Source organism: Streptomyces sp. NPDC052020, from assembly GCF_040680575.1.
GTDB lineage: Bacteria > Actinomycetota > Actinomycetes > Streptomycetales > Streptomycetaceae > Streptomyces.
In genome coordinates, this window is sequence record NZ_JBFAWY010000007.1 from 57,672 (window position 1) to 114,284 (window position 56,613).

A 56,613-nucleotide genomic window follows, 5' to 3' on the forward strand; every position below is an offset into this window, starting at 1 on the left:
CGCGGTCGGTGAAGGTGCCGAGCGTGATGGTCCTCCCGGCCGGGTCGCCGGCCGCGGCCCGCCGCACCGGGGCGCGCAGTCCGGCCGCCCACGGCAGCGCGGGCCCGAGCAGCCCTTCGGCGACGTCGGCGCGCCCCTCGTACACCCCGTCGACGATCGACTGGGCGTCGATCGCCTCCCGGGCCGCCGCCCGCAGCGCCGGGTCCTTGAAGGCGCCCCGGGCGGTGTTGAGGTACAGGGTGTTGGTGCGCGGCATCGGCACCTCGGTGACCAGGTCCTCGTCCAGCAGCGCCGCCTGGGAGACGGGAACGGCCTCGACGATGTCGGCCTCGCCGCTGCGCAGGGCCGCGGCGCGGGCGGTGCCGTCGGGCACGAACGTCACGTCGATGCCGGGCGCCTCGGCCCGCCCGCCCCAGTAGCCGTCGTAGCGGTCGAGGACGGCGGAGGAGGTGCCGTTGACCTTCTTCAGCTCGAAGGGGCCGGTGCCGGCGCCGACCGGGTCGACGGTCTTGCCCCGGTACGCCTTGGCCGCGAGGACCGACAGCTGCGGGGAGCTGAGCCGCTGCGGGACGAGGGGGTCCTCGTCGGCGGTGGTGACGACGACGGTGCCGGTGCCCCGGGCCTTCGCCGTCAGCTGGACCCCGTCCAGGATGCGGGGCTTGGGGGAGGCCCCGGCCGCCCTGGTGAGCGACCGGACGACGGCCTGGGCGTCCAGCTCGGTGCCGTCGTGGAAGGTGACGCCGTCCCGCAGGGTGAACGTCCAGCTCCGCCCGTGCCGCTCCCACCCGGTGGCCAGCGCGGGCACCGCGTCGCCGTCGGCGTCGAGCTTCACCAGCGTCTCCGCCGTGGACCAGCGGGACAGCTTGAACGCGTCGTCGGACAGGGGGGACAGCCCCGAGCGCGGCGGCTGCATCATCGCGACGCGGATGCGTGCGCCCCCGGAGCCGGCCGTGTCGGCTCCCGTCGACGAGAAGCAGCCCGTGAGCAGGGCACAGGCCGCGACGGCGGCGGTCGCGGGGAGAAGACGGGCGGGGACGCGCACAGAACACTCCGGGTAAAGGGCAGGTCAAAGGTTGAGCGTGCGACGACCTTAGCACGACGACAATCATTTTCACTTGGCGGCCGTGTCCCCGCCCGGCGCTCACCGCGGGGCCGCGAGCGGACCGCTCGCGACGCTCCCGGTGCCGGTGCCGGTGCCGGTGCCGGTGCCGGAGCCGGAGACGGCGGCGACGGACCCTGCCGCCGTCGCGTGACCCCGCTCGCGGCAGCCGCCCTCACCAGCCGCCGGCACCCCGGCGGAAGGCCGCCGGCCACCGCGTCACAGCCGGGCCCCCTTCAGCGCCATGTGCAGCAGCAGCCGGTCCTCCCCGTCGTCCAGGTCCAGGCCCGTGAGCTGTTCGACGCGGGAGAGGCGGTAGTACAGGGTCTGGCGGTGGATGCCCAGCTCGGCGGCGGTGCGGCCGGCCTGGCCGGCCCGGTCGAGGTAGACCTCGGCGGTGCGGGCCAGCTCCCGGTGGGCGGGGGAGAGCAGGACCCGTACGGCGGGGTCCTGGGCGGCGCCCGCCGGGAGCGCGGTCAGCAGGCGGAACGGGCCGATCGACGCCCACTCGGCGACCGGGCCGAGCCGCGGCTCGGCCAGTGCCGCGCGGGCCGCCGCCGACGCCTCCCGCCAGGCCGCGCCCAGCTCCGCGAGCCCGGTCCGCGCGGCGGCGATCCCCGCCGCCGGTGCGCCGGCGGCCGTCCCGCCGGTCCCGCGCGCCCGCTCCAGCAGCCGGCCCGCCGCCGACACCGCCGGAGCCGGCACGTCCGCCGAGCGGAGCCGGACCAGCAGCGCGAGGGAGTGGCCCGCCGCGCCCCAGGGCACCGTGCACAGCGCGGTCGCCCCCGGCACCGTACGCACCGAGGGCGCCTCGTCCGGGTCCGCCGAGGGCCAGGGCGCGACGCACACCACCGTGTGCGGGCCCTGGGCGCGGACCCCGAGGGCGGTGCGCAGCTCGGCGACGGCCATGTCCCGCTGCCAGTCGCGCTCGGCGGTCAGCACCGCCCGCAGCTCCCGGCTGAGGCCGGCCCCGTGCTGCGCCTCGTCCGCGAGCAGCGCGCCGATCCGGGCCGTCACCTCCATCGCCGCCGCGAGCTGCCGCCCGGTCGGACCGGGGTCGGTGTCCAGCAGCCAGACGTAGCCGAGGACGACACCCCGGTGGCGCGCGGGCAGGCAGACGCGGCCGCGCAGGACCCCCGCCTCCGGCGCCGGGGGGATGCGGACCGGGCCCGTCGCGCGGGTGATGCCGAACCCCTCGAACCAGGCGCGCACGGCCGCCGTCGACCGTCGGGTGAGGATCGAACGGGCGCGGACCGGATCCAGCGCGGAGGGGTCCAGGTCGCCCTCGCTGTCGTAGGCGCCGAAGGCGATCAGCTCGAAGTCGCGGTTCTCCAGGGTCGCGGGGGCGCCGAGCAGCTCCGAGATCTCGTCGACCAGCTCCTGGTACTCACCCTTGAAATCCGACGTCACCCGGGCATTCTGCCGCATAAACACAGGCCCTTCATACATCTGTCTGAGATCTCCGGCACGGATGCGTGACAGCTGTCGATGGCCGAGGATCGGAGGGATCCTTAGGTTTCACGGTGGTTCTCCGTGCCGTTCCCGAAACGTCGGGTGACGGCCCTTGGCGCATGTGTAAGTGGAGGTGCCCCGTGCTGGGTCCCGTGATTCTCGCCGCGTCGCGCAGCGACCGGATGCGACGTCTGGTCTCGGCGGCCCCGGTGACCAAGCCGGTCGTCGACCGCTTCATCCCCGGCGAGACGGTCGACGAGATCCTGCCGATCATCCAGGACCTCACCGGCAAGGGCCTGGAGCTGACCATGGACGTCGTCGGCGAGGACATCACCACCCCCGAGCAGGCCGAGGCCGCCCGGGACGCCTACCTGGAGCTGATCGACCGGCTCAAGCCGCTGGAGCTCGGCACCCGCGCGGAGATGTCGGTGAAGCTGTCCATGTTCGGGCAGGCCCTGGACGGCGGCCACGAGCTGGCCCTGAAGAACGTCCGCCCGGTCGTCGAGGCCGCCGCCGAGATCGGCACCACGGTCACCCTCGACGCCGAGGACCACACGACCCTGGACTCGATGTTCGCCATCCACGACGAGCTGCGCCAGGACTTCCCGCAGACCGGCTGCGTCATCCAGTCCTACCTCTTCCGCACCGAGGCCGACGCGCGCCGGCTCGCCGCGAACGGCTCTCGCGTACGGTTGGTGAAGGGCGCGTACAAGGAGCCCGCCGAGGTCGCCTACCAGCAGAAGGCCGAGATCGACAAGGCGTACGTACGCATCCTGCGGACGCTGATGGAGGGCGACGGCTACCCGATGATCGGGTCCCACGACCCGCGTCTGATCGCCATCGCCCAGGAGCTCGCCCGGCGCGCCGGGCGCAAGCTCGACGAGTACGAGTTCCAGATGCTGTACGGCATCCGCGGCGACGAGCACCTGCGGCTGGCCGCCGAGGGCCACCGCATGCGCGTCTACACGGCGTACGGCACCGACTGGTACGGCTACTTCATGCGGCGGCTGGCGGAGAAGCCGGCGAACCTGCGCTTCTTCGCCCGCTCGATGGTCACCAAGGGCTGAGCCCGCACCACCGCCCGCAACACCGCTCAAGATCAAGGAGTTCGGAACCCATGGACGCTGTGACCCAGGTCCCCACCCCCGTCAACGAGCCGGTGCACGGCTACGCCCCCGGCTCGCCCGAGCGCGCCCGCCTGGAGGTCAAGCTCAAGGAGCTGGCCGAGAACCCGATCGAGCTGCCCTGCACCATCGGCGGCGAGCGTCGCATGGGCGGCGGCGAGGAGTTCCAGGTCGTCCAGCCGCACAACCACAAGGCCGTCCTCGGCACCTACCGCAACGCCACCCAGCAGGACGCCCAGGACGCCATCGACGCGGCCCTGGCCGCCGCCCCGGCCTGGCGCGCGATGTCCTTCGACGACCGCGCCGCGATCATCCTGCGCGCGGCCGAGCTGCTGACCGGCCCGTGGCGCGAGACCCTGGCCGCCTCCACCATGCTGGGCCAGTCCAAGACCGCCCAGCAGGCCGAGATCGACACCCCCTGCGAGCTGGCCGACTTCTGGCGCTTCAACGTCCACTACGCCCGCCAGATCCTCGCCGAGCAGCCCCCGGCCAACTCCCCGGGCGTGTGGAACCGCCTCGACCACCGCCCGCTGGAGGGCTTCGTCTACGCGATCACGCCGTTCAACTTCACGGCGATCGCCGCCAACCTGCCCACCGCGCCCGCCCTCATGGGCAACGTGGTCGTCTGGAAGCCGTCCCCGACGCAGACCCACGCCGCCGTGCTGACCATGCGGCTGCTGGAGGAGGCGGGCCTGCCCAAGGGCGTCATCAACCTCGTCACCGGCGACGGGCTGGAGGTCTCCGAGGTCGCCCTGAACCACCGCGACCTCGCCGGCATCCACTTCACCGGCTCGACCAAGACCTTCCAGTACCTGTGGAAGACGGTCGGCAACAACATCGAGAAGTACCGCGCCTACCCGCGCCTGGTCGGCGAGACCGGCGGCAAGGACTTCGTCGTCGCCCACCCGAGCGCCGACCGCGCCGTCCTCAAGACCGCCCTGACCCGCGGTGCCTTCGAGTACCAGGGCCAGAAGTGCTCCGCCACCTCCCGCGCGTACATCCCGGCGTCCATCTGGAACGACGGCTTCAAGGAGGAGTTCGCCGCCGAGGTCGACGGCATCACCATGGGTGACGTCACCGACCTGTCGAACTTCATCGGCGCCGTCATCGACGAGCGGTCCTTCGCCAAGAACAAGGCCGCCATCGACCGGGCCGAGGCCGACCCCGCCTGCACCATCGTCGCCGGCGGCTCCTACGACGACTCGGTGGGCTGGTTCGTCCGCCCGACCGTCATCGAGTGCACCGACCCGGAGAACGAGGTCTTCCGCACCGAGTACTTCGGCCCGATCCTCGCCGTGTACGTCTACGAGGACGAGAAGTACGACGAGATGCTGACCCAGATGGAGTCGGTCTCCGACTACGCCCTGACCGGCTCGGTCATCGCCAACGACCGCGCGGCGGCGGCGTACACGATGGAGAAGCTGCGCTACGCGGCCGGCAACTTCTACATCAACGACAAGTCCACCGGCGCCGTCGTCGGCCAGCAGCCCTTCGGCGGCGGCCGGGCCTCCGGCACCAACGACAAGGCCGGCGCCCCGCAGAACCTGATGCGCTGGACCCTGACCCGCGCCATCAAGGAGACGCTGGTCCCGCCGACCGACTACACCTACCCGCACATGGGCTGACGCCCGCGCGCCGGACGGGCCGGGTCGCCGCGACCCGGCCCGTCCGCGTGTCCGGCCCCGCCCGACCTACGCGCCGGGCGCCGCCAAGCGGTACAGCACGCACCGGCGCAGCGGGCCCTCGGGGACGGAGCGGTCCTCGAAGTCGTCCGCCGGGTCCCGGGTCATGCCCAGGCGCCGCATGACGGCCTGGGAACGGAGGTTGCCGGAGGTGGTGACGGCGAGGATCTCCGGCAGGCCCAGCTCGGCGAAGCCGAAGGCGAGCGCCGCCCGGGCCGCCTCGGTCGCGTAGCCGTGGCCCCAGGCCGGACGGGCCAGCCGCCAGCCGGCCTCCACACCGGTGAACGGCTGCCCCTCCTCCACCGGATCGAGGCCGGTGAAGCCGATGAACGCGCCGGTCCGGCGCACCTCCACCGCCCAGAACCCCCAGCCCCGCCGGTCCAGCTCGTCCTGGAAGCGGGCGACGGCGGCGTCGGTCTGTGCGCGGTCCGGGACGCCGGGCAGATACCGGCGCACCTCCGGGTCGGCGTTCAGCGCGGCCCACGGGGCGAGATCGGAGTCCCGCCAGGAGCGCAGGAGCAGGCGGTCGGTGCGCAGTTCGGCCATCGGGCCACGGTAGGCGGGCCCGGGCCCGCGGTCGACCGCGTTTCCTTCCCGGGCCCGCCCCCGTCCTCGCGATACTGAGGCCATGACCCTGCGCACCGCACACACCGCCGACCTCGCCCCCGGCGAGCTCGCCGCGATCCGGGGCTTGTTGTACGACGCCTTCGACGGCGACTTCGGCGACGAGGACTGGGACCACACCCTGGGCGGCGTGCACGCCCTGGTCCACGACGCGCGGGGGCTCGCCGCGCACGGCGCGGTCGTCATGCGGCGGGTGCGGTACCGGACGCGGTGGCTGCGCACCGGATACGTCGAGGGCGTCGCCGTACGGCGGGACGCGCGGCGGCAGGGGCTCGGCGGCGCGGTCATGGGCGCCCTGGAGGAGATCGTCACCCGCGCCTACGACCTCGGCGCGCTGTCCGCGAGCGAGGACGGCGCCGCGCTCTACGCCGCCCGCGGCTGGCGGGCGTGGGAGGGGCGGATCCTCGCGCTCGGCCCGGACGGCATCGTCCGGCTGCCCGGGGAGGAGGGCGGCACCCACGTCTGGACCGGCGGCGGCACCGCGGCGCTGGACCTCGGGGGCGAACTCGTCTTCGACTGGCGGGACGGGGACGTCCTCTGAGCCGGGTCCCGCACCGGTGAACGGGTGTTCCGGCCCGGTGTGTGCCACTCCACCGTCTCAGATAGTAGGAAGTCCGAGTAATTGTGGAGACAGACGCTCCGCGCTCCCTTAGCTTTGTAGGAGTTGAACGTCTCGCCCGACCCAGCGAATCGGCGGTCGTGAGCCGGGCCCCGTGCAGGCAACCCCTGCGGCACCGCTGCTCCCCGCCCCTTCTGGGGGCCCCTCCCGCGCCCATGAGGCAGTGGGGGAGTCTCGCAACCCGTCTGCCATGCCGCCCCCGCGTGCCGAAGGAGTCGATCCCCCCATGTCCGAGACGCCCGTCCGCCGCCGAGTCCGCCACGTCTCCCGCACGAGCGAGTCCGACCGCAAGAACGCCGCCGCCGCCCTCCAGCGCGCCCTCGACCGCCGCGACAACGGCGGCGAGACCGGCCACTGAGTCGCCGCCGGCGCACGGTGTCCGCATGCCGGACACCGTGTGTCATCACCTGGGACGAGGAGTAGGGTGCCGCCATGTCTCGCAGCCTCAATCTCGCAGTGATCCCCGGTGACGGCATCGGCCAGGAGGTCGTGGCCGAAGGTCTGAAGGTCCTCTCCGCCGTCCTTCCGCAGGATGTGAAGCTGGAGACCGAGGAGTACGACTTCGGCGCCCGGCGCTACCACGCCACCGGTGAGACCCTCACCGACGCCGACCTCGAGGCGCTCCGGCAGCACGACGCCATCCTGCTCGGTGCGATCGGCGACCCGTCCGTGCCCTCCGGCGTCCTGGAGCGCGGCTTCCTGCTCAAGCTCCGCTTCGCCTTCGACTACCACGTCAACCTGCGGCCGTCCAAGCTCCTGCCGGGCGTGGCCACGCCGCTCGCCGGGCAGCCGGAGATCGACTTCGTCGTCGTCCGGGAGGGTACCGAGGGCCCGTACACCGGCAACGGAGGCACCATCCGCGAGGGCACGCCCCACGAGGTCGCCACCGAGGTGTCCGTCAACACGGCCTACGGTGTCGAGCGCGTGGTCCGTGACGCCTTCGCCCGCGCCCAGGCCCGCCCCCGCAAGAAGCTCACGCTGGTCCACAAGAACAACGTGCTGACCTTCGCGGGCCACCTGTGGTCGAACATCTTCAACAAGGTGGCCGAGGAGTACCCCGAGGTCACCACCGACTACCTCCACGTCGACGCGGCGACCATCTTCCTGGTCACCCAGCCCGAGCGGTTCGACGTGATCGTCACCGACAACCTCTTCGGTGACATCATCACCGACCTCGCCGCGGCCGTCTCCGGCGGCATCGGCGTCGCCGCGAGCGGCAACATCAACCCGAGCGGCGAGTTCCCGTCCATGTTCGAGCCCGTGCACGGCTCGGCCCCGGACATCGCCGGCCAGGGCAAGGCCGACCCGACCGCCACGGTCCTGTCCGTCGCCCTGCTGCTGCGCCACCTCGGCTACGAGGCCGAGGCCGCCCGCATCGATGACGCGGTCGCCGCCGACCTCGGCGAGCGCGGCGAGCTGCCCGCGCGCAGCACCTCGCAGATCGGCGACGCGCTCGCCGTACGAGTAGCCGGCTGACCCGCCGCGCCTCTCGAACCTCCCTTTCGAAGCCGCCGGGTCCCCAGAAGAAGGCGCCCGGCGGCTTTCACCTGTCCCCGCCGGGTGCGACCATCGACCCCTGGGCCGCGGTCACCCCCTTTTTCATCCGCGGCGGCCCGCGCGCGATAATCGAACGCGGAGCCGCGATATGAGGGAATGCTCGGACGTCCTACCACTGGCCACTGGCCGTACGGGCGTGAGCGCGGCCCGTCACGACAACCGGTGAAGGACATCCATCCATGACGACGCCCACGATCGAGCTCAAGCCCTCCGCCCACCCGCTGCCCGCCGCAGAGCGCGAGGCGATCCTGGCAAGTCCCGGGTTCGGCCGCCACTTCACCGATCACATGGTGACGATCAAGTGGGCGGAAGGCCGCGGCTGGCACGACGCGCAGCTCCTTCCGTACGGGCCGATCTCCCTCGACCCCTCCACCCACGTCCTGCACTACGGCCAGGAGATCTTCGAGGGGCTGAAGGCCTACCGCCAGCCCGACGGCTCGGTCGCGCTCTTCCGCCCGGAGGCCAACGCCCGCCGCTTCCGCAACTCCGCCCGCCGCATGGCCATGGCCGAGCTGCCCGAGGAGCTCTTCATCGCGGCCCTGGACGCGCTGCTCGCGCAGGACGCCGACTGGGTCCCGCCGCACGGCGGCGAGGAGTCCCTCTACCTGCGCCCGTTCATGTTCGCCTCGGAGACCGGGCTCGGCGTGCACCCGGCCAACGAGTACCTGTTCATGCTGATCGCCTCCCCCTCCGGGGCCTACTTCGCCGGCGGCGTCAAGCCGGTCACCATCTGGGTCTCCGAGGACCACGTCCGCGCCGTGCCCGGCGGCACGGGCGACGCCAAGACCGGCGGCAACTACGCGGCCTCCCTGCTGCCCCAGGCCGAGGCCGCGGCGCACGGCTGCGACCAGGTCGTCTACCTCGACGCGGCCACCCGCACCAAGGTCGAGGAGAGCGGCAGCATGAACATCGCCTTCGTCTACGGCGACCGGATCGTCACCCCCGAGCTGACCGGCTCCATCCTGGAGGGCATCACCCGCGACTCCCTCCTCCAGGTCGCCCGCGACCTCGGCTACACCGCCGAGGAAGGCGTCGTCACCCTCCAGCAGTGGCGCGAGGACGCCGCCTCCGGCGCCCTGACCGAGGTCTTCGCCTGCGGCACCGCCGCCGTGGTCACGCCCATCGGCCACGTCAAGACCAAGAGCGACGGCTGGTCCCACGGCGACGGCACGCCCGGTCCGGTCACCCTGCGCCTGCGCGAGGCGCTGCTCGGCATCCAGCGCGGTGTCGTCGAGGACCAGCACGGCTGGATGCACAAGCTCGGCTGACCCGCACCCTCCAGGCCGCCGACGGGGCCGCCGCGGACTTCGCGTCCGCGGCGGCCCCGCCGCTTTTTCGGCGCGGCCCGGCGGCGGGTGCGCCCGGCCCCCTCCGCCCGGATTTGAACAATGCTCAATGTGGCATCTCGCGGAATGCTCTGGAGTTACTGACTCGACCCACATGGCGTTTAGAGTGGTGCTCTAAAGTGGGAGGCAAGGAGGTGCCCGCGTCATGAGACTGACCCCCACGGAACGCGACCGGCTGCTGCTGTTCGGTGCCGCCGAACTGGCCCGCGCCCGCCGGGCCCGCGGCCTGAGGCTAAACGTGCCCGAGGCGACGGCGCTCATCGCGGACACCGTCTGCGAGGCCGCCCGCGACGGCGCCCGGCTCGCGGAGGCCGTCGAGCGCGCCCGGTCGGTGCTCGGCCCGGACGACGTCCTGCCCGGCGTGGCGGACGTGGTCACCGAGGTGCACGTCGAGGCCGTCTTCGACGACGGTTCCCGGCTGGCGATCGTCTCCGACCCGATCGGCGGCGGCCTCGGCGAGGAAGCGCCGGGCGCGCTGCTGCCGGGCCCGCTCCATGCCGACCCGGAGCCGGCCGTGCGGCTGACGGTCACCAACACGGCCGCCGTACCGGTGTCGGTCACCTCGCACTTCCACTTCTTCGAGGCCAACCCGCGCCTGGACTTCGCCCGGGAGCGCGCCTACGGCATGCGGCTGGCCGTACCGGCCGGGTCGTCCGTGCGCTTCGGGCCGGGCGAGAGCCGCGAGGTCGGCCTGGTGCCGATCGGCGGAGAGCGGATCGCCATCGGGTTCGCCGGACTGGTCGACGGGCCGCTGGACGCGCCGGGGGCGAAGGAGGAGGCCCTGCGGCGGGCCGCCGCCTGCGGATATCTGGGAGTCACCCAGGACCCGCAGGCCGCACAGGTCACGCAGGTCACGCAGGTCACGCCGGAAGGAGGCGAGCGATGAGCCGCTCGAAGGGACGGGAGATCAGCGAGTCGATCCACGTCGACCCGCACGCCTACGCGGCCACCCACGGCCCCCGCGCCGGCGACCGGATCCGCCTCGGCGACAGCGGGCTGACCATCCGGGTGGAGTCCGACGCGCAGCGGTACGGCGACGAGTTCCTCGCCGGTTTCGGCAAGACCGCCCGGGACGGACTGCACCTGAAGGCCGCCGCCGTCCGCGAGACCTGCGACGTCGTGATCAGCAACGTCATCGTGATCGACGCCGTGCAGGGCATCCGCAAGGTCTCCATCGGCATCCGCGAGGGCCGGATCCACGCGATCGGCCGGGCCGGCAACCCCGACACCCTCGACGGCGTCGACGTCGTGGTCGGCACCGGCACCTCGATCGTCTCCGGCGAGGGCCTCATCGCCACCGCGGGAGCCGTCGACACCCATGTCCACCTGCTGTCGCCGCGCATCATGGAAGCCTCGCTCGCCTCCGGTGTGACCACCATCATCGGCCAGGAGTTCGGGCCGGTGTGGGGCGTCGGCGTCAACTCGCCCTGGGCGCTCAAGCACGCGTTCAACGCCTTCGACGCCTGGCCCGTCAACATCGGCTTCCTGGGCCGTGGCTCCTCCTCCGGCCCCGCGCCCCTGGTCGAGGCCCTCGCCGAGGGCGGCGCCTGCGGCTTCAAGGTCCACGAGGACATGGGCGCCCACACCCGGGCCCTGGACACCGCCCTGCGGGTCGCCGAGGAGCACGACGTCCAGGTCGCCCTGCACAGCGACGGCCTGAACGAGTGCCTGTCGGTCGAGGACACCCTGCGGGTCCTGGAGGGTCGCACCATCCACGCCTTCCACATCGAGGGCTGCGGCGGCGGACACGTCCCCAACGTGCTGAAGATGGCGGGCGTCCCCCACGTCATCGGCTCCTCGACCAACCCCACCCTGCCCTTCGGCCGGGACGCCGTGGCCGAGCACTACGGCATGATCGTCTCCGTCCACGACCTGAAGACCGACCTGCCGGGCGACGCCGCCATGGCCCGCGACCGCATCCGCGAGGGGACGATGGGCGCCGAGGACGTGCTGCACGACCTGGGCGCGATCGGCATCACCTCCTCCGACGCGCAGGGCATGGGCCGGGCCGGCGAGACCGTCCGCCGCACCTTCGCCATGGCCGGGAAGATGAAGGCCGAGCTCGGCCCGATGGAGGGCGACGGCGAGGGCGACGACAACGCCCGCGTCCTGCGCTACATCGCCAAGCTGACCATCAACCCCGCCATCGCGCATGGCCTGTCCCACGAGGTCGGCTCGATCGAGGCGGGCAAGCTCGCCGACATCGTGCTGTGGCGCCCGGAGTACTTCGGCGCCAAGCCGCAGCTCGTGCTGAAGTCCGGCTTCCCGGCCTACGGCGTGACCGGCGACCCCAACGCGGCCACCGACACCTGCGAACCCCTCGTACTCGGCCCGCAGTTCGGCGCGCACGGCGCCACTCCCGCCGACATCTCCGTCGCCTTCGTCGCCCGGGCCGCCCTCGACCAGGGCGGCGACGGGATGCCGACCCGCCGCCGCCGGGTCGCCGTACGCGGCACCCGCGGCATCGGCCCGGCCGACCTGCTGCTGAACTCCCGTACCGGAGCGGTCGAGGTCGACCAGCGCACCGGCCTGGTCACCCTCGACGGCGACCCGGTCCGCTCCGGCCCGGCCGACTCGGTCTCCCTCAACCGCCTGTACTTCCTCTGAGCGCCCGGCTCCGACCCGCCTTTCCCTAAGGACCGTTCCATGACCACCCCCGCCGCCGACGGCTTCCGGATGCCCCCCGAGTGGGCCCCGCACGAGCGCACCTGGATGGCCTGGCCCTGCCCCAACCCCACCTTCGACGACCCCGAGGATCTCGCCGCCTCCCGCGCCGCCTGGGCGTCGGTCGCCCGCGCGGTCCGCCGCTTCGAGCCGGTCACCGTGGTGTGCGGACCCGGCGAGTCGAAGGAGGCCCGCGCCCTGCTCGGCCCGGACGTCGACACCGTCGAACACGAGCTCGACGACGCCTGGATGCGCGACATCGGCCCCACGTTCGTCACCAACGGCCGGGAACTGGCCGCCGTGGACTGGACGTTCAACGGCTGGGGCGCCCAGGAGTGGGCCCGCTGGGACCACGACGCGAAGATCGGCGCCCACGTCGCCGGCCTCGCGGGCGCCCGCACGTACGCCTCCCGGCTGGTCAACGAGGGCGGCGGCATCCACGTCGACGGCGAGGGCACGGTCCTGCTCACCGAGACCGTGCAGCTCGGGCCCGAGCGCAACCCCGGCTGGACCAGGGAGCGGGTCGAGGCCGAGATCCACGCCCACCTGGGCACCAGCAAGGCGATCTGGCTGCCGCGCGGCCTGACCGCCGACTACCCGCCCCACGGCTACGGCACCCTCGGCCATGTCGACATCGTCGCCGCCTTCGCCCGCCCCGGCGTCGTCGTCGCCCACCACCAGCCGGACCCGGCCCACCCCGACCACGAGGTGACCAAGGAGGCCATCGCCGTCCTGAAGTCCGCCACCGACGCCCGGGGCCGCCGCCTGGAGGTCGTCGAGGTCCCGGCCCCCACCGTCCTGGAGGCCGACGGCCACTGGGCCGACTACTCCTACATCAACCACTACCTCTGCAACGGCGGCGTCGTCCTGTGCGCCTTCGGCGACCCGCGCGACGAGATCGCGGCCGGCATCTTCCGGCGGCTCCACCCCGAGCGGACCGTCACCCTGGTCGACGCGCGTACGATCTTCGCCGGCGGTGGAGGCATCCACTGCATCACCCAGCAGCAGCCGAAGGTCTAGGAGCCGCAGATGGCCGGTGCGGCACGGCCGCGCAGGAACGCGCCCCCGCGCGAGCAGGTCCTCGCCGCCGCCATGGAGATGATCGCCCAACGCGGTCTGGAGAAGCTCACCATGGCGGCGCTGGGGCGCGAGGTCGGCATGAGCAGCGGTCACCTGCTCTACTACTTCCACTCCAAGGACGAGCTGCTGCTCCAGGCCCTGGAGTGGAGCGAGGGCCGCCTCGGCGCCGAGCGCGGCCGGCTCCTGACCCGGCCGGGCACGGCCCGCGAACGCCTGGACGCCTACGTCGACCTGTACGTCCCCGACGGCCACCGCGACCCGCACTGGACGCTGTGGCTGGAGGTGTGGAACCGCTCGCAGAACGCCGACGGCGACGCCCGCGACCGCCAGGTGGCCATCGAGGGCGCCTGGCACCGCGACCTGGTGGCCCTGCTCGCCGAGGGCGTCTCGCGCGGGGAGTTCCGCCCCGTCGACCCCGACCGCTGGGCGACCCGCCTGCGGGCCCTGCTGGACGGCTTCGCCATCCATGTCGCGATCGGGCTGCGGGGGACGGACCGGGCCCATGTGCTCGGCCACGTACGGGAGTTCCTGGACGAGTCCCTGGGTACGGGCGGCTGACCCGCCGGGCCGCGGCCCCGCGTCACCCGCCGCACCACATGCCTCGCCCGCCGGTGTGCTCGCATCCTGAGACGGTCCGTGAGCACGGGGGTTACGTGTGCCACACTGCCTCCGTGCTCTCGTTCGCCATGATTATTGGCAGCAGGCGCGCCGGTCCGCAGTGACCGCCACGTACGACCAGGTACGGGCGGACACCGTCGTCCTCGACCCGCGCGCAGACCTCTCGCACCCGCGAGAGGTTTTTCGTTTTCCTGGCCCACCCCGAGCCGGGAAGGGAGCGCGAGGGATCATAGGGGCGGTGGAGCCGGTCATTCCGGTAAGACCGAGATCCCAAACAGGAGCCTTGAAGATCATGACCGCAACCAGCGAGCTCGACGATTCGTTCCACGTCTTCGACACCACGCTGCGCGACGGCGCGCAGCGCGAGGGCATCAACCTCACCGTCGCGGACAAGCTGGCCATCGCCCGGCACCTGGACGACTTCGGCGTGGGCTTCATCGAGGGCGGCTGGCCCGGCGCCAACCCGCGGGACACGGAGTTCTTCGCCCGTGCCCAGCAGGAGATCGAGTTCCGGCACGCCCAGCTGGTGGCCTTCGGCTCCACCCGCCGGGCCGGCACCACCGCCGCCGAGGACCCGCAGGTCAAGGCCCTGCTGGAGTCCGGCGCCCCGGTGATCACGCTGGTCGCCAAGTCCCACGACCGGCACGTCGAGCTGGCGCTGCGCACCACCCTGGACGAGAACCTGGAGATGGTCCGCGACACCGTCTCCTTCCTGCGGTCGCGGGGCCGCCGCGTCTTCGTCGACTGCGAGCACTTCTTCGACGGCTACCGCGCCAACCCCGAGTACGCCAAGGCGGTCGTCCGCACGGCCGCGGAGGCGGGCGCGGACGTCGTCATCCTGTGCGACACCAACGGCGGCATGCTCCCGGCGCAGATCCACGCCGTGGTCTCCACGGTCCTCGCCGACACCGGCGCGCGCCTGGGCATCCACGCCCAGGACGACACCGGGTGCGCCGTCGCCAACACCCTCGCCGCGGTCGACGCGGGCGCCACCCACGTCCAGTGCACGGCGAACGGCTACGGCGAGCGCGTCGGCAACGCCAACCTGTTCCCGGTCGTGGCCGCGCTGGAACTGAAGTACGGCAAGAAGGTCCTGCCCGAGGGCCGACTGCGCGAGACGACCCGCATCTCGCACGCCATCGCCGAGGTCGTGAACCTCACCCCCTCCACTCACCAGCCCTACGTCGGCGTCTCCGCCTTCGCCCACAAGGCCGGCCTGCACGCCTCCGCCATCAAGGTGGACCCCGACCTCTACCAGCACATCGACCCCGAGCTGGTCGGCAACACCATGCGGATGCTGGTGTCCGACATGGCCGGCCGCGCCTCGATCGAGCTGAAGGGCAAGGAACTCGGCATCGACCTCGGCGACGACCGGGAACTGGTCGGCCGGGTCGTCGAGCGGGTCAAGGAGCGCGAGCTCAAGGGCTACACGTACGAGGCGGCCGACGCCAGCTTCGAGCTCCTGCTGCGCACCGAGGCCGAGGGCCGGCCGCTGGAGTACTTCGAGGTGGAGTCCTGGCGCGCGATCGTCGAGGACCGCCCGGACGGCACCCACGCCAACGAGGCCACCGTCAAGCTGTGGGCCAAGGGTGAGCGCATCGTCGCCACGGCCGAGGGCAACGGCCCGGTCAACGCCCTGGACCGCGCCCTGCGCGTCGCCCTGGAGAAGATCTACCCGCAGCTCGCCCGGCTGGAGCTGGTCGACTACAAGGTGCGCATCCTGGAGGGCAAGCACGGTACCCAGTCCACGACCCGGGTCCTCATCTCCACCTCCGACGGGCAGGGGGAGTGGTTTACGGTGGGTGTCGGGGACAACGTCATCGCCGCCTCCTGGCAGGCCCTGGAGGACGCCTACACCTACGGGCTGCTCCGGGCCGGGGTGACGCCGGCGCAGTAGACGTCCCTCTCGCCGCGGGCGCCGCACCCCGGCCGGGGGCGCGGCGCCCGGCATCCCGAAGGGGCCGAGTCCATGCGCCATAAGTGACCTGTTTGGGTGATTTTCGGGTAGTTTCTAGGTATGAAGGCCGCGATAGCCACCCGAGGCCCGACCGGACTGCTGATCGCCCTGACGATCGCCGTCCTGACCGCCGTGGGCGCCCTGGCCGCCCCCGCCGCGGGCGCCGCCCCGCCGCGCGCCGCCACGGCCACGAGCGTCTCGGCCATCGCCGAGGCCCTGCGGGAGCGGCCCGTGTACGTCGATCCGGCCGCCTCCGCGCTGCTGTCGGAGGGCGAGGCCGAGGCCCTGGCCGACAGGATCGAGGACGCGGACAAGCCGCTGTTCGTGGCGGTGCTCCCGGCCGACTACCCCACCGAGAACCTCTTCACCGAACTGCGCACGGCGACCGGCGTCACCGGCCTGTACGCGATCCGGCTCGGCGACCGCTTCGACGCCCGCGCCGACTCCACGGTGCTGCCGCGCGCGGCCGTGAACAACCTCGTCGGCAGCGTGCAGGGCGAGGACGCGCGCACCCAGCTCGACGACTTCACCGACCGCGCCCTGGCCAACATGGGCGGCTCGGGGCCGAGCGGCTGGGACGAGGGGGCGGGCGGCGGAGTCTCCACCACCGCGCTGATCACCGCGGGCGCCGTACTGGTGGCCGGCGGCGCGGGCGTGTACACGCTCACGCGGCGCAACCAGCGCCGCCACGAGCGGGAGCAGCGGGCCGCGCTGGAGAGGCTGCGGGTCGTGGTCGACGAGGACATCACCGCCTTCGGCGAGGAACTGGACCGCCTGGACTTCCATCCGGCCGAGGCGGGCGCCGACGACGCGATGCGCGCGGACTACGCGCGCGCCCTGGACGCCTACGAACAGGCCAAGACCTACATGGCCGACGCGCGCAGGCCCGAGGACGTCCGCGCCGTCACGCAGGCCCTGGAGGACGGCCGTTTCTCGCTCGCGCAGCTCACCGCCCGCCGGGCGGGCCGCCCGCTGCCCGAGCGGCGGCCCCCCTGCTTCTTCGACCCGCGGCACGGCCCGTCCGTCGCCGACGTCACCTGGACGCCGCCGGGCGGCGCCACCCGCCAGGTCCCCGTCTGCGCCGCCGACCGGACCCGCCTGGCCGACGGCCGGGACCCGATGGTCCGCGAGGTGGAGACCGAGTACGGCCGCCGCCCGTACTGGGACGCCGGTCCGGCCTACGGCCCGTGGGCGGGCGGTTACTTCGGCGGCGGCATCCTGCCCGGCCTGCTGATGGGCACCCTGCTCGGCAGCATGATGGCCACCCCCACGTACGCCGCCGACTACGGCGCCGGCTACGGCGACTTCGGCGGCGGGTACGAGGGCGGTGACGTCTCCGGTGCCGACTTCGACACCGGTGACTTCGGCGGCGGCTTCGGCGACGGCGGCTTCGGCGGCGGTGACTTCGGCGGGGGCGGAGGGGACTTCGGCGGCGGGCTCTGACAGGGCGGGCTCCGACACGGCGGCCGGGCGCGCCCCAGCGGGCCCGGCCGACCGGCTCGTCTGACCGGTCCGTGCCCGCCTGGCCGGTCCGGCGGGCGCCCCCTCGGGTCAGGCGTCCCGGGGACCGAGCCGGGTGCCGCCTTCGCACACGGCGGCCCGCCGGACGGCAGCGGCCGCGGCCGCCGTCGCGAGGGCGGCGGCCACCAGCCCGGCGCTGACCCACAGCGGTGACCGGTAGCCGAACCCGGCACCGATCGCCGTACCTGCGAGCCAGGGCCCCAGCGCCGCGCCCACGTTGAACGCGGCGGTGGCGAAACCGCCGGCCAGCGTGGGCGCGCCGGGGGCCGCGTAGAGCGCCTGGGAGATCAGCGTGGAGCCGACGCCGAAGGAGAGGGCGCCCTGGACCAGGACCAGCGCGAGCGCCAGGACCGGCTCCCCGGCGCCGAGCGCGAACAGGGCCCACCCGGCGCACAGCGCGCCCCCGCCCGCCACCAGCACCGGACCGGGCCGGCGGTCGGCGAAGCGCCCCCCGAGGGTCACCCCGGCCAGCGAGCCCGCCCCGAACAGCGCGAGCACCCCCGGCACCCACCGGCCGTCCACCCCGGCGACCTCGGTGGCCAGGGGCGCGAGGTAGGTGAAGGTGCAGAAGGTCGCCCCGTTCACCAGGGCTCCCATGAGCAGGATGACCCGGAGCCGCGGGCCGCGCAGCGACCGCAGCTCGCCGCGCAGCGGACCGGGCGCGGCGCCGGCGGCGCCGCCCGGCACCGACCGGGCCACCGCCACCACGGCGGGCACCGCCAGCAGGGCCACCGCCCAGAACGCCGACCGCCAGCCCCAGACCTGGCCGAGCAGCGCCCCCGCGGGCACCCCGGCCACGCAGGCCAGGGTGACCCCGCCGAGCAGCATGGAGGTGGCCCGCCCCTTGGCGTCCGGCGCGACCATGGCCGCGGCCGTCACCAGGGCCACGGCCAGGAAACCGGCGTTGGCCAGGGCGCCGATCACACGCGTGGCGAGCAGCACCGCGAAGTTGTCGGTGAGGGCGCCGGCGATATGCGCGGCGAGGAAGGCGAGCAGGAAGGCCAGCAGGGCGCCCCGCCGGGACCAGCGCCGGCCGAGCCCGGCCATCAGCGGCGCCCCGACGACCATTCCCACGGCGAAGGCGGAGGTCAGCGCCCCCGCGGCCGGGACGGAGACACCCAGGTCCCGGGCGATGTCCGGGACCAGCCCGGACAGCATGAACTCGGACGTTCCCTGGGCGAAGACGGCAAGGCCCAGCAGAACAAGAGCGAACGGCATGAGGAAACCCCGCACCCCGAAGTCGATGGAGAAGATCCGATAAGCCGTGGAACACGGCATGGCGGACGGCCGTCCGGGGCGGGAGCGGGCCGGGCGACGGTGTCCGCGGACTTCGGGCGTGCGCGAGCGCGCGCCTGGAACCGGCGTCAGGGCCTCACGAGCAGCCACCGGAGAGCCGGTGGCCGGAGTCTGGACGCTTCGGGGCTGTTCACGGCAGGCAGGTTAACGCGGCCGGCGCGCGGGAGCCAGGGATTTCCGCACCGGCGCCGTGCGCACCGGGCATGCGGCCGCGCGACGGCCCTTGCCGGACACGCCCGTGCTCCTCGGCGTCGGCGGCACGGCGCCGCCCGGGGTGATCCGCCGGAGCGCCGGCCGGCCGGGGCGCGATATCCGCGCCGCGGCCGCGGCCGGGGCGGCGTCGGGGGCCCCGAGGGGCGGCGGGGCATCACGCCTGCTTGATCGCCGACACGTCGAAGACGAGCTTGATCTTGTCGGACACCAGAACGCCACCGGTCTCCAGCGCCGCGTTCCAGGTCAGGCCCCACTCCGAGCGCAGGATCTCCGCCTTGCCCTCGAAACCGACGCGCTCGTTGCCGAAGGGGTCCTGGGCCGCGCCGTTGAACTCCAGGTCGATGGTGACCGGCCGGGTGGTGCCGAGGATCGTCAGGTCGCCGGTGAGGCGGTAGTCGTCGCCGCCGAGGGCCTCCGCCCTGGTGGAACGGAAGGTCATCGCCGGGAACTCGTCGGTCTTGAAGAAGTCCGCGCTCTTCAGGTGCCCGTCCCGGTCCGCGGACCCGGTGTCGATGCTGTCCATGACGACGTCGATCGAGGCCGTGGACCGGGTGGGGTCGCCGCCGTCCAGGTGCAGCGAGCCGCTGAACTCCAGGAACTTGCCCTTGACGTTGGTGACCATGGCGTGTCGCGCCGCGAAGCCGAGGGTCGAGTGGGCCGGGTCGATCGTGTAGTCGCCGGTGAGCGCCGAGAGGCCGGGGCTGACGGCGGGGGAGGGGGCGGTGGACGCGGGGGCGGGGGTGTTGCCGGTCTTGCCGCGGCCGAAGATGCCCATGAGGTGCTCCTGAGGGGACGGGGCCGGGTACGGGTCACCCGGCCTGCTGTTGTTGAAGCTTCAACCACTTCAACGGGGACGACTGTAGACCCATTCCGTTCAACTTTCAACAGTAGGGTCGGTCTCGTGATCGCCGGGACCTGTCGGGTGACGTCCATGCGCCCGGCCGATCGGCGGCGCCCGGGCGCGCGGGCTCGCCCCGGGCGTGTGCCGCCGCCTGCCGAACCGTTTCGGCTGAACCATCGCGGCACGGCGGTTTCCCCGGCCCCGCACCGGTGGTAAACGGCATGAACATGACGCCAACTGCCTCCCCGGCCTTTCCCGGCCCCGCCTCGCCCCGCCGCCCCGCCCCGCCCGCCGCGCGCCGGGCACCCGCCCGCCGCACCGTCCTCCTCGCGGCGGCCCTCGCCACCGCCCTGCCCCCCATGGCCGCCAGCGCCGCCCCGCCGGCTCCCGCCGGTTCCGCCGACCCGGCAGACCCCTACGCCGCCCTGCGCCGCCGCTGGCTTGACATCGCCCTCGGCGGCGGCTACGACCCGGCCGCCGAGCCGTACGCCTCCCGGCTCGCCGAGACCGGCGGCCTCGCCCGCGCCTACCAGGCGGCCATGGCCCCGGCCCCCACCTCCCTGTGGCCCGGCCACCGCTTCGACCCGCCGTCCGGCATCACCTTCAGCTACGGCCGCCTGTGGACCATGACCCGGGCCTACGTCCAGCAGGGCACCGGCTCCACCGGCGACCCGGCCCTGCTCGCCGCCGTCCTGCGCGGCCTCGACCACCTCTCGGCCACCGTCTACCACCCCGCCACCACCCCCTACGGCAACTGGTGGGAATGGCGGATCGGCAGCCCCCGCCTGCTGATGGACATCACCGCCGCCCTGTACGACCTGCTCGGCGCCGAGCGGATCGGCGCCGCGTGCGCCGCCGTCGACCACTTCGTCCCCGACACCGCGCTGGGCGAGTACACCGGCACCTCCACCGGCGCCAACCGGGTCGACCTGTGCCGCTCGGTCGCGCTGCGCGGCGTCCTGGGCCGCGACCCCGCCAAGATCGCCCTGGCCCGTGACGCGCTCTCACCGGTCTTCCCGTACGTCACGCGCGGCGACGGCCTGTACGCCGACGGCTCGTTCGTCCAGCACACCTGGGTGGCGTACTCGGGGACCTACGGGCAGGTCCTGCTCGACGGCCTCGGCCGGCTCTTCGCCCTCCTCGCCGGGTCCCCGTGGGAGGTCACCGACCCGAACCGGCAGGTCATCCTCGACAGCGTCGAGCACGCGTTCGCGCCGTTCGTCCATGACGGGCTGATGATGGACAGCGTCAACGGGCGTGCCATCAGCCGCGGTTACCTCAAGGGCGACGACCGGCGGGTCATGCGCGGCGACCACTTCCACGGCCAGGGCGTCATCGCGGCGATCGCCCTGCTGGCGGGCGCGGCGAGCCCGGCGGAGCGGGACCGCTGGCACGCGCGCGTGAAGGGGTGGATCGAACGGGACACCGTCAGCCCCATTCTGACGGCTCGTCAGTTCGACGTGGCGGACCTGGCCCGGCTGCACGCCGTCGCCGCCTCGCCCGTCCCGGCCGCCCCCGAACCCGTCGGGCACCGGCTCTTCCCGGCCATGGACCGCGCCGTGCACCGCCGCCCCGGCTTCACCGTCGCCCTCGCCATGGCCAGCGACCGCATCGCGCACTACGAGTGCGGCAACGGCGAGAACCCGCGCGGCTGGCACACCGGTGCCGGGATGACGTACTGGTGGGCGGGGTCCGGCGACCGGTCCGGCCAGTACACGGACTGGTTCTGGCCGACCGTCGACTGGTACCGCCTGCCGGGCACCACCGTCTCCACCAAGCGGCTTCCCGACCGGGCGGGCGGCGAATGGGGCGCGCCCAGACCGGACGCGCGCTGGGTCGGCGGCACCACCGACGGCGCCTACGCGGCGATCGGGCAGCACCTCAAGGGCCTCGGCTCGACCCTCGACGCCCGCAAGTCCTGGTTCTGCCTCGACGACGCGGTGGTCTGCCTCGGCGCGGGGATCACCTGCGCCGACGGGGTGCCCGTCGAGACGGTCGTGGACAACCGCAATCTCGGCGAGGGCGGCACGGACACCTTCACCCGCGGCCCCAACTGGGCGCACCTGGAGCACCACGGCGGCTGGATCGTCCTCGACGGCGAGCTGAGAACCCTGCGCGAGGACCGCACCGGCGCCTGGTCCGACATCAACACCGGCAGCAGCACCGAGCGCCGCACCCGCCGCTGGCAGACCCTCTGGCTGGACCACGGCACCGACCCGGTGGACGCCGCCTACGCCTACGTCCTCCTGCCCGGCGCCAGCCTCCGGACCACCGCCCGCCGCGCCACCGGCGTCCGCCGGCGGCTGTCCGTGCTCGCCAACGACGCCGCGCGCCAGGCGATCGCCGTGCCCTCCCTCGGGGTGACGGCCGCGAACTTCTGGCGGGCCGGCGCGGCGGGCCCGCTCACCGCCTCCGCGGGCGCGAGCGTGCTCGTCCGCCGCGGGGGGCGCACCGCTACCCTCTGCGTGAGCGAGCCGCCGCGCACCGGGGAGCCGCTGGAGATCGTCTGGGACCACCCGGTGCGCGGGGTGGTACGGGCCGGCGCGGGGGTCGCGATCCTCGCCACGGGCCGCCGGTTGCACCTGCGCGTCACTCCGGGGATGGAATGTGCCACCCACGAATGTGAGGTGACTCTCAGCTGACGGCTTTGTGAGACCCCTACAACCAGCGGACCCCCTGAGCAGTCGAAATGGCTGCATGCCGTTGACGTTCTGTTCAGTGGCACCAGGAAAACCCTCCGGAGACTGTACGGAGTCGACGGCTCGCTTTTCACCGTCCCCTTCGTATGGTCGCTACATGACCGTTTTGGATGATGCGCCGAGCGAACCGACGGACGCGCGCGGGCGAGTGGCCGAACTGCACGAGATCCGTGCGCAGGCGCTGGCGGGCCCCAGCGAGAGGGCCACGCAGGCGCAGCACGCCAAGGGCAAGCTGACGGCGCGGGAGCGTATCGAGCTCCTCGTCGACCCGGGCTCCTTCCAGGAGGTCGAGCAGCTGCGCCGCCACCGGGCCACCGGGTTCGGCCTGGAGGCCAAGAGGCCGTACACCGACGGTGTGATCACCGGCTGGGGCACGGTGGAGGGCCGTACGGTCTTCGTCTACGCCCATGACTTCCGCATCTTCGGCGGCGCGCTGGGCGAGGCCCACGCCAAGAAGATCCACAAGATCATGGACATGGCCATCGCGGCCGGCGCCCCGCTGGTGTCCCTGAACGACGGCGCCGGCGCCCGCATCCAGGAAGGCGTGGTCGCCCTCGCCGGATACGGCGGCATCTTCCAGCGCAACACCAAGGCGTCCGGCGTCATCCCGCAGATCAGCGTGATGCTGGGCCCGTGCGCGGGCGGCGCGGCCTACAGCCCCGCCCTGACCGACTTCGTCTTCATGGTCCGCGAGACCTCGCAGATGTTCATCACCGGCCCGGACGTCGTCAAGGCGGTCACCGGCGAGGAGATCACCCAGAACGGCCTGGGCGGCGCGGACGTGCACGCCGAGACCTCCGGCGTGTGCCACTTCGCCTACGACGACGAGGAGACCTGCATCGCCGAGGTGCGCTACCTCCTGTCGCTGCTGCCGCAGAACAACCGGGAGACCCCGCCGCGGGCGGAGTGCTCCGACCCGGTCGACCGCCGCTCGGACGTACTGCTGGACCTCGTCCCGGCGGACGGCAACCGGCCGTACGACATGACCAAGGTCATCGAGGAGATCGTCGACGACGGCGAGTACCTGGAGGTCCACGAGCGCTGGGCGCGCAACATCATCTGCGCCCTGGCCCGGCTGGACGGCCAGGTCGTCGGCATCATCGCCAACCAGCCGCAGGTGCTGGCGGGCGTACTGGACATCGAGGCGTCCGAGAAGGCCGCCCGCTTCGTCCAGATGTGCGACGCCTTCAACATCCCGATCGTCACCCTCCTCGACGTCCCGGGCTTCCTGCCCGGCGTCGACCAGGAGCACGGCGGCATCATCCGCCACGGCGCGAAGCTGCTGTACGCCTACTGCAACGCCACCGTGCCGCGGATCTCCCTGATCCTGCGCAAGGCCTACGGCGGCGCCTACATCGTCATGGACTCCCAGTCCATCGGCGCCGACCTCACCTACGCCTGGCCCACCAACGAGATCGCCGTGATGGGCGCGGAGGGCGCCGCCAACGTGATCTTCCGCCGGCAGATCGCCGAGGCCGCCGACCCCGAGGCCACGCGCCAGAAGATGGTCAAGGAGTACAAGTCGGAGCTGATGCACCCCTACTACGCGGCCGAGCGCGGCCTGGTCGACGACGTGATCGACCCCGCCGAGACCCGCGAGGTGCTGGTGAAGTCCCTGGCCATGCTCCAGACCAAGCACGCCGACCTGCCCTCCCGCAAGCACGGCAACCCGCCGCAGTAATCCCGCGCAACCCGCCGCGGCGATCCCGCGGACCCCTCTCCCACGGAGACTGACGCCCATGAACACTCCTGACATCCGCGTCGAGAAGGGCCACGCCGGGCCCGAGGAGGTCGCCGCGATCACGGCCCTCCTGCTGGCCCGCGCCGCGGCCCGCCCCGCCGAGATCGCCCCGGCCCGCCCGGGCCGCGCCCGGGCCGGCTGGCGCCGCCTGGAGCGCGAGCGCGGCTTCCGGGCCCCGCACAGCTGGCGCTGAGCCCCGATACCGCTGACGGCCCCGTCCTCCCCCTGGGGAGTACGGGGCCGCTGTGCGTCCCGGGGCCGTTCGCACCCCGGCGCGGGGCCGGCCGGGACAGGCGTACGCCCGGGCGCCGACGAGCTCCCCGGCCGGTCGCGCACCGCTTCCGTGGAGGCGTACCGGTGCCGGGACCGGAAGACCGGCGGCCCCCGCCCCTCCCGCCGGAGGAACGAGGGCCGCGGGGAAACCTGCCGCGAACGGGGGCGCTTACCGCAGCCGTGCCATCAGCGCGTGCTCCACGAGCGTGATCAGCGTCGACTTGGCGTCGGCGCGGTGGCGGGCGTCGGTGGTGATGATCGGGGTGTCGGGGCCGATCTGGAGCGCCTCGCGCACCTCGTCCGGCGTGTACGGCTGCTGGCCGTCGAAGCCGTTGAGCGCGATGACGAACGGCAGTCCGCTGTTCTCGAAGTAGTCGACGGCGGGGAAGCAGTCGGCGAGCCTCCTCGTGTCGACCAGGACCACCGCGCCGATGGCGCCGCGCACGAGGTCGTCCCACATGAACCAGAAACGGTCCTGCCCGGGGGTGCCGAACAGGTACAGGATCAGGTCCTGGTCCAGGGTGATGCGGCCGAAGTCCATGGCGACCGTGGTGGTCGTCTTGTCCCCGGTGTGGGTGAGGTCGTCGATGCCCGCCGAAGCAGACGTCATGACGGCCTCCGTGCGCAGCGGGTTGATCTCCGAGACGGCGCCGACGAACGTGGTCTTGCCCACGCCGAAGCCGCCCGCCACCACGATCTTCGCGGAGGTGGTGGAGCGGGAAGGACCGCCGCTAGAGCTTGCGAAGTCCACTGAGCACCCTTTCGAGCAGTGTCACGTCTGGCTGGCCGCCGGCGTTCTCGTCGCCGCCGGGCTGATGGATGGCGACCAGTCCCGCCTCCGCCAAGTCGGCGACGAGGATCCTGGCCACGCCGAGGGGGATCGTCAGCAGCGCCGAGATCTCGGCGACCGACTTGATCTCTCGGCAGAGGTTGCAGATCCGCTGATGCTCGGGCAGCTGGCCCTGCATCTGGTGCGGCTGCGCGGTGGTGTGCACCAGCGCCTCGATGGCGAGCTGGTAGCGCGGCCTGGTACGGCCGCCCGTCATGGCGTACGGACGTACCAGGGGGTTGTTCGACGCCCCGGAGGGCGCCGGCTCAGGGGTGCGGCGCGGTGGCTGCACGGGCTGGATGCGCGGAGCCTGCGGCTGGTCGTACGGCGAGGGACCGGGGACCGGCGGGACGTACGGCTGGCCGTGGTGGGGTGCGGAGGGGAAGTTGTACCGGTTCTGGGAACCGTCGCCGGCTCCCTGCGCAGGGCCGTACGACCAATCGCCCGACGACGAACCACCTGGGGGTGTTGCCACTTTCTCCTCCTCCGACTGTGCCTGGCACCCATCATTGTGGAGCCGCGTCCCGAAACCTTACGGCCCCGGGACGCCAAAACGCACCGTCTGTCCTTTAGTTGAGAAGGCTCCCTTGGAGCTCCGCGCGCAGATCCGGAGTCAGGACCGTTCCGGCGCGGTCGACGAGAAGGGCCATCTCGTACCCAATGAGGCCGATGTCCGCCTCCGGGTGCGCGAGCACCGCGAGCGAGGAACCGTCGGAGATGGACATGATGAAGAGAAATCCTCGCTCCATCTCCACAACCGTCTGGTTCACGTTGCCGCCTTCGAAGATGCGCGAGGCACCGGCGGTCAGCGAGGTCAGACCGGAGGCGACGGCCGCGAGCTGGTCGGCGCGGTCGCGCGGGAAGCCTTCGGACATCGCCAGAAGGAGTCCGTCGGCGGAGACCACCACCGTGTGGGACACCCCCGGGGTGTTGTCCACGAAGTTGGTGATCAACCAGTTCAGGTTCTGTGCCGCCTGGCTCATCGGGCTCACACTAACGCTCCTGGTTGTAGGTGCTGTCAGGACCGAAGCCCTGGCCGTTCGTTTCACTGCCTGCGTTGCGGCCGCGCTGGACGCCGCGCCGCAGGTTGCTCAGCCTGCCCCGGACGTCCTCCGGGGCGCGGGAGACCTGTGGGCCGCCCTGGGGGGTGGATTCGGCGGAGCCGTCGACCAGGTTGGCCTTGGGTATCCGCCGCGGCAGGCCGGAGGAGGTCACCCCGCCCGCCTTGGGCTTCCGGAGCTGAGCGGCCTGCTGCCAGCGCTCGTCGTTGGCCGAACGCCAGTCACGGCCACCGCTGTTCTCCGGGGCGGAAGCCGGCGCTTCCTGCTGCACGGACCCCGCCTCGCCCGGATCGCCCCCGGTGGAACCGCGGCGGGGAAGCCCGGCGTCGGTCAGCTCGTGGGCGGCGGAGGGAGCCGGTCCCGGACGCTCGAAGCCTACGTGGTCCGCCTCGCCGGCGTCAGCGGCCTGCGCGGATTCCGCTTCCGGGGCTTCCGCAGGGTACTGGGTCGGGTAGCCGTTCTGGTAGCCGTCCTGCTGGGGCCAGTCGTCCTGCTGACGCCGCTGCTCGAAGGCGGTGAAGGCGTCGCCCGCGCCGGTGCCGGAGGCGGCCGGCTCCTCCTGGTACGGCTCCGCGTACCCGGCCTCGGGGTAGCCGCCGTTGGACGAGAAGCCGTCCGGCTGGGGCAGACCGCCGTTCGGCGCGAAGTACTGCTCGCCGTACGTCTGGTGCTGGCCCGTGTCGTAGGGCGTCTGGTGCTGGCCCGTGTCGTAGGGCGTCTGGTGCTGGCCCGTGTCGTAGGGCGTCTGGTGCTGGCCCGTGTCGTAGGGCGCCTGGTGCTGGCCCGTGTCGTAAGGCGCCTGGTGCTGCCCCGTGTCGTAGGCCGTCTGCTGCTGGAAGCCCCCCTGGCCGTCGTCGTAGCCGGGCTGCGGGTGCTGACCGGTGAACTGGTCGGGGTACGCGGCGTTTTCGGCGTCCTGGGCGTTGTGGGCCGGCTGCGCGTCCTGCTGGCCGTGCGTCTGGGCCTCCAGGGCCGCGCGGCGCTCCTCGCGCAGCAGGGAGCGGCCCACGGGGTTCAGTCCGCGCAGGTCGCCGGGGACCTCGCTGTAGCGGCTGTCGTCGAAGCCGAGCTCCGCGGCCGTCCGCATCGGCTGCTGCTGGAAGTCGTCGCCCCGGACGTTCTGCTCCGGGATGATCTGGGAGACGGTGAACTCGTCGCGGTCGGCCTGCTGCTCACCGCCGCCGCCGTGCGTGATGGCGTCCGGCAGCATGACCAGCGAGGTGGTGCCGGCCTGCTCTCCCGAGGGGCGCAGCTGGACGCGGATGCCGTGCCGGTCGGACAGACGGCCGACCACGAACAGGCCCATGCGCTGCGAGATCGCCGCGTCCACGGTGGGCGGATTGGCCAGCTTGTGGTTGATGTCCGCGAAGTCCTCGGCGGTCAGGCCGATGCCCTTGTCGTGGATCTCGACCATCACGCGGCCGTCGGGCAGCCGGGTCGCGGTGACGCGGACCTTGGTCTGCGGGGAGGAGAACGTGGTGGCGTTCTCCAGCAGCTCGGCCAGCAGGTGCACGAGGTCGGTCACGGCACGGCCGTGGATCTCGCAGTCGGGCACGCCCGACAGCTCGATGCGCTCGTACTGCTCCACCTCGGAGGAGGCGGCGCGCAGCACGTCGATCAGCGGCACCGGCTGGTCCCAGCGGCGGCCGGGCTCCTCGCCGGCGAGGACGAGGAGGTTCTCGCCGTTGCGGCGCATACGGGTCGCGAGGTGGTCCAGCTTGAAGAGGTTCTCCAGCTGGTCGGGGTCGGCCTCGTTGTTCTCGAGATCGGTGATCAGGGTCAGCTGGCCCTCGATCAGCGACTGGTTGCGGCGCGAGAGGTTGGTGAAGATCGCGTTGATGTTGCCCCGCAGCAGGGCCTGCTCGGAGGCGAGCCGGACCGCCTCGCGGTGGACCTGGTCGAAGGCGCGGGCGACTTCGCCGATCTCGTCGGTGGAGGTGATCGGGATCGGGGCGACGCGGGTGTCGACGCGACCGGGGTCGGTACGGGAGAGCTGGTCGACCAGCATCGGCAGGCGCTGCTCGGCGATGCCGAAGGCGGCGTTGCGCAGCTGGCGCATCGAGCGGCTCATCTGGCGGGCCACCATGCCGGCCAGGATGAACGCGGCGAGCAGGGCGATCACGACGATGGCGCCGGTGATGAACGCGTCGCGCTGGGCGTCATCGGCGATGCCGGCGGCCTCGGTCACCGCGGCGTCGGACATGTCCGTCTCGATCGTGCGGTACGCGTCGAACTTGAGAGTGTTGACCGCCCACCAGTTCTCCGGGGTGATGCCCTGCCGGGCCAGGGCCGCGCGGGCGCCGGAGTCCGTGGAGGAGAGCTGGGCGAGCTCCGTGACCATCGTCGTCGGGTTCGACGGCGGCGCCACGTAGTCGGGGTCCTTCGCCTTGGCCTCCTTGGCCAGGGCCGCGCCGTCCGCGCGGACCTTCGCCTCGGCCTCCTCCAGCTTCTCGGCGTCCTTCTCGGTGCCACCGCCCAGGTACTCCTCCATGGCGATGCGCTCGAGGTAGGCGTACGACGACAGCGCGACGCGCTGGCTGGCCAGGTGGCTGGGCTCGGGGCCCGGCTTGACCAGCAGCTGCATGCCGATGGACCGCTCCAGCGACAGCGCCGCCTTGGTCAGCGACAGCGCGTAGACGGTACGGCCGTAGGAGGTGATGTTGCCGGTGCCCAGACCGAGCTCGTTGGCGAACTCCATCAGCGGGTGGGCGACCTGGGTGTAGCCCTCCTGGGTCTCCACGCCCTTGAGCTTGGAGGTGTAGGCGGAGGCGCGCAGCATCTGGAGCTTGGGCTCCTGCTCGCGGAACAGCTTCAGGCGCCGCTCCAGGCCCGGCTTCCGCGGCATCTCCTGCGCCGCCTCGTCGAAGGCGTCGGCGGCCTTGTCGGTGGCCTTGCGGACCTTCACCACGGTCTGGTCGTCCTGGCCCTTGCCCTGGAGCAGCGGCGCCGCCGAGACGTCCCGCTCGTTGTAGAGGGCGTCGGCGTACGCCAGCGAGGTCCGCACCAGACGCGCGGTCTTCTCGGCGTCCTCGGCCTCCTGCCAGGTGTCGATCGAGCTCGTCACCTGGAAGCCGCCCATGACGAGGCCGACCAGCACGGGAATGAGCAGGATCGCGTTGAGCCGGGTCGTCACCCGCCAGTTGCGCGGAGAGAGGCGGCCGCCGCTCGGGGCGGGGGCGGCCGTCGGTTCCGGACCGGGCACGGGGGCGGGCGCCGCTGTGCGCGGCGGCGGGGTGAAGTTGCCCCGGGCCGTCGACGGCTCGGGACTGTTCTTGCTTCGCCTCACTCGACCAACAACCTCTCGGCGGTCGGCACCAACGTTGTGCCGCAGTGTCTCAGAGCCCGGTACGCCATCGAGTACGCAGTACGGCTGAGTACGTCTTTGACCAGGGGGCAGTTCTGGCATTCCAGCACGACGACCAGCGCTCTTCCAAACAGTGGAAGCAGGGGTTTCCGTGCGAGGCAAACGCCCGATAAAACGGTCATAAAGAGCGAGCCCCGTCAAAAGACGGGGCGTTCGTGAGCACAGTGAGACCAGATGTGCGCGACGCGTGGTTGTACCACCCGATTCCTCTGCCGAAACGTTATGAACCCCGGAGCCGACCGTGTCAAAGGACACAGCCGGCTCCCGGCGTCCGGACAACTGCCGCGACCCGCCGCCGATTTGGCCGTCAGGGACGGTCGTCCGGGCCGGGTCGCGGGAGGGCGGCGGCGCCGGATCCCGCGTCCGCGACGTGGTCCGAGCGGCAGGATCTACCGCAGCCGTGCCATCAGCGCGTGCTCCACGAGCGTGATCAGCGCGCCCTTCGCGTCGGTGCGGTGGCGGGCGTCGGTGGTGATGATCGGGGTGTCGGGGCCGATCTGGAGCGCTTCGCGCACCTCGTCCGGCGTGTGCGGCTGCCGGCCGTCGAAGCCGTTGAGCGCGATGACGAACGGCAGTCCGCTGTTCTCGAAGTAGTCGACGGCGGGGAAGCAGTCGGCGAGCCTCCTCGTGTCGACCAGGACCACCGCGCCGATGGCGCCGCGCACGAGGTCGTCCCACATGAACCAGAAACGGTCCTGCCCGGGGGTGCCGAACAGGTACAGGATCAGGTCCTGGTCCAGGGTGATGCGGCCGAAGTCCATGGCGACCGTGGTGGTCGTCTTGTCCCCGGTGTGGGTGAGGTCGTCGATGCCCGCCGAAGCGGACGTCATGACGGCCTCCGTGCGCAGCGGGTCGATCTCCGAGACGGCGCCGACGAACGTGGTCTTGCCCACGCCGAAGCCGCCCGCCACCACGATCTTCGCGGAGGTGGTCGACCGGCCCCCGTCAGAGCTTGCGAAGTCCACTGAGCACCCTTTCGAGCAGTGTCACGTCCGGCGCTCCGCCGGCGTTCTCGTCGCCGCCCGGCTGGTGGATGGCGACGAGCCCGGCCTCGGCGAGGTCGGCGACGAGGATCCTGGCCACGCCCAGCGGCATGTTCAGCAGCGCCGACACCTCGGCGACCGACTTCACCTCGCGGCACAGGTGGCAGATCCGCTGGTGCTCGGGAAGGAGCCCCATGAGCGCTGCCGGGTCGGCCGTCGTGCTGATCAGCGCCTCGATGGCCAGCTGATAGCGGGGCCGGGTCCGGCCGCCGGTCATCGCGTACGGACGTACCAGCGGCTGGTCGCCCTCGTCCTCGTACGGCTCCGCGTACGGATCATGAGAGGCGGTGGGCGGGTTCATGAATCCTCCGGGCGGGACAGCAAGTCGGTCAGTCAAGCCGTCTGACGGGGCCGGTGGGGGGATTGTGGCGGCCGGACGGTGATTTGGTGAGGTGGGTGGTGCCGGGGCCGGTCAGTGGAGCAGACTGCCTTGCAGTTCGGCGCGCAGGTCGGGCGTGAGTACCGCCCCCGCGCGCTCGACGAGGAGTGTCATCTCGTAGCCGACGAGGCCGATGTCGCACTCCGAGTGGGCGAGCACGGCCAGAGACGAGCCGTCCGAGACGGACATCAGGAAGAGGAACCCGCGTTCCATCTCCACCACCGTCTGCGCCACGGGGCCGCCCTCGAAGATCCGGGACGCCCCGGCCGTCAGCGAGGTCAGCCCGGAGGCGACGGCGGCGAGCTGGTCGGCGCGGTCGCGCGGGAAGCCTTCGGACATCGCCAGAAGGAGTCCGTCGGCGGAGACCACGACCGTGTGGGACACCCCCGGGGTGTTGTCCACGAAATTCGTGATCAACCAGTTCAGGTTCTGTGCCGCCTGGCTCATCGGGCTCAACTAACGCTCCTGCTGGTGAGTGGGCCGCGGGTGACTGCCGGTCTGGGCAGCCCCCGCCTGTCGGCCCTGTGCGATACCCCGACGGAGATTGGTCAGCCGGCCGCGCACGTCGTCGGGCGCGCGCGAGACCTGCGGACCGCTCTGGTGCGGCTGCTGCTGAGCCGTGCCGGGCACGAGGTTGGCCCGGGGCACCCGGCGCGGCAGGCCGGAGGTGGTGACACCGCCCGCGGCCGGCTGCCGCACCCGCTCGGCCTGCCGGACGAGTTCGTCGTTCGGCGAGCTGCGCCAGGTGGCGGAGGCGGCAGGCTGCGCGGGGGAGGGGGCCTGCGGCCGCTGCGGCTCGGAAGCCGCCGGGCCGCTCTCCTGCTGCCGCTGCTCACCGCGGAACCAGTTGGTCTCCAGTGTGTCGTACAGCGGTGTACGCCCGTCGCCGGGACCCGGGGCCGGGGGCAGTGCCTCGGGCTCCTGGCGGACGGGGCGCGCCTGCGGGGCGTCGAAGCCGGACTCCGCGCGCCCGCCGTCGGCCTGGGGCCGCTCGAACCGGCCCGTGGCCGCGGACGGATCCGGGCGCTCCGGCAGAGCGTGCCGGCCCGTGGACCCGTTGTCGTACGCCTGCGGCGCGGCGAACCGGCCCGCGGACGACGGGTCGTTCTGCCCGGCGGGCGTGCCGAAGACGTCCGGGCGGACGAACTGGCCGTCGTTCCGCGCGTCGGCGGCACCGCTCCGGCCGAACAGGTCGGCGGGCGCCTCCGGCCGGGGGAACGCGCCGGTGTTCCGCGCGTCGGCGGCACCGGGAGCCGGGGCACCGAAGTCGGGGCGGGCGGACTCGGCGGTGGCGCCGGGACCCTGGCGGTCGCCGGTGCCCGGGAACGCCGGGATCTCCGCGGTGGCGCCGGGGCCCTGGCGGTCGTCGACGCGCGGCATACGGGCCGTGGCGGAGACGTCCGGCTCCTCGTGGCCGCGCGGGGTGTCCAGCGAGGCGCGCGGCACCGGCGGCTGGGCGTTGCCGTCGCTCCAGCTGGGCACGCGGGGCTGCGGGGTGCCGCCGGGCAGCTCGGGCCGCGGGCCACCGCGGGCCGGAAGCTGCGGACGGGGGCCCCGCTCGGCGTCGTTGCCGCCCTTGCCGCGCCGCGGCGAGGGGGCCGCGCCCGGCCGGGGCTGCTCCGGGCCGGCGGAGGGGCCGTGGCCGCCGAAGGCGTCGGGGCGCTGCGGCGCGTGCAGGCCCGCGGCCTGGAGACCCTGCGGGGCGCCCGGGGCCTGACCGGCACCGGCACCCGGCCCGGCGGGAGCCGGACGGCCCTGCTGCGGGGCGGCCGGACCCTGCGGGCCCCGCGGCGCTCCGGGCTGACCCGGACGTCCGCCGTCACGCGGGGGCAGCGCGGCACGCGCGCCCGGGCCGGCACCGAGCCGGCCGCCGCCCGGGCCTCCGGCTCCGGGACCACCGGCCCCGCGAGCGCCGCCCGGGCCGGCCGCCGCCCGCCGGGCCGCCGCGGCACCCGCCGCGGCCTGCGCGGCGGCCGGACCGCCGCCGGTGCCCGGCTGGCCCTGCTTGGGCTGGGGCTTCTTGCCGCCCTGGGCGACGTCGACGGGCAGCATGACCAGCGCGGTCGTACCACCGGAGTCGGACGGGCGCAGCTGGATGCGGATGCCGTGCCGCTGCGACAGCCGGCCGACCACGAACAGACCCATGCGGCGGGAGACGGAGACGTCCACCGTCGGGGGCGAGGCGAGCCGCTCGTTGATCGCCGCCAGGTCTTCCGGCGACAGGCCGATACCGGTGTCGTGGATCTCGATCAGGACCCGGCCGTCGGGCAGCGCGTGACCGGTGACCTTGACCTTGGTCTGCGGCGAGGAGAACGACGTGGCGTTCTCCAGCAGCTCGGCGAGCAGGTGCACGAGGTCGTTGACGACCCGGCCGGCGACCTCGGTGGCCGGCACGGAGGACAGCTCGATGCGCTCGTACTGCTCCACCTCGGACGCGGCGGCGCGCAGCACGTCGACCAGCGGGACCGGGCGGGTCCACCGGCGGCCCGGCTCCTCACCGGCGAGGACGAGGAGGTTCTCGCCGTTACGGCGCATACGCGTCGCGAGGTGGTCCAGCTTGAACAGCGAGGAGAGCTGGTCCGGGTCGGCCTCGCGGGACTCCAGCTCGGAGATGAGCGACAGCTGGCGCTGGATCAGACCCTGGGAGCGGCGCGAGAGGTTGGTGAACATCGCGTTGACGTTGCCCCGCAGCAGGGCCTGCTCGGCGGCGAGGCGAACCGCCTCGCGGTGCACGTCGTCGAAGGCCGCGGCCACCCGGCCGATCTCGTCCCGGGAGTGCAGGCCGACCGACTCCACGGAGGTGTCCACGTCCTGCGGGTCGGACTCCGACAGCTGCTTGACCAGCTCGGGCAGGCGGTCCTGGGCGACCCGGGTGGCGGTGTCCTCCAGCCGGCGCAGCGAGCGGATCATGCTGCGGGCCATGACGAAGGCGCCGACCAGCGACACACCGAGCACGAGCAGGATCAGCGCACCGGAGATGATCGCCTCGCGCTCCGACTCGCTGCGCAGCTCACGCGCCTTCTGCTCCATGTCCTCCAGCAGCGTGTGCTCGATGTTCTTCATCTGCTGGATCTTGGTGGAGCTGTCGTCCAGCCAGTCCTGGTAGGACCGCTTCTCGATCTCCTCGATGGCGCCGTCGGTGCCCAGCACGCGGCCCGCGTACTTGTCGGTGGCCTCGATGGTCGGGTTGCCCTGGTCGATGGGCTTGAGGAGTTCCTCGGCCCCGTCGCCGTAGATGCTGGTGAAGCTGCGCAGCTCCGAGCGCTGGCTCTGGAGGGCGGCCTCGGCGTAGAGCCGGTCGTTCTCGGAGAGGTCACCGGCCTTGGTGTTGGTGGCGGGCAGCGCCGCGGCGATGACCGCGCGCTGCACGGAGGCGTACTCCTTGGCGGTCGAGAAGGCCGCCAGCGCGCGCGTGCGCTGGATCATCTCCGGGTTGCTGGTGGCCTCCGCCATGTCCTGCGAGAGGTCGAGCAGGTGGGAGATCAGGCGGTGGTAGGCGTCGACGGTCCGGGTCGAGTTCTCCCTGGACTCGTAGGCGGTGCTGCGGATCTTGTTGAGGTCGTTCAGGTCGCTCGCGAGACCGACGAGGCTGTCGCGGACGCCGTGGAGGGTGCCGTCCTTGCTGGCGCTGTCGATCTCCTCGGAGCTCTCGAGGAAGTTCTTCAGGGCACGGTCGGTCTTCTCCCGGTCGCCCTTGATGGAGATCGCGCTGGCCTTGGAGCCGTGCGCCAGCGGACCGGCGGACTGGTCGCGCTCCTCCTGGAGCGCGGCGGCCAGTTCGGTGGCCTGCTTGGTCATGTCCGTCAGCAGCTTCATGTTGTCGAGCTGCTGCATGTCGTCCAGGGACTGGCTGATGCGCATCGCGCCGAGCGAGGTGGCCGCGACCACCGGGAGCGCGAGCAGGGAGACCAGGCGCGTGGAGATACGCCAGTTGCGCAGGGCCACGCGCGAGCCGGGGCCCACCGGGCCCTTGGGCTGCTTGGCCGCCGGAGCCGGGCCCGTCTGCCCGGAGGGAGCCGGCGCGCCGTGACGTCCGGGGCGCTCGCCGCCGTCGCCGGCGGGCGTGCCCTGGTTCCGGGCGTGCTGGGGCGAGGAGCTGACGGCCATGGGGCCAGTCCCGCCGTGCGGCTCCGGCTCCGCCGAAGCGCTGCCATCCCTCTTGAAACGTCCCTGCACTAGCGTCGCAACCTCTGGACCAGGCGCCCTGCCGCACGAACGGCAGGACACGGTGTCGGCGTCATAGGGGCGCCCTGAACTACGCCCCCGTGGTGGTCGTGAGTGACCGGCGCTGGTTCCCCCTTCTCGCCCGCCGCTCGGCGCTTGTCTGCGCTCCCTGTGCGTCGGCTCGATCCTGCGGCGGTCCGTGGAATTCCAGCACAGTGCCGGATCTCCAACAAGGCCCGTGAGGCACGCCGTGACGTACGTGACAGGTGGTGAGGGATGAGTCACCACGCGTAGAAAGTGATCTTCCATAAATCGGGCATATGCGCTCGATTCGCCCAAGCTTGAGAGGTGTCCCAGTCGCCATGATCAGGAGCGGAATGAGGGCTTCGGGGGTCCAATGTCCGTTTCGTTGCGGTGGGATGTGAGCCTGGATTGACCGATTTGCCCCTGGTTAAGTGAGCAAACTCACATACCGATCGTGAGACCACTCTGCCTTGTGCGGGAATCGCATGTTTAGCCTGACGCTTTACAGAGATGGCAAAACCGACAACCCGCGCTCGCGCGGGGGTCCCCGGACCCTCCCGGCGCCCGGACACGACAGGGTCTCGTACAACCGTGAAGACGACGATGATGTTCCACAAGATCGCCAACCCGCGGCGCACGACGCTGGCGCACCTGAAGGACGCCGACGAACTGCGGACGCCGGAGCGTCCGGAGCACCGCGTCGAGCTCCCCGCCCAGACCGCCAACCCCAGGCGGACCGTGCTGAACGAGGTCCCGGTCACGGCCGCGGCGGCAGAGTAGTACGCGGCGGACCGCGCGCAGGACCCCCGGCCGCCGGCCTCCCGCCGGCGGCCGGACGCGTGTCCGGACCCGGTCCGCGCCGGGCATCCGGCAGCCGCGAGGCCCGACCGCGCGAGGCACCCGCCCGGAATGCGCGAGGCACCCGGCTCCCGCCGCGTTAGCCTGGAGCGTCAGACTCCAGCCAGCAGTCAAGGGGCCAAGCAACCCGTGCGCATCGCCAGGTTCTCCATCGACGGGAACGTCGCCTTCGGCGCGGTCGAGGGCGACCAGCCGGACGAGCTCGTCCTCGACATCATCAAGGGCATCCCGTTCGCGGACTTCGAGCTCTCCGGCACCAAGGTGCCCGTGAGCAAGGTACGCCTGCTGCCGCCGGTGCTCCCCAACAAGGTCGTGGCCTTCGGCCGCAACTACGCCGAGCACGCGCGGGAACTGGGCAACGAGGTGCCCGACGCCCCGTTCGCCTTCTTCAAGCCGTCGACCTCCGTCATCGGCCCCGGCGACGAGATCCAGTACCCCTCCTTCTCGCGGGAACTCCACCACGAGGCCGAGCTCGCCGTCGTCATCGGCCGCATGTGCCGCGAGGTGCCGCGCGAGCGCGTCCAGGACGTGATCCTCGGCTACACCTGCGCGATCGACGTCACCGCCCGCGATGTGCAAAAGCGCGAGAAGCAGTGGGCCCGGGCCAAGGGCTTCGACACCTCCTGCCCGCTCGGCCCCTGGGTGGAGACCGGCCTGGACCTCGCCGCAGCGTCCGACCTGACCATCCAGCTCACGGTCAACGGGCAGCAGCGCCAGCTCGGCCGCACCAGCGAGATGATCCACCCGATCGCGGACCTGATCGTGAACATCTCCGAGGCGATGACGCTGCTCCCCGGCGACGTGATCCTCACCGGCACCCCCGCGGGCGTCGGACCCCTCAGTGTCGGCGACGAGGTCGCCGTCACCATCGAAGGCATCGGCACTCTCACCAACAAGGTTGTCAAGCGTGGCTAGCGCACCCGGCTCCGTACGCGTCCGTTTCTGTCCCTCGCCCACCGGTAACCCCCACGTGGGCCTGGTCCGCACCGCCCTGTTCAACTGGGCGTTCGCCAAGCACCACGGCGGCACCCTGGTCTTCCGCATCGAGGACACCGACGCGGCCCGCGACTCCGAGGAGTCGTACCACCAGCTCCTGGACTCGATGCGCTGGCTCGGCTTCGACTGGGACGAGGGCCCCGAGGTCGGCGGCCCGCACGCGCCCTACCGCCAGTCGCAGCGCATGGACCTCTACCAGGAGGTGGCCCGGAAGCTGCTGGACGGCGGGTACGCCTACCACTGCTACTGCTCCCAGGAGGAGCTGGACACCCGCCGCGAGGCCGCCCGCGCGGCCGGCCGGCCGTCCGGCTACGACGGCCACTGCCGCGAGCTGAGCGCCGCACAGGTCGAGGAGTACAAGGCGCAGGGCCGCGAGCCGATCGTCCGCTTCCGGATGCCCGACGAGACGATCACCTTCACGGACCTGGTCCGCGGCGAGCTGACCTTCACCCCGGAGAACGTCCCGGACTACGGCATCGTCCGCGCCAACGGCGCCCCCCTCTACACGCTCGTCAACCCGGTCGACGACGCGCTGATGGAGATCACCCACGTCCTGCGCGGCGAGGACCTGCTCTCCTCCACCCCGCGCCAGATCGCCCTGTACAAGGCGCTGATCGAGCTGGGCATCGCCCAGCGCGTCCCCGAGTTCGGCCACCTGCCGTACGTGATGGGCGAGGGCAACAAGAAGCTCTCCAAGCGCGACCCGCAGTCGTCGCTGAACCTCTACCGCGAGCGCGGCTTCCTGCCCGAGGGCCTGCTCAACTACCTCTCCCTGCTCGGCTGGTCCCTCTCGGCCGACCAGGACGTCTTCACGATCGACGAGATGGTCGCGGCCTTCGACGTCAAGGACGTCAACCCCAACCCGGCCCGCTTCGACCTCAAGAAGTGCGAGGCGATCAACGGCGACCACATCCGCATGCTGGAGGCGAAGGACTTCGCCGAGCGCTGCCGCCCGTGGCTGAAGGCCCCCTTCGCCCCCTGGGCGCCGGAGGACTTCGACGAGGCCAAGTGGCAGGCGATCGCCCCGCACGCGCAGACCCGCCTGAAGGTCCTCTCCGAGATCACCGACAACGTCGACTTCCTGTTCCTGCCGGAGCCGGCCTGGGACGAGGCGTCCTGGACCAAGGCGATGAAGGAGGGCTCGGACGCGCTCCTGCGCACGGCCCGGGAGAAGCTGGAGGCGGCCGACTGGACGTCCCCGGAGTCCCTGAAGGAGGCCGTCCTGGCCGCCGGCGAGGCCCACGGCCTCAAGCTCGGCAAGGCCCAGGCCCCGGTCCGCGTCGCCGTCACCGGCCGCACGGTCGGCCTGCCGCTCTTCGAGTCGCTGGAGATCCTCGGCAAGGAGAAGTCGCTGGCCCGTATCGACGCGGCGCTGGCGAAGCTCGCCGCGTAACGGGGCGCCACGCGCGCGTGAGGGGCGGCACCCGGCTCGTACGGGTGCCGCCCCTCGGCCGTACCGGCGCCCCGGGGCCGCTGTCGGTGCCGGGCGCTACTGTTCCGGCACGCGGCGTTCCGGCGCCGCCCGCAGGCCCGCGACCGCGCCGGCCGCGGCCCCCACCCCGGAAAGGCGCCTCCATGCCGATGTCCGCCCCCGACTACACCTGGCTGTTCACGCCCGGGAGCACGTTCACGTACGAGTCCGGAACCACGGGCGTGATCCATGTCGCACCCGGGGGCGAGCTCTGGCTGCCCACCGGGCGGGTCGTGGCCTGCGACCCCTTCGTCTGCCTCGGCCAGGGCGAGACGGAGCCCTTCACGGCCGCCGTCGAGCCCGGCCGCTACCGCGTCGAGGCGGCCGTAGCGACCCTCACCCAGCCCGGCGAGCCCCCCTCCGACGAGCCCCACCTGCGGGTGGCCGCCGCCCGCCTGGTCATCCGCGACGAACCCGCCGCCGCCTGGGAACTCGCCCTGCTCCCCGGCCAGGACCCGGCCGAACTCGGCGACGGCGAGTTCTACGGCTACGGCGTCGACGCCGGCACCGGCTGCTTCTACGACGCGGCGGCCGAGGAGTCCTTCCCCGAGTGCGAGGGCGACGAGGGACCCCTGTGGGACGCCTTCGAGAACAGCGACTGGGCGCCCGGCCCCCACCTGATCACCGCCCCGGAGACGGGGCACGCCGTCGCCGCGTTCACCTCCGGCTGGGGCGACGGCGCCTATCCGACCTGGATAGGCCGCACCGCGGCCGGCGAGATCACCTGCTTCGTCACGGACTTCTTCGTCGCTCCGGACCCCTCCGAGTCCGCCGGGCCCCAGGCCCCCGCCGCGGCCACCGCCTGATCCGTCCGCCCGCCGGTCGCGGCTGATTCCCGCCCGGACCCGCCCGCCCGGCGCTACCGTCGGAACCATGGCGATCAGAGCCGTCGTCTGGGACGTCGACGACACCCTCTTCGACTACACCACCGCCGACCGCGAGGGCATGCGCGCCCATCTCGTGGCCGAGGGCCTGCTCGACGGGTACGGATCCGCCGAGCGGGCCCTGGCGCGCTGGCGGGAGATCACCGAGGTCCAGTGGGCGCGGTTCGCGGCCGGCGAGGTCGACTTCGTCACACAGCGCCGCGACCGCACCCGGGTCTTCCTCGGCCGCGACCTGACCGACGCCGAGGCCGACGACTGGTTCGAGCGCTACCTGGCGCACTACGAGGCCGCCTGGGCCCTCTTCCCCGACGTCCTGCCCGTCCTCGACGCCCTCGCCGCCAGCCACCGCCACGCGGTGCTGTCCAACTCCAGCCTCACCGTCCAGGACCACAAGCTGCGCGTGCTCGGCGTCCGGAACCGTTTCGAGGCCATTTTGTGCGCCGCCGAGCTGGGCGTCTGCAAGCCCGAGGCCGGTGCCTTCCTGGCCGCCTGCGACGCCCTCGGCCTCGCCCCGCACGAGGTCGCCTACGTCGGCGACCATCCGGAGATCGACGGCCGCGGCGCCGCCGACGCCGGGCTGCTGTCGGTGTGGATCGACCGCGGCGGCTCCTGTGCGACGGCCGTGCCGCCCGCCGGTCCGCGGCGTATCGCCACCCTCGCCGAACTGCCCGCCCTCCTCGGTCCGGATACTCGTTTTGGAGCCCCGTCCACCTTCGGGTAATGTTCTTTCTGCGCCGCGGGGAGCGGGCCGAAAGGCCGGAGCCCCGAAGCGCGAAACTAGAACAAAATCCCCTCCGGGGCTTGCGTTCCAGTGGCCTATGGTGTAATTGGCAGCACGACTGATTCTGGTTCAGTTAGTCTTGGTTCGAGTCCAGGTAGGCCAGCTCGCAGAGCTCATCTGCACCCGCGGATCTCATCCGCAAGCCCCCGTTGTGTAGCGGCCTAGCACGCTGCCCTCTCAAGGCAGTAGCGCCGGTTCGAATCCGGTCGGGGGTACTGGTTCCGGTCAGATCATGGATCATGTCGGAATCGCTAGGGCCCCCGTTGTGTAGCGGCCTAGCACGCCGCCCTCTCAAGGCGGTAGCGCCGGTTCGAATCCGGTCGGGGGTACTGAAGGTGAACGACCCTAGTGGTCTAAACCACCTTGGTCTATGGTGTAATTGGCAGCACGACTGATTCTGGTTCAGTTAGTCTTGGTTCGAGTCCAGGTAGACCAGCTCGGACCTGCGGAAACGCAGAGTCCACGCCCCCGTTGTGTAGCGGCCTAGCACGCCGCCCTCTCAAGGCGGTAGCGCCGGTTCGAATCCGGTCGGGGGTACACAGAGGATGGCCCTCCGCTTCGGCGGGGGGCCATCGGCGTTTCAGCGCGCACCCGGTGCCGGTCCGTCTCGGGCGTCAGCCACGTCCCCCCAACTCCCTGCACGGAGCCGTCGATTCGATCAGGGCGTTCAGAGTGATCAGAGCGATCCAGGTGATGAGGCTGATCAGGGCGATAAGGCTGATCGGGTGCGGTCGGATGCCGGGGAGGGCCTGCCGCGGCGTTGAGGCCGGCCCTCCCGGTGGGCGGTCCGCGGGGATCAGCCGGAGCGGCGCAGCGCCTCGGAGAGGCGGGCGGCGGCGTCGATGACCGCCTGGGCGTGCATCCGGCCCGGGTGGCGGGTCAGTCGCTCGATGGGCCCGGAGACCGAGACGGCGGCCACCACGCGGTTGGAGGGGCCGCGCACGGGCGCGGAGACGGACGCCACGCCCGGCTCCCGCTCGCCGATCGACTGGGCCCAGCCCCGGCGCCGCACACCCGACAGGGCGGTCGCCGTGAAGCGGGCGCCCTGCAAGCCCCGGTGCAGGCGCTCCGGCTCCTCCCAGGCGAGCAGGATCTGCGCCGAGGAACCGGCCTTCATCGTGAGGGTGGAACCGACCGGGACCGTGTCCCTGAGGCCCGACAGGCGCTCCGCCGCGGCGACGCAGATGCGCATGTCGCCCTGGCGGCGATAGAGCTGCGCGCTCTCGCCCGTCACGTCCCTGAGGTGCGTGAGCACCGGGCCGGCGGTCGCCAGGAGGCGGTCCTCGCCCGCCGCCGCGGCCAGCTCGGCCAGGCGCGGGCCGAGGATGAAGCGGCCCTGCATGTCGCGGGCCACCATGCGGTGGTGTTCCAGGGCCACGGCCAGGCGGTGGGCCGTGGGTCGTGCCAGTCCGGTCGCTCCGACCAGACCCGCGAGGGTGGCCGGACCGGACTCCAGAGCGCTCAGGACGAGTGCCGCCTTGTCCAGAACGCCGACGCCGCTACTGTTGTCCATGCAACGATACTTGCGTCTCACTCTGTGAAACGCAAGTTCAATTTTCCGTGGAACACGCCACCCTGGATGTCACGAAGGCACAGCGGCCCGTGGACGTGCGGGCCTGACGGCGGATGCCCGGAAAACAGGGGTGCGGGCAGCGCCTCCTCAAGATCTCTAGTTGGGTCGGCGCACGTTCGCCGGCCGGAGGGAAAGCGATGGGTAGGACACTCGCGGAGAAGGTCTGGGACGACCATGTCGTCCGGCGCGCCGAAGGCGAGCCCGACCTCCTCTACATCGATCTGCACCTGCTGCACGAGGTGACCAGCCCGCAGGCCTTCGACGGCCTCCGCAAGAGCGGCCGGACGGTGCGCCGCCTCGACCTCACCATCGCCACCGAGGACCACAACACCCCGACCCTCGACATCGACAAGCCCATCGCCGACCCGGTCTCGCGGGCCCAGCTGGAGACGCTGCGCAAGAACTGCGCCGAGTTCGGCGTCCGGCTGCACCCGCTGGGCGACGTCGAGCAGGGCGTCGTCCACGTCGTCGGTCCGCAGCTGGGCCTGACCCAGCCCGGCACCACCGTGGTCTGCGGCGACTCGCACACCTCCACGCACGGCGCCTTCGGCGCGCTGGCGTTCGGCATCGGCACCTCGCAGGTCGAGCACGTGCTGGCCACCCAGACGCTGCCGATGGCCCGCCCCAAGACCATGGCGATCACGGTCAACGGCGAGCTGCCCGACGGCGTCACCGCCAAGGACCTCATCCTGGCGATCATCGCCAAGATCGGTACCGGCGGCGGTCAGGGCTACATCCTGGAGTACCGCGGCGAGGCCATCGAGAAGCTCTCGATGGAGGCCCGGATGACCATCTGCAACATGTCGATCGAGGCCGGCGCCCGCGCGGGCATGATCGCCCCCGACGAGACCACGTTCGCCTACCTCAAGGGCCGCCCGCACGCCCCCGAGGGCGCGGACTGGGACGCGGCGGTGGAGTACTGGAAGACGCTGCGCACCGACGACGACGCCGAGTTCGACGCCGAGGTGGTCATCGAGGCCGCCGAGCTGTCGCCGTTCGTCACCTGGGGCACCAACCCGGGCCAGGGCGCGCCGCTTTCCGCGGCCGTCCCCGACCCGGCCTCGTACGAAGACGCTTCGGAGCGCCTCGCCGCCGAAAAGGCCCTGGAGTACATGGGGTTGGAGGCCGGGCAGCCGCTGCGCTCCATCAAGGTGGACACCGTCTTCGTAGGCTCCTGCACCAACGGCCGCATCGAGGACCTGCGCGCCGCCGCCGGCATCCTCAAGGGCCGCAAAGTCGCCGACGGCGTACGGATGCTGGTCGTCCCGGGCTCCGCGCGGGTCGGTCTCCAGGCCGTCTCCGAGGGCCTGGACGTGGTCTTCAAGGAGGCCGGCGCCGAGTGGCGGCACGCGGGCTGCTCGATGTGCCTGGGCATGAACCCCGACCAGCTCGCCCCCGGTGAGCGCTCCGCGTCCACCTCCAACCGCAACTTCGAGGGGCGGCAGGGCAAGGGCGGCCGTACCCACCTGGTGTCGCCGCAGGTCGCCGCCGCGACGGCGGTCCTGGGCCACCTGGCCTCCCCGGCCGACCTGTCCGCCGACGCCCCCACGCCCGCTGGAGTCTGATCAGCCATGGAAGCCTTCACCACCCACACCGGCCGGGCCGTCCCGCTGCGCCGCAGCAACGTCGACACCGACCAGATCATCCCCGCCCACTGGCTCAAGAAGGTCACGCGCGACGGGTTCGAGGACGGGCTGTTCGAGGCCTGGCGCAAGGACCCCGAGTTCGTGCTCAACCGCCCCGAGCGGCAGGGCGCCACGGTCCTGGTCGCCGGCCCCGACTTCGGTACCGGCTCCTCCCGTGAGCACGCCGTCTGGGCGCTCCAGAACTACGGCTTCAAGACCGTGATCTCCTCCCGCTTCGCCGACATCTTCCGCGGCAACTCGCTGAAGAACGGCCTGCTCACCGTCGTCCTCGACCAGGAGATCGTGGACGCGCTGTGGGAGCTGACCGAAGCCGACCCCACCGCCGAGGTCACCGTCGACCTGGTCGGGCGCGAGGTGCGGGCCGAGGGCATCACCGCCTCCTTCGAGCTGGACGAGAACTCCCGCTGGCGGCTGCTGAACGGCCTCGACGACATCTCGATCACCCTGCGGAACGAAGCGGACATCGCCGCGTACGAGGAGAAGCGCCCGGCGTACAAGCCCCGAACGCTCCAGGTCTGATCCCCGGCCGAGCGCAAGGTCGACTTTCGGCCACGCCGACACCCCCGCTGTACCCCCGATCGGTCCGATCGGGGGTACAGCCATGTCTGGGCCCGGACGGCCTCGCGCGCCGTCGCCGGCACCGTCAACGCCCCACGTTAAAGCGGGTGTTACCGGGGTACGAGAGGCGGGTGACCGAGGCTTCGGCGAACGCCCGGAAGGCCGCCAGGGGCGGCAGTTGCCCCCCTGCGCAGGCGACAACTCGCCCCAGATGGCACAATCTGTGCATGGAACACGACGGCCAACTCGAGCTCTATACGGCGGTCGCGGTCCAGCTCAAAGAAGCGCACGCCAGGGTGCGCGCACTGCAAGTCCCGGAGGGCGTACGGGTGGCGCTGACCCGGAAGCTGCTGGTCATTACGGCCGCGGCCAAACATGATCTCGCCGGTGCGGCAAGGCGCCTGGAGCGGTTCAGCGCGGACCTCGACGCGGGGCGATTCCCCGAAGAGGAACGCTGAACAGGCCGGGACAGTCGAGTCGGTTGCGGCACAAGGGTGATAAGCCCGTTTCGTGTTTGATTTGCGGTATATATCTGCCTAACGTGCGAAAAAGCTGGAACACTTTCGTTCCGGCGATGTCTCCGAAGGGGAAGACGTGAACAAGGCGCAGCTCGTAGAAGCGATTGCCGACAAGATGGGCGGCCGCCAGCAGGCTGCCGATGCCGTCGACGCGGTACTGGACGCCATCGTCCGTGCGGTGGTCGCGGGTGACCGGGTCTCGGTCACCGGCTTCGGTTCCTTCGAGAAGGTCGACCGCCCGGCCCGCTACGCCCGTAACCCCCAGACGGGCGAGCGGGTTCGGGTCAAGAAGACCTCCGTTCCCCGTTTCCGCGCGGGTCAGGGCTTCAAGGACCTGGTCAGCGGCTCGAAGAAGCTCCCGAAGAACGACATCGCGGTCAAGAAGGCCCCCAAGGGCAGCCTCTCCGGCCCCCCGCCCACCATCTCCAAGGCCGCGGGCAAGAAGGCCGCCGCCAAGAAGACCACGGGCGCGGCCAAGAAGACGACGGCCAAGAAGACCACCGCCGCGGCGAAGAAGACCACGGGCGCGGCGAAGAAGACCACCGCCGCCGCGAAGCAGACCGCCGCCAAGAAGGCCCCCGCCACCAAGGCCGCCGCCAAGACCACCGCGGCGAAGAAGACCGCCGCCAAGAAGGCTCCGGCGAAGAAGGCGACGGCCACGAAGGCCCCCGCCAAGAAGTCGACCGCGCGCAAGACCACCGCCAAGAAGACCACCGCCCGCAAGAAGTAGCGGACGGCAGGGGACCAGGGCACTCACGCGCCGGGCCGGACTCCCTCACGGAGTCCGGCCCGCGGCCTGTCCGGAGCCCCTCGGGGCCCGGGGATCAGAACGTGTGCAGGGTCACCAGCGTGATCCGGCGCCCCTCGCCCTCGCCCTCGGTCTCGATGCGCACCCGCTGGCCGGGGCGCAGCAGCCGCAGGCCCCCCGCGTCGAACGCCGCCGCGTCGAAGGGGACGGGCGTGCCGTCGTCGAGCAGCACCTGCCCGCTGCGGCTGTCCGGGTCGTACGTGTATGCGGTCGCCTGCATGACGGCAGCCTACTGCCCCGGTACGGGGTCCCGCCCGGCCAGCAGCGCCGCCGCCGCGGCGGTGTGCGGGCCCACGCCCAGTGCCAGCGCCGCCCGCAGATCGTCACCGGTGTCGACGTCCTGCCGTACGGAATCCACCGCGTCCAGCCGGAGTTCCGCCGCGCCGGACGCGCGGTGGCGGGCCCGGGAATCCGGGCCGAAAGCGGGCCGCAATGCCTGGCCCGGGGCGGCGGCCAGCACGGTCGTGCCGATTGCGGCGGCATCGGCGAGAAAAGAGCGCGGGAATTGTGCGGCCTCCCCGAGAACACGCGCCAATTCCGCGGGGCGCAGCGCCGGGAGATCGGCGTTGAGCGTGGCCACCGGGCGCCCGGGACGCGCGGACCGCACGACCGTCGCCGCGTGGGCCAGGGCGGCGTTCAGGCCCCCGCGGGGTTCGTCGCGGACGATGGCGGCGCCCAGCGCGGCCAGTTCCCGGCCGGCCCGCGGATCGTCCGTGACGACTGCCACATCCGCCACCGCCGGGCAGGCCAGCGCCGCCGTCACCGTGTCCAGCGCGAAGGCGAGCGCGAGCCCCGGCCGCACCCCGTCGTCCGCGGTGTCCGACAGCCTGCTCTTGGCCCGGGCCAGGGGCTTCACGGGTACGACCAAGGTCCACTGCACGAGCGTTCCGTCCCTCTCTTGTCGTGACCATTGTCCCCCCGGGGACCCGGCCGTGTCCGGGGCGGGGCGTACGGTGTTCTCGACAGACCGGCGGCCCGGGGCGACACTTGTGCGGCTCCCCTGGCCCCGTTCCAGGCCCTAGAGGAAGGTGTCCGCGTGCCCCGCCGGAGAATCGGCTTCTGGTACCGCTTCGCCGCGGTGATCTGCAAACCGCCGCTGGTGGTTCTGCTCAAGCGGGACTGGCGCGGAATGGAGCACATTCCGGCCGAGGGTGGATTTATCACGGTCGTGAACCACAATTCGCACATCGACCCCTTCGCGTATGCGCATTTCCAGTACAACACCGGACGAGTGCCGCGATTTCTGGCGAAGAGCGGTCTTTTCAAGAAGGGATTCGTCGGCGCCGCGATGCGCGGCACCGGGCAGATCCCCGTCTACCGGGAGAGCACGGACGCGCTGAGCGCCTTCCGCGCCGCGATCGACGCCGTGGAGCGCGGCGAGTGCGTCGCCTTCTACCCCGAGGGCACCCTGACCCGCGACCCGGACGGCTGGCCCATGACGGGCAAGACCGGTGCCGCGCGCGTCGCCCTGCAGACCCGCTGCCCGGTGATCCCCGTCGCCCAGTGGGGCTGCAACGAAGTGCTGCCGCCGTACGCGAAGAAGCCGGACCTGTTCCCGCGCAAGACCCACCGTGTGCTCGCGGGCCCGCCGGTGGACCTGTCCCGCTTCTACGGCAAGGAGATGACCGCCGACGTCCTGAAGGAGGCGACGGAGGTCATCATGGCCGCCATCACCCGCCAGCTGGAGGAGGTCCGCGGCGAGAAGGCGCCCGACACCCCCTACGACCCGCGCCGCGAGCGGATCGAGCAGCGGCGCCGGACGCAGGCGCAGAAGCGGGGGCGCAGGCAGGCGGAAGGGCAGGGCACGTGAGGGAACCCGTCAAGGCGGCCGTCTTCGGCACCGGATCGTGGGGGACCGCCTTCGGCATGGTCCTCGCCGACGCCGGCTGCGAGGTCACCCTGTGGGGGCGCCGCGCCCGACTCGCCGAGGCCGTCAACTCCACCCGCGCCAACCCCGACTACCTGCCCGGCGTGGAACTGCCCGAGAACGTGCGGGCCACCACCGACGCCGCCGAGGCCGCGCGGGACGCCGACTTCACCGTCCTCGCGGTCCCCTCCCAGACCCTGCGCGGCAACCTCGCCGCCTGGGCGCCGCTGCTGGCGCCCGGCACCGTGCTGGTGTCGCTGATGAAGGGCATCGAACTCGGCTCCGCGATGCGGATGAGCGAGGTCATCGAGGACGTCGCCGCGGTCGGCCGGGACCGGATCGCCGTGGTCTCCGGGCCCAACCTCGCCCGGGAGATCGCCGCCCGCAGGCCGGCCGCCTCCGTGGTCGCCTGCACCGACGAGGCCGTCGCCCGGCGGCTCCAGACCGCCTGCCACACGCCGTACTTCCGCCCGTACACCAACACCGACGTCGTCGGCTGCGAACTCGGCGGCGCGGTCAAGAACGTGATCGGGCTGGCCGTCGGCATCGCGGACGGCATGGGCCTCGGCGACAACGCCAAGGGCTCGCTGATCACCCGCGGCCTCGCCGAGACCACCCGCCTCGGGGTCGCGCTGGGCGCCGATCCGCTCACCTTCTCCGGACTGGCGGGCCTGGGCGACCTGGTGGCGACCTGCTCCTCGCCGCTGTCCCGCAACCACACCTTCGGCACCAACCTCGGCAAGGGCATGACCCTCCAGGAGACCATCGCGGTCACCAGGCAGACCGCCGAGGGCGTCAAGTCCTGCCAGTCGGTGCTGGATCTGGCCCGGCGCCACGGCGTCGACATGCCGATCACCGAGACGGTCGTCGGCATCGTGCACGAGGGCAAGCCGCCGGTGGTCGCGCTGGAGGAGCTGATGTCGCGCAGCGCGAAGCCGGAACGACGCTGAGCGACGGCCGCGCCACGCGGCCCCGCCGACGCTGTGCCGTGACCCTACGGGCGGGTACCCTCATCGCGATATGAGCACCGAGAACCTCCCCCAGAGCCCCGGGCGGCCGACGCGGAAACCGCGCGTGGCCGTCGTGTTCGGCGGGCGCAGCTCCGAGCACGGGATCTCCGCGGTCACCGCCGGCGCCGTCCTGAAGGCCATCGACCGGACCAAGTACGACGTCCTGCCGATCGGCATCACCCGGGAGGGCCGCTGGGCGCTCACCGCCGACGAGCCCGAGCGCATGGCGATCACCGAGCGGCGCACGCCCAGCGTCGAGGACCTCACCGAGTCGGCCGAGGGCAGCGTGGTGCTCTCCGTCGACCCCGGCAGCCGCGAGGTCGTCTACAGCGAGCCCGGCTCGGTGCCCAAGGCCCTCGGCGAGGTCGACGTGGTCTTCCCGGTGCTGCACGGCCCCTACGGCGAGGACGGCACCCTCCAGGGCCTGCTGGAGCTGGCCGGTGTGCCGTACGTGGGCTCCGGTGTGCTCGCCTCGGCCGTCGGCCAGGACAAGGAGTACATGAAGCGGGTGTTCACCTCCTTCGGGCTCAGGGTGGGCCCGTACGTGGTGATCCGGCCGCGCGAGTGGCAGCGGGACGCCTCCGCCGCCCGCAAGAGGATCGTCGACTTCGCCGGCGAGCACGGCTGGCCGCTGTTCGTGAAGCCCGCGCGCGCCGGCTCGTCGATCGGCATCACCAAGGTCGACGACCTGTCCGGACTCGACGAGGCGATCGAGGAGGCCCGGCGGCACGACCCGAAGATCCTCGTGGAGGCGGCCCTGCGCGGACGTGAGATCGAGTGCGGGGTGCTGGAGTTCGAGGACGGCCCGCGGGCCTCCGTACCCGCCGAGATCCCGCCGCCCGAGACGCACGCGTACTACGACTTCGAGGCCAAGTACATCGACTCCACGCCCGGCGTGGTGCCCGCGCCGCTGACGCCCGAGGAGACGGCCGAGGTGCGGCGGCTGGCGGTGGAGGCGTTCGAGGCGGCCTCCTGCGAGGGGCTGGTGCGCGCGGACTTCTTCCTCACCGAGGACGGGGAGTTCGTGATCAACGAGATCAACACCATGCCCGGCTTCACGCCGATCTCCATGTACCCGCAGATGTGGCAGGCCAGCGGCGTCGGCTATCCGGAGCTGGTGGACCGGCTGGTGCAGGCGGCGCTGCGCCGCTCCACGGGGCTGCGCTGAGGAGCGTCCCGGCCGGGTGACCGATCAGTCGGCGATCCCCTCGGGGATCGCCTTCTTCACGGCCGGGGCCAGGTCGACCAGCGGGGCCAGGCCGTCCCGCGCGCGCTCCTCGGGGATCGTCACCTCGACATAGGCCCTGCGCAGTGCGGTGGTGAACCGGAACGATCCGTCCCCGCGCTTGTGCAGCAGCCATCCGACGCCGTCCACCTCCACTCCGTCGGCCTGCGGATCGCTCATCGCGGCGGGCCGCGGCACACCGCAGCGCAGTATGATCACCGGGTTTCCCCAGCCCGCCGTCAGGGCGGACGGGGGCTCCGGGTCCTCACGGCTCAGACCGTCCGCCTTCGAGGGCAGTTCCTTGTCCAGGTTCCGGCACAGTCGCGTCGCGTCCGCGCCGGGGCTGGGAACCGCCGCCGAGACGCTGCCGTCCGCCCCGGAGCAGCCCGCCGCGGCGAGGAGCAGGGCGAGCGCGGGCGGTGCGAGGACGAAGCGGTGCCGGTGGGAGAAGGAGTTCACCCGGCACAGGGTAGACGGGGGCTACAGATGGACGACCGGGCAGGTCAGGGTACGGGTGATGCCGTCCACCTGCTGGACCTTGGCGACCACCATGCGGCCCAGCTCGTCGACCGTGTCGGCCTGGGCGCGCACGATGACGTCGTAGGGCCCGGTCACGTCTTCCGCCTGGATCACCCCAGGGATCTTGCCGATCGTCTCGGCGACGGTCGACGCCTTGCCGACCTCGGTCTGGATCAGGATGTACGCCTGTACCACGGAACCTCCAGGGCGGCCACGAGGATCATGTGGGGGAAAGGAACGTTACGGTATCGCGTCGCCGCTCGTCACGGGGAGACCCGGGGGGTGCGGGGCTGGCGTGGCGGGGCAGGGGGAGGATACGAGTCGACGGACCGGGCGGCCCTCGCGGCGGTCCCGCCGGCCGTCGCGGCGGTGGCCGCGGCCGTGCCGCCGGCCGGTGCACGGGCCCTCGCACGGACCGTCGCTCCGGACGGTACGCCGGCCGGTACTTCGACCGTAACGAGGACAGAGATGACGCGCGACCGGGCACGGACAGGGACAGGGACAGAAGGGGAGCAAGGGCGATGAAGGGCACTGTTGGTGAGCTCGGGGAGTTCGGGCTCATCAGGGAGCTCACCTCCCGTCTCACCACGACCCCGGCGGTCCGTATCGGCCCCGGTGACGACGGAGCGGTGGTCGCCGCACCCGACCGCCGGGTCGTGGCCAGCACCGACATCCTGGTGGAGGGCCGGCACTTCCGCCGTGACTGGTCCACCGCCTACGACGTGGGCCGCAAGGCGGCGGCGCAGAACCTCGCCGACATCGCCGCCATGGGCGCCGTGCCCACCGCCCTGCTGCTCGGCCTGGTGGTGCCGGCCGACCTGCCGGTGACCTGGCCGACCGAACTGATGGACGGGCTGCGCGACGAGTGCCAGGTCGCCGGAGCCGCCGTCGTGGGCGGCGACGTGGTGCGCGGCGACACCATCACCGTGTCCATCACCGCCCTCGGTGATCTGCGCGGCCAGGAGCCGGTGACGCGGGGCGGCGCGCAGCCCGGCGATCTCGTCGCGGTGACCGGCTGGCTGGGCTGGTCCGCGGCCGGGTACGCCGTGCTCTCCCGCGGTTTCCGCTCGCCGCGCGCCTTCGTGGAGGCCCACCGCCGCCCGGAGCCGCCGTACCACGCGGGCCCGGCCGCCGCCGGGCTCGGCGCCACCGCGATGTGCGACGTCAGCGACGGGCTGATCGCCGACCTCGGGCACATCGCCGAGGCGAGCAAGGTGCGCATCGACATCCGCTCCGGGCAGATCGACATCCCCACTCAGATGAACGACATCGGGCAGGCCGTCGGCGTCGACCCGATGCAGTGGGTGCTGACCGGGGGAGAGGACCACGCGATCGTGGCGACCTTCCCGCCGGACGTGAAGCTGCCCGCCCGCTGGAAGGTCATCGGCGAGGTCCTCAACCCCTCGGCGCTGCCCCAGGTGACCGTCGACGGGGCACCCTGGACCAGCACGGGCGGCTGGGACCACTTCGGAGAGGACATCGAGTCATGAGCGCGTTGCCGAGGGTGCTGACGGTCGCGGGGTCCGACTCCGGCGGCGGCGCCGGCATCCAGGCCGACCTGAAGACGATGCTCGCGCTCGGCGTGCACGGGATGAGCGTGGTCACCGCGGTGACCGCGCAGAACTCCGTCGGTGTGCAGGGCGCCTGGGAGCTGCCCGTGGAGGCGGTGCGGGCGCAGTACCGCAGCGTCGTCGGCGACATCGGCGTCCAGGCCGTCAAGACGGGCATGCTCGCCTCGGCGGAACTGGTCGAGACGGTCGCCGAGTTGATCGCCGGCACGGACGCGCCCGCGGTCGTCGACCCGGTGGGCGTCTCCAAGCACGGCGACGCGCTGCTGGCCGTCTCCGCGCTGGACTCCGTACGCACCAAGCTGCTGCCGGCGGCCACCGTGGCCACCCCGAACCTGGACGAGGTCGCGCAACTGACCGGTGTCCGGGTCGAGTCCGAGCCCGACCTGCGCCGGGCCGCCGCGGCCGTACTGGAGTACGGGCCGCGCTGGGTGCTGATCAAGGGCGGTCACCTGCCCGGGGAGGCCGTGGACCTGCTCACGGACGGCTCCGAGGAGCACTGGCTGCGGGCGCCCCGCCACGACAACCGGCACACGCACGGCACGGGCTGCACCCTCGCCTCGGCGATCGCCTCCGAGCTGGCCAAGGGGCGGTCCGTACCGGAGGCGGTGACGACGGCCAAGGAGTACGTGACCGGGGCGATCGCCGCCGGGTTCCCGCTCGGCGCGGGCATCGGGCCGGTGGACCACGGGTGGATGACCAGGCCGGGTGGCCCCGCGGCCTGACGCCGGTGCGGGCCTGTTCCGCCTCGGCCGCCCGTGCGGTCCTCCGCTCGGCGGGGGCGCGGCGCGGGCGGCGGCGGCCGCCGTTCCGGTACGGGCCGCGGACCGCCGCCGGGCGCCGGGTCCGCCTCCATCCGGCCCCGCGCGGCGGCCGGCCGCGGCTCCGTGAGCCGTGTCACCCCCGGGTGCGTGCCCGGCAGGACGGCCGGGGCCGGGCCGGGCCGTGCCACCGGGTGAGCGCCTCGCGGAGCGGGGCGGCGTCGCTGGCTTCCGGCAGCCGCGGACGGCCGCGGGCATGGTTGTGCGCGGGTAGCGGTCCCGGCGGCCCGCACGGCGGTTTCCGGGCATGCAAAAAGCCGGCCCACGTTGGTGGACCGGCTCAGTGCAAGCGAACCAGCAGTGGCCGCGCGCTCTTGCTGAGCGTCAGCGCGAGACCTTGCCGGCCTTGATGCACGAGGTGCAAGCGTTCACGCGCTTCGGCGTCCCGCCGACCACGGTACGCACACGCTGGATGTTCGGGTTCCAGCGACGGGACGTACGGCGGTGCGAGTGCGAGATGTTGTTGCCGAAGCCCGGCCCCTTGCCGCAGACGTCGCAGTTGGCAGCCACGGGTCACTCCAAAGACTTCAGATGCACTTACGGTTAATCCCGGCATGCCGGGATCGAGATCTTAGGCTCTTGCGAGCGTTCCGAGATCTGAGTGGCGCTGCCAGGGGAACTAGCCCGATCGGATCGGGCAACCGGAGCAGCATACAACGGCTGCTCCCGTACAACGAAACTACCATGGCAGCTCAGGGGCGGGGCCCCGGCCCCGTTCCGGTGGGCGGCGCCCCGGGGTCTACGCTGCGTGCCACGTCCAGCAGCTCAGGGAGGCGCAGGTGGCGCAGGTGCCGCAGAGATTCTTCGACGCTCTGGCGGTGCGCTCCTGGTGCGGTCTGGCGCTGCGTGCCCTGGGGCGGGCGCGCGAGGAGATCGACGCGATCAACGTCTATCCCGTCGCGGACGGGGACACCGGGACAAACCTGTATCTGACCGTCGAGTCGGCCGCCGCCGCGCTGGAGGCGGTCTTCGCCGCGCACGAGGCGGGCGGCGGCCGCGGCGACGCCCCCGGTATCGGTGGGGCCGAGGCGTGCGGTGCGGGCCCCGGCGGCTCGGGCACGCCGGCCGGCCCGTCGCTGGCCGACGCGGCGCGGGCCATGGCCCACGGTGCGCTGATCGGCGCGCGCGGCAACTCGGGGACGATCCTGGCGCAGCTGCTGCGCGGCATGGCGCAGGTGTTCGCAGGCCGGGGCGAGGACGCTCACGCGGACGGGACCGACCTGCGGCTCGCCCTGCGGCACGCGGCCGACTCCGCCCGCCGGGCCGTGGCCCACCCGGTCGAGGGCACCATCCTGTCGGTCGCCTCCGCCGCCGCGGACGCGGCCGACGGGGCGGAGGGCGACTGCGGCGCCGTGGCCCGCGCGGCCTACGAGGGCGCCCGCGCGGCGCTGGCCGCGACCCCCGGCCAGCTTCCGGTGCTGCGCCGCGCCGGAGTGGTCGACGCCGGCGGGCGCGGGCTCGTGTCGGTGCTCGCCGCGCTGGTGGAGGCGGTGACGGGCGAGGCGCCGGGGGCCGAGGCGGCCCCGTTCCGTCCGGCCGCCCCGCTCGGCGGCGCCCACGCGCGCGCGGGGGGCGTTCCGCCCGCAGGCGCTCACGCGCGCGGGGCGGCCGCTCCGCTCGAAGACGCCCGCGCGTGCGCGGCGCAGGCCGACCCGGACGGCTCCGCCGACGCCCCCGGGGCGAGCGGCCTTCCCGGCGTTTGCGATCTTCCCGCCGCCGGTCCGGCCTTCGAGGTGGTCTACCTCCTGGAGGCCGGCGACGACGCCGTCGCGCGGCTGCGGGAGCGGCTCGACGCTCTCGGGGACTCCCTCGTGGTGGTCGGCGGAGACGGGCTGTGGAACGTCCACGTGCACGTCGACGACGCCGGTGCCGCCGTCGAGGCGGGCGTGGAGGCCGGGCGGCCGTACCGCATCCGGATCACCCACTTCGGGCAGGGCGACGCGCACACCGCGGGCGCCGGGCAGCCGCCCCCCGAGCGGGCCCAGCGCGCCGTGGTCGCCGTGGTGCCGGGCGAGGGGCTGGCCGGGCTGTACTCCGAGGCCGGGGCCACCCCCGTGCTGGCTCACCCCGGGGAGCCGCCGGCGAGCGGGGAGCTGGTGGAGGCGGTACGGCGGGCCCACGCGCGCGAGGTCGTGCTGCTCCCCAACGACGCCGAGCTGCGGCACACCGCCGCCGCGGCGGCCGAGCAGGCCCGCGCGGCGGGCGTCCGCGTGGCCCTCATCCCGACCCGTTCCGCGGTCCAGGGCATCGCGGCGCTCGCCGTGCACGAGCCAGGGCGGCGCTTCGACGAGGACGTGGTGGCGATGACCTCGGCGGCCGGCGCCACCCGCTACGCCGAGGTCACCGTCGCCGAACGCGAGGCCTGGACCACGGCCGGCATCTGCCAGGCCGGGGACGTCCTCGGCCTGATCGACGGCGATGTCGCCGTGATCGGGTCGGACGTCACCGCCACCGCCCGGACCGTCCTCGACCGCATGCTCGCCGCCGGGGGCGAACTGGTCACCCTGGTCCTGGGCGACGAGGCCCCCGAGGCCGTCGCCGGACACCTCGAAGCCCGGGTCCGGGAGGCGTACCTGGCCGTCGACACGGTGGTGTACCGGGGCGGCCGGCAGGGATCTCTGCTGCTCATCGGGGTCGAGTAGGCGCCGGTCTCCGCGGCGCGTTCGCAGGGAGTCCGGCGTGCGCCCCGTGCGGCCCGGGGGATGCCGCCGAGGCGTGCGGCGGCGCCGGATTCCGCGCGGGCCCGGGAGGGGTTGTCACCGAGGCGCTGGTGGACGCGTCTACGGCTTTGTCAGTGGCGTGGTGTGCAATGGATCTCGTGCCCGCACTGCGAGAACCACTGCAACAGCCACTGAAGTCGGTGCTCGGCCCCGCCACCGCGAAGGTGATGGCCGAGCATCTCGGCCTGCACACCGTCGGCGACCTCCTCCACCACTACCCGCGCAGATACGAGGAGCGGGGCCAGCTCACCCACCTCGCCGACCTCCCCATGGACGAGCACGTCACCGTGGTCGCCCAGGTCGCCGACGCCCGGCTGCACACCTTCGCCTCCCCCCGGGCCCCGCGCGGCAAGGGGCAGCGCCTGGAAGTGACCATCACCGACGGCAGCGGCCGGCTCCAGCTGGTCTTCTTCGGCAACGGCGTGCACAAGCCGCACAAGGAACTCCTGCCGGGCACCCGCGCGCTGTTCGCGGGCAAGGTGTCGGTCTTCAACCGCCGTCTCCAACTGGCCCACCCCGCATACGAGTTGCTGCGCGGCGACGACGAAGACGGAGCGGCGGAGACGGTCGAGAGCTGGGCCGGCGCCCTGATCCCCATCTACCCGGCCACCGCCAAGCTGGAGTCGTGGAAGATCGCCAAGGCCGTCCAGACGGTGCTGCCCAGCGCCCAGGAGGCCGTCGACCCGCTCCCCGGGGCACTGCGCGAGGGCCGCGGCCTGGTCCCCCTCCCCGAGGCCCTGCTGAAGATCCACCGCCCGCACACCAAGGCGGACATCGCTGACGCCCGCGCCCGGCTGAAGTGGGACGAGGCGTTCGTCCTCCAGGTCGCCCTCGCCCGCCGCCGCCACGCCGACGCCCAGCTTCCCGCCGTCGCCCGCGAGCCCCGGCCCGACGGCCTGCTCGCGGCCTTCGACGCCCGCCTCCCCTTCACCCTCACCGAGGGCCAGCGGAAGGTCTCCCGGGAGATCTTCGCGGACCTGGCGACCGAGCATCCGATGCACCGGCTGCTCCAGGGCGAGGTCGGCAGCGGCAAGACCCTGGTGGCCCTGCGCGCCATGCTGGCCGTCGTCGACGCGGGCGGGCAGGCGGCGATGCTGGCGCCCACCGAGGTGCTCGCCCAGCAGCACCACCGCTCGGTCGTCGAGATGATGGGGGAGCTCGCCGAGGGCGGCATGCTCGGCGGGGCCGAACACGCCACCAAGGTGGTGCTGCTGACCGGCTCCATGGGCGCCGCCGCCCGCCGCCAGGCCCTGCTGGACCTGGCCACCGGCGAGGCCGGCGTCGTGATCGGCACCCACGCGCTGATCGAGGACAAGGTGCGGTTCCACGACCTCGGCCTCGTCGTCGTCGACGAACAGCACCGTTTCGGCGTGGAGCAGCGCGACGCGCTGCGCGGCAAGGGCAGGCAGCCGCCGCACCTGCTGGTCATGACCGCCACACCCATCCCGCGCACGGTGGCCATGACCGTCTTCGGCGACCTGGAGACCTCCGTCCTGGACCAGCTCCCGGCCGGGCGTTCG

50 protein-coding genes and 5 tRNA genes (2 of these 55 running past the window's edge) are annotated in these 56,613 nt (G+C 72.6%); 36 read left to right on the forward strand and 19 right to left on the reverse strand.

Translation table 11 applies throughout. The features are described 5' to 3' along the window. Together AB0L74_RS09105 and AB0L74_RS09110 are read right to left on the reverse strand one after the other, a co-directional pair. Window positions 1-1,042: the 5' portion of an ABC transporter substrate-binding protein gene (locus AB0L74_RS09105; protein WP_365647667.1), read on the reverse strand. Its footprint begins 449 nt before the window's first position; 1,042 of the gene's 1,491 nt are visible here — the first part of the coding sequence; the start codon lies at window positions 1,040-1,042; the stop codon falls past the left edge of the window. Between the two features lie 276 nt (window positions 1,043-1,318). Next, window positions 1,319-2,527 carry a helix-turn-helix domain-containing protein gene (locus AB0L74_RS09110; RefSeq protein WP_365647670.1) on the reverse strand — a complete coding sequence of 403 codons (1,209 nt, stop codon included), beginning with the start codon at window positions 2,525-2,527 and terminating at the stop codon, window positions 1,319-1,321. A gap of 164 nt (window positions 2,528-2,691) precedes the next feature. Here AB0L74_RS09110 and AB0L74_RS09115 point away from each other — a divergent pair, with 164 nt between their 5' ends. After that, the gene (locus AB0L74_RS09115; protein ID WP_365647672.1) at window positions 2,692-3,618 is read left to right on the forward strand and encodes a proline dehydrogenase family protein; all 927 of its coding nucleotides are present in this window, start codon (window positions 2,692-2,694) and stop codon (window positions 3,616-3,618) included. Between the two features lie 50 nt (window positions 3,619-3,668). Next, on the forward strand, window positions 3,669-5,300 hold the full coding sequence (pruA, locus tag AB0L74_RS09120) for an L-glutamate gamma-semialdehyde dehydrogenase (RefSeq protein ID WP_365647675.1): 1,632 nt from the start codon (window positions 3,669-3,671) through the stop codon (window positions 5,298-5,300). Window positions 5,301-5,366: 66 nt separating this feature from the next. On the opposite strand, the gene AB0L74_RS09125 is transcribed toward pruA, so the two are convergent. Then, a complete protein-coding gene (locus AB0L74_RS09125) occupies window positions 5,367-5,903 on the reverse strand; it encodes a GNAT family N-acetyltransferase (RefSeq protein ID WP_365647678.1) in 537 nt (178 codons plus the stop codon). Between the two features lie 82 nt (window positions 5,904-5,985). Between AB0L74_RS09125 and AB0L74_RS09130 the strand changes: the two genes are divergently transcribed. From AB0L74_RS09130 to AB0L74_RS09175, 10 genes are all read left to right on the forward strand, one after another. After that, entirely contained in the window at window positions 5,986-6,522 is a 537-nt protein-coding gene (locus AB0L74_RS09130; RefSeq protein WP_365647681.1) for a GNAT family N-acetyltransferase, read from the forward strand. A 304-nt stretch (window positions 6,523-6,826) separates the two neighbouring features. After that, entirely contained in the window at window positions 6,827-6,958 is a 132-nt protein-coding gene (locus AB0L74_RS09135) for a hypothetical protein (protein ID WP_365647683.1), read from the forward strand. Between the two features lie 74 nt (window positions 6,959-7,032). Then, entirely contained in the window at window positions 7,033-8,076 is a 1,044-nt protein-coding gene (locus AB0L74_RS09140) for a 3-isopropylmalate dehydrogenase (protein WP_365647686.1), read from the forward strand. A gap of 260 nt (window positions 8,077-8,336) precedes the next feature. Next, a complete protein-coding gene (locus tag AB0L74_RS09145; protein ID WP_365647689.1) occupies window positions 8,337-9,425 on the forward strand; it encodes a branched-chain amino acid aminotransferase in 1,089 nt (362 codons plus the stop codon). A gap of 223 nt (window positions 9,426-9,648) precedes the next feature. Next, window positions 9,649-10,389, forward strand: a complete 741-nt coding sequence (gene ureA / locus AB0L74_RS09150; protein ID WP_365647692.1) for an urease subunit gamma — start codon at window positions 9,649-9,651, stop codon at window positions 10,387-10,389. Then, complete coding sequence (locus AB0L74_RS09155; RefSeq protein WP_365647694.1) at window positions 10,386-12,110, forward strand: urease subunit alpha; 1,725 nt, start codon at window positions 10,386-10,388, stop codon at window positions 12,108-12,110. Before ureA ends, AB0L74_RS09155 begins: the two co-directional genes overlap by 4 nt. A gap of 39 nt (window positions 12,111-12,149) precedes the next feature. Further along, complete coding sequence (locus AB0L74_RS09160; RefSeq protein WP_365647697.1) at window positions 12,150-13,187, forward strand: agmatine deiminase family protein; 1,038 nt, start codon at window positions 12,150-12,152, stop codon at window positions 13,185-13,187. Between the two features lie 9 nt (window positions 13,188-13,196). After that, window positions 13,197-13,805, forward strand: coding sequence for a TetR/AcrR family transcriptional regulator (locus AB0L74_RS09165; protein WP_365647700.1), 609 nt, complete (start codon window positions 13,197-13,199; stop codon window positions 13,803-13,805). A gap of 352 nt (window positions 13,806-14,157) precedes the next feature. After that, entirely contained in the window at window positions 14,158-15,762 is a 1,605-nt protein-coding gene (cimA, locus tag AB0L74_RS09170) for a citramalate synthase (RefSeq protein ID WP_365647703.1), read from the forward strand. Between the two features lie 120 nt (window positions 15,763-15,882). Continuing rightward, the gene (locus AB0L74_RS09175) at window positions 15,883-17,265 is read left to right on the forward strand and encodes a hypothetical protein (RefSeq protein WP_365647706.1); all 1,383 of its coding nucleotides are present in this window, start codon (window positions 15,883-15,885) and stop codon (window positions 17,263-17,265) included. Between the two features lie 108 nt (window positions 17,266-17,373). Here AB0L74_RS09175 and AB0L74_RS09180 read toward each other — a convergent pair whose 3' ends face one another. Beyond that, window positions 17,374-18,561, reverse strand: coding sequence for a Cmx/CmrA family chloramphenicol efflux MFS transporter (locus AB0L74_RS09180; protein ID WP_365648173.1), 1,188 nt, complete (start codon window positions 18,559-18,561; stop codon window positions 17,374-17,376). Between the two features lie 445 nt (window positions 18,562-19,006). After that, the gene (locus AB0L74_RS09185) at window positions 19,007-19,627 is read right to left on the reverse strand and encodes a YceI family protein (RefSeq protein ID WP_365647709.1); all 621 of its coding nucleotides are present in this window, start codon (window positions 19,625-19,627) and stop codon (window positions 19,007-19,009) included. Window positions 19,628-20,052: 425 nt separating this feature from the next. Between AB0L74_RS09185 and AB0L74_RS09190 the strand changes: the two genes are divergently transcribed. From AB0L74_RS09190 to AB0L74_RS09200, 3 genes are all read left to right on the forward strand, one after another. Beyond that, complete coding sequence (locus AB0L74_RS09190; RefSeq protein WP_365648177.1) at window positions 20,053-22,335, forward strand: polysaccharide lyase 8 family protein; 2,283 nt, start codon at window positions 20,053-20,055, stop codon at window positions 22,333-22,335. 154 nt (window positions 22,336-22,489) lie between these two features. Further along, a complete protein-coding gene (locus AB0L74_RS09195) occupies window positions 22,490-24,073 on the forward strand; it encodes an acyl-CoA carboxylase subunit beta (RefSeq protein ID WP_365647712.1) in 1,584 nt (527 codons plus the stop codon). A 58-nt stretch (window positions 24,074-24,131) separates the two neighbouring features. After that, on the forward strand, window positions 24,132-24,326 hold the full coding sequence (locus tag AB0L74_RS09200; RefSeq protein WP_365647715.1) for an acyl-CoA carboxylase epsilon subunit: 195 nt from the start codon (window positions 24,132-24,134) through the stop codon (window positions 24,324-24,326). A 249-nt stretch (window positions 24,327-24,575) separates the two neighbouring features. Here AB0L74_RS09200 and AB0L74_RS09205 read toward each other — a convergent pair whose 3' ends face one another. The 8 genes from AB0L74_RS09205 to AB0L74_RS09240 form a co-directional block, all read right to left on the reverse strand. Next, a complete protein-coding gene (locus AB0L74_RS09205; RefSeq protein ID WP_114255509.1) occupies window positions 24,576-25,157 on the reverse strand; it encodes an ATP/GTP-binding protein in 582 nt (193 codons plus the stop codon). Continuing rightward, the gene (locus AB0L74_RS09210; protein ID WP_365647719.1) at window positions 25,138-25,710 is read right to left on the reverse strand and encodes a DUF742 domain-containing protein; all 573 of its coding nucleotides are present in this window, start codon (window positions 25,708-25,710) and stop codon (window positions 25,138-25,140) included. Before AB0L74_RS09210 ends, AB0L74_RS09205 begins: the two co-directional genes overlap by 20 nt. Window positions 25,711-25,804: 94 nt before the next feature. After that, window positions 25,805-26,218, reverse strand: a complete 414-nt coding sequence (locus AB0L74_RS09215; protein ID WP_029385896.1) for a roadblock/LC7 domain-containing protein — start codon at window positions 26,216-26,218, stop codon at window positions 25,805-25,807. A 10-nt stretch (window positions 26,219-26,228) separates the two neighbouring features. Next, a complete protein-coding gene (locus tag AB0L74_RS09220) occupies window positions 26,229-29,582 on the reverse strand; it encodes a nitrate- and nitrite sensing domain-containing protein (protein WP_365647722.1) in 3,354 nt (1,117 codons plus the stop codon). A 467-nt stretch (window positions 29,583-30,049) separates the two neighbouring features. After that, complete coding sequence (locus tag AB0L74_RS09225) at window positions 30,050-30,625, reverse strand: ATP/GTP-binding protein (protein ID WP_365647725.1); 576 nt, start codon at window positions 30,623-30,625, stop codon at window positions 30,050-30,052. Continuing rightward, complete coding sequence (locus AB0L74_RS09230) at window positions 30,606-31,004, reverse strand: DUF742 domain-containing protein (protein WP_029385893.1); 399 nt, start codon at window positions 31,002-31,004, stop codon at window positions 30,606-30,608. Before AB0L74_RS09230 ends, AB0L74_RS09225 begins: the two co-directional genes overlap by 20 nt. 111 nt (window positions 31,005-31,115) lie before the next feature. Next, window positions 31,116-31,529 carry a roadblock/LC7 domain-containing protein gene (locus AB0L74_RS09235; protein ID WP_029385892.1) on the reverse strand — a complete coding sequence of 138 codons (414 nt, stop codon included), beginning with the start codon at window positions 31,527-31,529 and terminating at the stop codon, window positions 31,116-31,118. Between the two features lie 9 nt (window positions 31,530-31,538). After that, on the reverse strand, window positions 31,539-35,258 hold the full coding sequence (locus AB0L74_RS09240) for a nitrate- and nitrite sensing domain-containing protein (protein WP_365647728.1): 3,720 nt from the start codon (window positions 35,256-35,258) through the stop codon (window positions 31,539-31,541). A gap of 603 nt (window positions 35,259-35,861) precedes the next feature. Here AB0L74_RS09240 and AB0L74_RS09245 point away from each other — a divergent pair. From AB0L74_RS09245 to AB0L74_RS09290, 10 genes are all read left to right on the forward strand, one after another. Next, a complete protein-coding gene (locus tag AB0L74_RS09245; RefSeq protein ID WP_365647730.1) occupies window positions 35,862-36,050 on the forward strand; it encodes a hypothetical protein in 189 nt (62 codons plus the stop codon). Between the two features lie 207 nt (window positions 36,051-36,257). Beyond that, window positions 36,258-37,043, forward strand: a complete 786-nt coding sequence (locus AB0L74_RS09250; protein ID WP_365647733.1) for a fumarylacetoacetate hydrolase family protein — start codon at window positions 36,258-36,260, stop codon at window positions 37,041-37,043. Next, window positions 37,036-38,517 carry a glutamate--tRNA ligase gene (gltX, locus tag AB0L74_RS09255; RefSeq protein ID WP_365647736.1) on the forward strand — a complete coding sequence of 494 codons (1,482 nt, stop codon included), beginning with the start codon at window positions 37,036-37,038 and terminating at the stop codon, window positions 38,515-38,517. Before AB0L74_RS09250 ends, gltX begins: the two co-directional genes overlap by 8 nt. A gap of 182 nt (window positions 38,518-38,699) precedes the next feature. After that, a complete protein-coding gene (locus tag AB0L74_RS09260; protein ID WP_365647739.1) occupies window positions 38,700-39,401 on the forward strand; it encodes a DUF4241 domain-containing protein in 702 nt (233 codons plus the stop codon). Window positions 39,402-39,468: 67 nt separating this feature from the next. After that, entirely contained in the window at window positions 39,469-40,200 is a 732-nt protein-coding gene (locus tag AB0L74_RS09265) for an HAD family hydrolase (RefSeq protein ID WP_365647742.1), read from the forward strand. Between the two features lie 91 nt (window positions 40,201-40,291). Beyond that, window positions 40,292-40,363: transfer RNA gene (locus tag AB0L74_RS09270), tRNA-Gln, on the forward strand. A gap of 39 nt (window positions 40,364-40,402) precedes the next feature. Continuing rightward, a tRNA-Glu gene (locus tag AB0L74_RS09275) sits at window positions 40,403-40,475 on the forward strand. A 41-nt stretch (window positions 40,476-40,516) separates the two neighbouring features. Then, window positions 40,517-40,589 (forward strand) — tRNA-Glu (locus tag AB0L74_RS09280). 35 nt (window positions 40,590-40,624) lie between these two features. Beyond that, a tRNA-Gln gene (locus tag AB0L74_RS09285) sits at window positions 40,625-40,696 on the forward strand. A gap of 28 nt (window positions 40,697-40,724) precedes the next feature. Continuing rightward, window positions 40,725-40,797 (forward strand) — tRNA-Glu (locus AB0L74_RS09290). A 259-nt stretch (window positions 40,798-41,056) separates the two neighbouring features. On the opposite strand, the gene ndgR is transcribed toward AB0L74_RS09290, so the two are convergent. Next, the gene (gene ndgR, locus AB0L74_RS09295; protein WP_023546516.1) at window positions 41,057-41,773 is read right to left on the reverse strand and encodes an IclR family transcriptional regulator NdgR; all 717 of its coding nucleotides are present in this window, start codon (window positions 41,771-41,773) and stop codon (window positions 41,057-41,059) included. Between the two features lie 197 nt (window positions 41,774-41,970). Between ndgR and leuC the strand changes: the two genes are divergently transcribed. The 4 genes from leuC (at window position 41,971) to AB0L74_RS09315 (ending at window position 45,285) form a co-directional block, all read left to right on the forward strand. Next, entirely contained in the window at window positions 41,971-43,398 is a 1,428-nt protein-coding gene (gene leuC / locus AB0L74_RS09300) for a 3-isopropylmalate dehydratase large subunit (protein ID WP_365647745.1), read from the forward strand. 6 nt (window positions 43,399-43,404) lie between these two features. Further along, window positions 43,405-43,998 carry a 3-isopropylmalate dehydratase small subunit gene (gene leuD, locus AB0L74_RS09305; RefSeq protein ID WP_365647748.1) on the forward strand — a complete coding sequence of 198 codons (594 nt, stop codon included), beginning with the start codon at window positions 43,405-43,407 and terminating at the stop codon, window positions 43,996-43,998. Between the two features lie 266 nt (window positions 43,999-44,264). Next, window positions 44,265-44,495 (forward strand): hypothetical protein, encoded by a 231-nt coding sequence (locus AB0L74_RS09310; RefSeq protein WP_365647751.1) that lies wholly within the window; start codon window positions 44,265-44,267, stop codon window positions 44,493-44,495. 136 nt (window positions 44,496-44,631) lie between these two features. Next, window positions 44,632-45,285: an HU family DNA-binding protein gene (locus tag AB0L74_RS09315; RefSeq protein WP_365647754.1), complete on the forward strand. Its 654-nt coding sequence runs from the start codon at window positions 44,632-44,634 to the stop codon at window positions 45,283-45,285. A 94-nt stretch (window positions 45,286-45,379) separates the two neighbouring features. Here the strand turns inward: AB0L74_RS09315 and AB0L74_RS09320 are convergent, their stop codons facing one another. Both AB0L74_RS09320 and cofC read right to left on the reverse strand, forming a co-directional pair. Beyond that, window positions 45,380-45,583, reverse strand: a complete 204-nt coding sequence (locus AB0L74_RS09320; protein ID WP_365647757.1) for a hypothetical protein — start codon at window positions 45,581-45,583, stop codon at window positions 45,380-45,382. A gap of 9 nt (window positions 45,584-45,592) precedes the next feature. Next, complete coding sequence (gene cofC, locus AB0L74_RS09325; protein ID WP_365647759.1) at window positions 45,593-46,243, reverse strand: 2-phospho-L-lactate guanylyltransferase; 651 nt, start codon at window positions 46,241-46,243, stop codon at window positions 45,593-45,595. Between the two features lie 156 nt (window positions 46,244-46,399). On the opposite strand from cofC, the gene AB0L74_RS09330 reads away from it, so the two are divergent. From AB0L74_RS09330 to AB0L74_RS09340, 3 genes are all read left to right on the forward strand, one after another. Further along, entirely contained in the window at window positions 46,400-47,173 is a 774-nt protein-coding gene (locus AB0L74_RS09330) for a lysophospholipid acyltransferase family protein (RefSeq protein ID WP_365647762.1), read from the forward strand. Then, window positions 47,170-48,180, forward strand: coding sequence for an NAD(P)H-dependent glycerol-3-phosphate dehydrogenase (locus tag AB0L74_RS09335; RefSeq protein ID WP_365647765.1), 1,011 nt, complete (start codon window positions 47,170-47,172; stop codon window positions 48,178-48,180). Before AB0L74_RS09330 ends, AB0L74_RS09335 begins: the two co-directional genes overlap by 4 nt. A 70-nt stretch (window positions 48,181-48,250) precedes the next feature. Beyond that, a complete protein-coding gene (locus AB0L74_RS09340) occupies window positions 48,251-49,408 on the forward strand; it encodes a D-alanine--D-alanine ligase family protein (RefSeq protein ID WP_365647768.1) in 1,158 nt (385 codons plus the stop codon). 24 nt (window positions 49,409-49,432) lie between these two features. Here AB0L74_RS09340 and AB0L74_RS09345 read toward each other — a convergent pair whose 3' ends face one another. Both AB0L74_RS09345 and AB0L74_RS09350 read right to left on the reverse strand, forming a co-directional pair. Then, window positions 49,433-49,924 (reverse strand): DUF3515 domain-containing protein, encoded by a 492-nt coding sequence (locus AB0L74_RS09345; protein ID WP_365647771.1) that lies wholly within the window; start codon window positions 49,922-49,924, stop codon window positions 49,433-49,435. A 21-nt stretch (window positions 49,925-49,945) separates the two neighbouring features. After that, on the reverse strand, window positions 49,946-50,179 hold the full coding sequence (locus tag AB0L74_RS09350) for an Lrp/AsnC ligand binding domain-containing protein (protein ID WP_037625030.1): 234 nt from the start codon (window positions 50,177-50,179) through the stop codon (window positions 49,946-49,948). Window positions 50,180-50,505: 326 nt separating this feature from the next. Here AB0L74_RS09350 and AB0L74_RS09355 point away from each other — a divergent pair, with 326 nt between their 5' ends. Together AB0L74_RS09355 and thiD are read left to right on the forward strand one after the other, a co-directional pair. Continuing rightward, complete coding sequence (locus tag AB0L74_RS09355) at window positions 50,506-51,474, forward strand: thiamine-phosphate kinase (protein ID WP_365647774.1); 969 nt, start codon at window positions 50,506-50,508, stop codon at window positions 51,472-51,474. Then, complete coding sequence (gene thiD, locus AB0L74_RS09360) at window positions 51,471-52,277, forward strand: bifunctional hydroxymethylpyrimidine kinase/phosphomethylpyrimidine kinase (protein ID WP_365647777.1); 807 nt, start codon at window positions 51,471-51,473, stop codon at window positions 52,275-52,277. The genes AB0L74_RS09355 and thiD overlap by 4 nt, the downstream gene beginning before the upstream one ends. Before the next feature lie 420 nt (window positions 52,278-52,697). On the opposite strand, the gene rpmB is transcribed toward thiD, so the two are convergent. Further along, window positions 52,698-52,883, reverse strand: coding sequence for a 50S ribosomal protein L28 (gene rpmB / locus AB0L74_RS09365; protein ID WP_003993230.1), 186 nt, complete (start codon window positions 52,881-52,883; stop codon window positions 52,698-52,700). A gap of 269 nt (window positions 52,884-53,152) precedes the next feature. Between rpmB and AB0L74_RS09370 the strand changes: the two genes are divergently transcribed. Both AB0L74_RS09370 and recG read left to right on the forward strand, forming a co-directional pair. Further along, complete coding sequence (locus AB0L74_RS09370) at window positions 53,153-55,015, forward strand: DAK2 domain-containing protein (RefSeq protein ID WP_365647780.1); 1,863 nt, start codon at window positions 53,153-53,155, stop codon at window positions 55,013-55,015. A 167-nt stretch (window positions 55,016-55,182) separates the two neighbouring features. Further along, window positions 55,183-56,613 carry the 5' portion of an ATP-dependent DNA helicase RecG gene (gene recG, locus AB0L74_RS09375; RefSeq protein ID WP_365647783.1) on the forward strand. 810 nt of this gene lie beyond the right edge of the window, so the window shows 1,431 of its 2,241 coding nt (coding positions 1-1,431); it begins with the start codon at window positions 55,183-55,185; the stop codon falls past the right edge of the window.

Coding starts and splice junctions, on each gene's coding strand:
- AB0L74_RS09110 (WP_365647670.1), bottom strand. CDS start 2,527: ATGCGGCAGAATGCCCGGGTGACGTCGGATTTCAAGGGTGAGTACCAG.
- pruA (WP_365647675.1), top strand. CDS start 3,669: ATGGACGCTGTGACCCAGGTCCCCACCCCCGTCAACGAGCCGGTGCAC.
- AB0L74_RS09125 (WP_365647678.1), bottom strand. CDS start 5,903: ATGGCCGAACTGCGCACCGACCGCCTGCTCCTGCGCTCCTGGCGGGAC.
- AB0L74_RS09130 (WP_365647681.1), top strand. CDS start 5,986: ATGACCCTGCGCACCGCACACACCGCCGACCTCGCCCCCGGCGAGCTC.
- AB0L74_RS09135 (WP_365647683.1), top strand. CDS start 6,827: ATGTCCGAGACGCCCGTCCGCCGCCGAGTCCGCCACGTCTCCCGCACG.
- AB0L74_RS09140 (WP_365647686.1), top strand. CDS start 7,033: ATGTCTCGCAGCCTCAATCTCGCAGTGATCCCCGGTGACGGCATCGGC.
- AB0L74_RS09145 (WP_365647689.1), top strand. CDS start 8,337: ATGACGACGCCCACGATCGAGCTCAAGCCCTCCGCCCACCCGCTGCCC.
- ureA (WP_365647692.1), top strand. CDS start 9,649: ATGAGACTGACCCCCACGGAACGCGACCGGCTGCTGCTGTTCGGTGCC.
- AB0L74_RS09155 (WP_365647694.1), top strand. CDS start 10,386: ATGAGCCGCTCGAAGGGACGGGAGATCAGCGAGTCGATCCACGTCGAC.
- AB0L74_RS09160 (WP_365647697.1), top strand. CDS start 12,150: ATGACCACCCCCGCCGCCGACGGCTTCCGGATGCCCCCCGAGTGGGCC.
- AB0L74_RS09165 (WP_365647700.1), top strand. CDS start 13,197: ATGGCCGGTGCGGCACGGCCGCGCAGGAACGCGCCCCCGCGCGAGCAG.
- cimA (WP_365647703.1), top strand. CDS start 14,158: ATGACCGCAACCAGCGAGCTCGACGATTCGTTCCACGTCTTCGACACC.
- AB0L74_RS09175 (WP_365647706.1), top strand. CDS start 15,883: ATGAAGGCCGCGATAGCCACCCGAGGCCCGACCGGACTGCTGATCGCC.
- AB0L74_RS09180 (WP_365648173.1), bottom strand. CDS start 18,561: ATGCCGTTCGCTCTTGTTCTGCTGGGCCTTGCCGTCTTCGCCCAGGGA.
- AB0L74_RS09185 (WP_365647709.1), bottom strand. CDS start 19,627: ATGGGCATCTTCGGCCGCGGCAAGACCGGCAACACCCCCGCCCCCGCG.
- AB0L74_RS09190 (WP_365648177.1), top strand. CDS start 20,053: ATGGCCGCCAGCGCCGCCCCGCCGGCTCCCGCCGGTTCCGCCGACCCG.
- AB0L74_RS09195 (WP_365647712.1), top strand. CDS start 22,490: ATGACCGTTTTGGATGATGCGCCGAGCGAACCGACGGACGCGCGCGGG.
- AB0L74_RS09200 (WP_365647715.1), top strand. CDS start 24,132: ATGAACACTCCTGACATCCGCGTCGAGAAGGGCCACGCCGGGCCCGAG.
- AB0L74_RS09215 (WP_029385896.1), bottom strand. CDS start 26,218: ATGAGCCAGGCGGCACAGAACCTGAACTGGTTGATCACCAACTTCGTG.
- AB0L74_RS09230 (WP_029385893.1), bottom strand. CDS start 31,004: ATGAACCCGCCCACCGCCTCTCATGATCCGTACGCGGAGCCGTACGAG.
- AB0L74_RS09235 (WP_029385892.1), bottom strand. CDS start 31,529: ATGAGCCAGGCGGCACAGAACCTGAACTGGTTGATCACGAATTTCGTG.
- AB0L74_RS09260 (WP_365647739.1), top strand. CDS start 38,700: ATGCCGATGTCCGCCCCCGACTACACCTGGCTGTTCACGCCCGGGAGC.
- AB0L74_RS09265 (WP_365647742.1), top strand. CDS start 39,469: ATGGCGATCAGAGCCGTCGTCTGGGACGTCGACGACACCCTCTTCGAC.
- ndgR (WP_023546516.1), bottom strand. CDS start 41,773: ATGGACAACAGTAGCGGCGTCGGCGTTCTGGACAAGGCGGCACTCGTC.
- leuC (WP_365647745.1), top strand. CDS start 41,971: ATGGGTAGGACACTCGCGGAGAAGGTCTGGGACGACCATGTCGTCCGG.
- leuD (WP_365647748.1), top strand. CDS start 43,405: ATGGAAGCCTTCACCACCCACACCGGCCGGGCCGTCCCGCTGCGCCGC.
- AB0L74_RS09310 (WP_365647751.1), top strand. CDS start 44,265: ATGGAACACGACGGCCAACTCGAGCTCTATACGGCGGTCGCGGTCCAG.
- AB0L74_RS09320 (WP_365647757.1), bottom strand. CDS start 45,583: ATGCAGGCGACCGCATACACGTACGACCCGGACAGCCGCAGCGGGCAG.
- AB0L74_RS09340 (WP_365647768.1), top strand. CDS start 48,251: ATGAGCACCGAGAACCTCCCCCAGAGCCCCGGGCGGCCGACGCGGAAA.
- AB0L74_RS09355 (WP_365647774.1), top strand. CDS start 50,506: ATGAAGGGCACTGTTGGTGAGCTCGGGGAGTTCGGGCTCATCAGGGAG.
- thiD (WP_365647777.1), top strand. CDS start 51,471: ATGAGCGCGTTGCCGAGGGTGCTGACGGTCGCGGGGTCCGACTCCGGC.